45 protein-coding genes (2 of these 45 only partly in view) are annotated in these 57,671 nt (G+C 49.5%); 9 read left to right on the top strand and 36 right to left on the bottom strand.

Features of this window, described 5'->3' with window-relative positions:
* The 7 genes from MKX76_RS07035 to MKX76_RS07005 form a co-directional block, all read right to left on the bottom strand.
* A protein-coding gene (locus tag MKX76_RS07035; RefSeq protein WP_341033285.1) for a glycosyl hydrolase family 95 catalytic domain-containing protein crosses the window boundary here: on the bottom strand, positions 1-1,574 show its 5' portion. It extends 820 nt beyond the left edge of the window; 1,574 of the gene's 2,394 nt are visible here — the first part of the coding sequence; it begins with the start codon at positions 1,572-1,574; the stop codon falls past the left edge of the window.
* Between the two features lie 221 nt (positions 1,575-1,795).
* Positions 1,796-3,406: an extracellular solute-binding protein gene (locus MKX76_RS07030; RefSeq protein WP_341033283.1), complete on the bottom strand. Its 1,611-nt coding sequence runs from the start codon at positions 3,404-3,406 to the stop codon at positions 1,796-1,798.
* A gap of 108 nt (positions 3,407-3,514) precedes the next feature.
* Positions 3,515-4,393 (bottom strand): carbohydrate ABC transporter permease, encoded by an 879-nt coding sequence (locus MKX76_RS07025; protein WP_007128161.1) that lies wholly within the window; start codon positions 4,391-4,393, stop codon positions 3,515-3,517.
* A gap of 28 nt (positions 4,394-4,421) precedes the next feature.
* Positions 4,422-5,330, bottom strand: coding sequence for an ABC transporter permease (locus MKX76_RS07020; RefSeq protein WP_341035027.1), 909 nt, complete (start codon positions 5,328-5,330; stop codon positions 4,422-4,424).
* Between the two features lie 79 nt (positions 5,331-5,409).
* Entirely contained in the window at positions 5,410-6,369 is a 960-nt protein-coding gene (locus tag MKX76_RS07015) for an aldo/keto reductase family protein (RefSeq protein ID WP_341033282.1), read from the bottom strand.
* Positions 6,370-6,524: 155 nt separating this feature from the next.
* Positions 6,525-6,887, bottom strand: a complete 363-nt coding sequence (locus MKX76_RS07010; protein ID WP_007128164.1) for a cupin domain-containing protein — start codon at positions 6,885-6,887, stop codon at positions 6,525-6,527.
* A 343-nt stretch (positions 6,888-7,230) separates the two neighbouring features.
* Positions 7,231-7,710 (bottom strand): GyrI-like domain-containing protein, encoded by a 480-nt coding sequence (locus MKX76_RS07005; RefSeq protein ID WP_007128165.1) that lies wholly within the window; start codon positions 7,708-7,710, stop codon positions 7,231-7,233.
* A gap of 109 nt (positions 7,711-7,819) precedes the next feature.
* On the opposite strand from MKX76_RS07005, the gene MKX76_RS07000 reads away from it, so the two are divergent.
* Complete coding sequence (locus tag MKX76_RS07000; RefSeq protein ID WP_341033281.1) at positions 7,820-8,779, top strand: helix-turn-helix transcriptional regulator; 960 nt, start codon at positions 7,820-7,822, stop codon at positions 8,777-8,779.
* A gap of 56 nt (positions 8,780-8,835) precedes the next feature.
* Here MKX76_RS07000 and MKX76_RS06995 read toward each other — a convergent pair whose 3' ends face one another.
* The 6 genes from MKX76_RS06995 to MKX76_RS06970 form a co-directional block, all read right to left on the bottom strand.
* Positions 8,836-9,903: a sensor histidine kinase gene (locus MKX76_RS06995; protein WP_341033280.1), complete on the bottom strand. Its 1,068-nt coding sequence runs from the start codon at positions 9,901-9,903 to the stop codon at positions 8,836-8,838.
* Positions 9,900-10,601 (bottom strand): winged helix-turn-helix domain-containing protein, encoded by a 702-nt coding sequence (locus MKX76_RS06990; RefSeq protein ID WP_028405976.1) that lies wholly within the window; start codon positions 10,599-10,601, stop codon positions 9,900-9,902. Before MKX76_RS06990 ends, MKX76_RS06995 begins: the two co-directional genes overlap by 4 nt.
* A 155-nt stretch (positions 10,602-10,756) precedes the next feature.
* Positions 10,757-11,530 carry an ABC transporter permease gene (locus tag MKX76_RS06985; protein WP_028405975.1) on the bottom strand — a complete coding sequence of 258 codons (774 nt, stop codon included), beginning with the start codon at positions 11,528-11,530 and terminating at the stop codon, positions 10,757-10,759.
* Positions 11,527-12,264: an ATP-binding cassette domain-containing protein gene (locus MKX76_RS06980; protein ID WP_028405974.1), complete on the bottom strand. Its 738-nt coding sequence runs from the start codon at positions 12,262-12,264 to the stop codon at positions 11,527-11,529. Before MKX76_RS06980 ends, MKX76_RS06985 begins: the two co-directional genes overlap by 4 nt.
* 520 nt (positions 12,265-12,784) lie before the next feature.
* Positions 12,785-13,858: a phosphotransferase gene (locus MKX76_RS06975; RefSeq protein ID WP_028405973.1), complete on the bottom strand. Its 1,074-nt coding sequence runs from the start codon at positions 13,856-13,858 to the stop codon at positions 12,785-12,787.
* 319 nt (positions 13,859-14,177) lie between these two features.
* Positions 14,178-15,485, bottom strand: a complete 1,308-nt coding sequence (locus MKX76_RS06970) for an ADP-ribosylglycohydrolase family protein (protein ID WP_341033279.1) — start codon at positions 15,483-15,485, stop codon at positions 14,178-14,180.
* Positions 15,486-16,009: 524 nt separating this feature from the next.
* On the opposite strand from MKX76_RS06970, the gene MKX76_RS06965 reads away from it, so the two are divergent.
* From MKX76_RS06965 to MKX76_RS06955, 3 genes are all read left to right on the top strand, one after another.
* Entirely contained in the window at positions 16,010-16,471 is a 462-nt protein-coding gene (locus MKX76_RS06965) for a helix-turn-helix transcriptional regulator (protein WP_341033278.1), read from the top strand.
* A 174-nt stretch (positions 16,472-16,645) separates the two neighbouring features.
* On the top strand, positions 16,646-17,392 hold the full coding sequence (locus tag MKX76_RS06960) for an EcsC family protein (RefSeq protein WP_028405971.1): 747 nt from the start codon (positions 16,646-16,648) through the stop codon (positions 17,390-17,392).
* 304 nt (positions 17,393-17,696) lie between these two features.
* The gene (locus MKX76_RS06955) at positions 17,697-19,046 is read left to right on the top strand and encodes a glycoside hydrolase family 64 protein (RefSeq protein ID WP_341033277.1); all 1,350 of its coding nucleotides are present in this window, start codon (positions 17,697-17,699) and stop codon (positions 19,044-19,046) included.
* Positions 19,047-19,214: 168 nt separating this feature from the next.
* Here MKX76_RS06955 and MKX76_RS06950 read toward each other — a convergent pair whose 3' ends face one another.
* The 4 genes from MKX76_RS06950 to nirB form a co-directional block, all read right to left on the bottom strand.
* Positions 19,215-19,733 carry a GNAT family N-acetyltransferase gene (locus tag MKX76_RS06950; protein ID WP_341033276.1) on the bottom strand — a complete coding sequence of 173 codons (519 nt, stop codon included), beginning with the start codon at positions 19,731-19,733 and terminating at the stop codon, positions 19,215-19,217.
* Between the two features lie 24 nt (positions 19,734-19,757).
* Positions 19,758-20,207 (bottom strand): MarR family winged helix-turn-helix transcriptional regulator, encoded by a 450-nt coding sequence (locus MKX76_RS06945; protein ID WP_341033275.1) that lies wholly within the window; start codon positions 20,205-20,207, stop codon positions 19,758-19,760.
* Positions 20,208-20,427: 220 nt separating this feature from the next.
* A complete protein-coding gene (nasC, locus tag MKX76_RS06940) occupies positions 20,428-22,566 on the bottom strand; it encodes an assimilatory nitrate reductase catalytic subunit NasC (RefSeq protein WP_034273684.1) in 2,139 nt (712 codons plus the stop codon).
* Between the two features lie 33 nt (positions 22,567-22,599).
* Positions 22,600-24,768, bottom strand: a complete 2,169-nt coding sequence (gene nirB, locus MKX76_RS06935) for a nitrite reductase large subunit NirB (protein ID WP_340900469.1) — start codon at positions 24,766-24,768, stop codon at positions 22,600-22,602.
* A 459-nt stretch (positions 24,769-25,227) separates the two neighbouring features.
* Here nirB and MKX76_RS06930 point away from each other — a divergent pair, with 459 nt between their 5' ends.
* The gene (locus tag MKX76_RS06930) at positions 25,228-26,454 is read left to right on the top strand and encodes a nitrate/nitrite transporter (RefSeq protein WP_028405965.1); all 1,227 of its coding nucleotides are present in this window, start codon (positions 25,228-25,230) and stop codon (positions 26,452-26,454) included.
* A 124-nt stretch (positions 26,455-26,578) separates the two neighbouring features.
* On the opposite strand, the gene MKX76_RS06925 is transcribed toward MKX76_RS06930, so the two are convergent.
* Entirely contained in the window at positions 26,579-27,652 is a 1,074-nt protein-coding gene (locus MKX76_RS06925; RefSeq protein WP_341033274.1) for an MFS transporter, read from the bottom strand.
* A 296-nt stretch (positions 27,653-27,948) separates the two neighbouring features.
* Between MKX76_RS06925 and MKX76_RS06920 the strand changes: the two genes are divergently transcribed.
* Positions 27,949-28,557 (top strand): TetR/AcrR family transcriptional regulator, encoded by a 609-nt coding sequence (locus MKX76_RS06920; RefSeq protein WP_028405963.1) that lies wholly within the window; start codon positions 27,949-27,951, stop codon positions 28,555-28,557.
* A 166-nt stretch (positions 28,558-28,723) separates the two neighbouring features.
* A complete protein-coding gene (locus MKX76_RS06915) occupies positions 28,724-29,065 on the top strand; it encodes an MmcQ/YjbR family DNA-binding protein (protein WP_028405962.1) in 342 nt (113 codons plus the stop codon).
* A gap of 6 nt (positions 29,066-29,071) precedes the next feature.
* Here MKX76_RS06915 and MKX76_RS06910 read toward each other — a convergent pair whose 3' ends face one another.
* The 5 genes from MKX76_RS06910 to MKX76_RS06890 all read right to left on the bottom strand — a co-directional run bounded on the left by MKX76_RS06910 (position 29,072) and on the right by MKX76_RS06890 (position 38,328).
* Entirely contained in the window at positions 29,072-29,632 is a 561-nt protein-coding gene (locus tag MKX76_RS06910) for a dihydrofolate reductase family protein (RefSeq protein ID WP_341033271.1), read from the bottom strand.
* 144 nt (positions 29,633-29,776) lie between these two features.
* On the bottom strand, positions 29,777-30,007 hold the full coding sequence (locus tag MKX76_RS06905) for a hypothetical protein (RefSeq protein ID WP_007128185.1): 231 nt from the start codon (positions 30,005-30,007) through the stop codon (positions 29,777-29,779).
* A 202-nt stretch (positions 30,008-30,209) separates the two neighbouring features.
* A complete protein-coding gene (locus MKX76_RS06900; RefSeq protein ID WP_007128186.1) occupies positions 30,210-30,986 on the bottom strand; it encodes an SDR family oxidoreductase in 777 nt (258 codons plus the stop codon).
* Positions 30,987-31,447: 461 nt separating this feature from the next.
* Positions 31,448-37,357, bottom strand: a complete 5,910-nt coding sequence (locus tag MKX76_RS06895) for an S-layer homology domain-containing protein (protein WP_341033269.1) — start codon at positions 37,355-37,357, stop codon at positions 31,448-31,450.
* Positions 37,358-38,100: 743 nt separating this feature from the next.
* Positions 38,101-38,328, bottom strand: coding sequence for a hypothetical protein (locus MKX76_RS06890; protein WP_007128189.1), 228 nt, complete (start codon positions 38,326-38,328; stop codon positions 38,101-38,103).
* 317 nt (positions 38,329-38,645) lie between these two features.
* Here MKX76_RS06890 and MKX76_RS06885 point away from each other — a divergent pair, with 317 nt between their 5' ends.
* A complete protein-coding gene (locus MKX76_RS06885; protein ID WP_341033268.1) occupies positions 38,646-41,186 on the top strand; it encodes an S-layer homology domain-containing protein in 2,541 nt (846 codons plus the stop codon).
* A 135-nt stretch (positions 41,187-41,321) separates the two neighbouring features.
* On the opposite strand, the gene MKX76_RS06880 is transcribed toward MKX76_RS06885, so the two are convergent.
* The 6 genes from MKX76_RS06880 to MKX76_RS06855 form a co-directional block, all read right to left on the bottom strand.
* A complete protein-coding gene (locus tag MKX76_RS06880) occupies positions 41,322-41,678 on the bottom strand; it encodes a winged helix-turn-helix transcriptional regulator (protein ID WP_144878342.1) in 357 nt (118 codons plus the stop codon).
* 82 nt (positions 41,679-41,760) lie between these two features.
* Positions 41,761-42,336 carry a 6-phospho-3-hexuloisomerase gene (gene hxlB / locus MKX76_RS06875; protein WP_007128192.1) on the bottom strand — a complete coding sequence of 192 codons (576 nt, stop codon included), beginning with the start codon at positions 42,334-42,336 and terminating at the stop codon, positions 41,761-41,763.
* The gene (gene hxlA, locus MKX76_RS06870) at positions 42,329-42,961 is read right to left on the bottom strand and encodes a 3-hexulose-6-phosphate synthase (protein ID WP_007128193.1); all 633 of its coding nucleotides are present in this window, start codon (positions 42,959-42,961) and stop codon (positions 42,329-42,331) included. The genes hxlB and hxlA overlap by 8 nt, the downstream gene beginning before the upstream one ends.
* A 576-nt stretch (positions 42,962-43,537) precedes the next feature.
* A complete protein-coding gene (locus MKX76_RS06865) occupies positions 43,538-44,785 on the bottom strand; it encodes an MFS transporter (protein ID WP_007128195.1) in 1,248 nt (415 codons plus the stop codon).
* A gap of 335 nt (positions 44,786-45,120) precedes the next feature.
* The gene (locus MKX76_RS06860; RefSeq protein WP_007128196.1) at positions 45,121-45,525 is read right to left on the bottom strand and encodes a nuclear transport factor 2 family protein; all 405 of its coding nucleotides are present in this window, start codon (positions 45,523-45,525) and stop codon (positions 45,121-45,123) included.
* A 100-nt stretch (positions 45,526-45,625) separates the two neighbouring features.
* Complete coding sequence (locus MKX76_RS06855) at positions 45,626-46,096, bottom strand: DinB family protein (protein ID WP_007128197.1); 471 nt, start codon at positions 46,094-46,096, stop codon at positions 45,626-45,628.
* A 192-nt stretch (positions 46,097-46,288) separates the two neighbouring features.
* On the opposite strand from MKX76_RS06855, the gene MKX76_RS06850 reads away from it, so the two are divergent.
* Positions 46,289-47,191, top strand: coding sequence for a LysR family transcriptional regulator (locus MKX76_RS06850; RefSeq protein ID WP_007128198.1), 903 nt, complete (start codon positions 46,289-46,291; stop codon positions 47,189-47,191).
* A 464-nt stretch (positions 47,192-47,655) separates the two neighbouring features.
* Here MKX76_RS06850 and helD read toward each other — a convergent pair whose 3' ends face one another.
* The 7 genes from helD to MKX76_RS06815 form a co-directional block, all read right to left on the bottom strand.
* Positions 47,656-50,070 carry an RNA polymerase recycling motor HelD gene (gene helD, locus MKX76_RS06845; protein ID WP_007128200.1) on the bottom strand — a complete coding sequence of 805 codons (2,415 nt, stop codon included), beginning with the start codon at positions 50,068-50,070 and terminating at the stop codon, positions 47,656-47,658.
* Between the two features lie 338 nt (positions 50,071-50,408).
* Entirely contained in the window at positions 50,409-51,086 is a 678-nt protein-coding gene (locus MKX76_RS06840; protein WP_034273142.1) for a DUF1796 family putative cysteine peptidase, read from the bottom strand.
* A 305-nt stretch (positions 51,087-51,391) separates the two neighbouring features.
* Entirely contained in the window at positions 51,392-52,471 is a 1,080-nt protein-coding gene (locus MKX76_RS06835; protein ID WP_341033266.1) for a glycoside hydrolase family 88/105 protein, read from the bottom strand.
* A 190-nt stretch (positions 52,472-52,661) separates the two neighbouring features.
* Positions 52,662-54,305 carry an extracellular solute-binding protein gene (locus tag MKX76_RS06830; RefSeq protein WP_341033265.1) on the bottom strand — a complete coding sequence of 548 codons (1,644 nt, stop codon included), beginning with the start codon at positions 54,303-54,305 and terminating at the stop codon, positions 52,662-52,664.
* Positions 54,306-54,356: 51 nt separating this feature from the next.
* Entirely contained in the window at positions 54,357-55,256 is a 900-nt protein-coding gene (locus MKX76_RS06825; protein WP_028405102.1) for an ABC transporter permease subunit, read from the bottom strand.
* 14 nt (positions 55,257-55,270) lie between these two features.
* Complete coding sequence (locus MKX76_RS06820; protein ID WP_260986023.1) at positions 55,271-56,236, bottom strand: ABC transporter permease; 966 nt, start codon at positions 56,234-56,236, stop codon at positions 55,271-55,273.
* Positions 56,237-56,498: 262 nt separating this feature from the next.
* Positions 56,499-57,671 carry the 3' portion of a helix-turn-helix domain-containing protein gene (locus MKX76_RS06815; protein ID WP_144872271.1) on the bottom strand. 1,107 nt of this gene lie beyond the right edge of the window, so the window shows 1,173 of its 2,280 coding nt (coding positions 1,108-2,280); its start codon lies beyond the right edge, outside the window; it ends in the stop codon at positions 56,499-56,501.

Raw genomic sequence — 57,671 nt, 5'->3', positions numbered from 1 at the left:
ATCGCGAAATCCATCGTAGCGTTAACCGTTGTGCCCATCGAATGGCGGGGCCCTCTCCAATAGTTCCCCGGCGTATTCTCCGGCGAATTGGAAGGCGAACTTACATAGAATCCATCCTCGCCAAGGATGAAGAAATCCCTGTAAAACCATGCGGCCTCGCGCATGAACGGAATCGCGCGTTCGCGCAGGAAGGCTATATCGCCTGTATGCAGATAATAATCGTAATACAGCTGGCTGACCCAGCCCGCGCCCCCGGTCCAATGTACGATGTGGGGCTGGAGATGTTTGAGCAGCCCCGAGTCCGGCGCAGTCGGAGCGGGAATGTAAATCCCGCGGCAGCCGTATAAGAGGCGCGCATTCGTCCGGAAGTCGTCCATCAGCGAATCCATGTAGTCGAACACGGCCAGCATTAGGCCCGGCATATTGCCGGAGAGCGCCTGCCAATACATCATTTGCAAATTTTCGTTCACCATGTGAAACGCCCATACCGCATCGTAATCGCCAGCCCACAATCCGTAGAGATGGCAGGGCTGCCCCTTCTCGCGCGAGGCGGATATAAGCAGGTAGCGTCCGTACGCCCACATCTTCTCCATCAGCGCGTCCGGAACCTCGCCCCTGTATGCTTCCATCAGCAGCTCCTCATTGGAGCGCTCCCTTCCTTGCGCCCTCAAGTCGAAGGACGATGCGTGGAACAATCTGCCGTGCTCCGAAGCATGCCGTGCGAGCAGCATCTCGTAGTCGGCTGCCAGATCCCGAAGCTCGAATGTTAAGCGCTCCCACTGCTCTTCCCTCTTCCCCGACGGAAACAACCGAATGATCACGAGCAGCGACTCGGCGTCTTTAATTGAGTACTCCCGTTCATTGGCACCCAATGTCCCGGACCGATTGACGATCCTGGCGACTGCTCCGAAGTCCGAGCCGTCATTGTTGCGAGCGGCGTAGTATAAATAATGGCCGTCCCGCTTCGATTCGGGAGCCTCCGGGATGTAAACCGTTCCCGGCCGGCGTGTATCCTCGGGATTATGCGGCTGAAAGGTCATCGTGGCTTCCAGCGCAAGCGGACCCTGCTTACGGATGGCCAAGACGACGGAATCGTCCGTGCGGGAGACGAATAACGATCTTTCGTACGCGGTCTCCCCATCCGTCCAACGAACCGTAACTTCCCCTGTGGCCATGTTCAGTCTTCGCTCATAACCGCGGAAGGCGCTGTGCTGCGGCATATAAATCTTCAGGTCCCCCAGCGGAAGAGGCGACGCAATCTTCGGCTCGTATCCGCTCGTGCGCAGGCACTTGACTAGAACGCCATCAGCTTCCTCTGCTTCTCCTTCGGCGAGAAGGCGCCGAACCTCTGGAAGTATTGCGCTCACATCCGGCAACTCCGGTGTCGAGCCCTTACGCCACAGGAGCTCATGATTGAGCAGTATGGTTTCTTCGTACACTCCTCCGTATACCGAAGCACCGATGCAGCCATTGCCAGACGGCATCGCTTCCCTCCACTGGGACCGCCACCATGCTGCGGGATAGCGCATCGTCAAGATATGTTTCTGATCGGTATTGCGATGATCTGAATGCATGCCATATATCCTCCTCTCCAAGTCAAATCATATCCGGCACTCCATAGCTTGGGCCCGAATCGACGGTATCGAGATCGAGGTTCTTAAAAAATGGGGACAGCAAAAACTCAATCTCGTTCATGTCCTGGTCCTCGATGTCGGTAAGGATAAGGCCATCCCCCGGGGATGGCCTGGTATCGGCGACTGGATTTGCAAGCCTTGCATTCCATGCATTCGCTGGGTTATCGCAGGCGCGACTCCTGGATAACAACGCCGTCCTTGTTGTTAAATCGTTCGGTTGCTTCCTTAATAATCTCGTTGCCGCCTTTCTGGCGATATTCCTCGATGACCTTGGGCCAATCGGCGATATCCTCGTTGCCGTAAATCATTTTGACCATATGGTCGACGATGATCTTAGGCGCCTGATCCGGCCGCTTGGAAGCGAGGTCCGGATACCGCTGGAACGATTCCAAATCAGGGATAAAGATAATGCCGCCCACCCCTTCTCTGGCCAGTGTGTTATCCAGCGCATCCAGCACGTCTTGGCCGCCTTCGAGCTGCTCCATCCGCATCCGATTGATTGTCGCATCGCCCACGAATCCCAGCATGCCCCTGAAGCCTTGCTCGGCTTCTTCTTCCGCGGTTGTGGGCGCTTTGTAATTCACTTTGCCATTATCGATCGTGTAATTCTCCCCTTCGATGCCGAAGGTGAAGAACATTTTGGCTTCATCGGTCAGCATCCAATCCAGCATCTTGATAATGCGGATCGCTTTTTCCTCCGGCACATTCTTGTTGATGTACAAAGACGTAATAACCGAGCTGTACAATCCGTAACCGCTCAGTCCTTCAGGCCCGACCGGTGACGGAATGATTTCAACCTCGGCCTTCGGATCAACCGCTTTGATCTTCGAGCGGAAATCGAGCAGCCCCGCAGCGTTGGACGTCCACATGCCGGCTTTGCCGCCATTGATATTCTCTGCGTATGTAGTTACATTCAATGTGGCAAAGTCTTTTGGTACCAAGCCTTCATCATACATGGTTTTGTACATGGTCAGCGCCTTGGTCATATTGTCTACGTCGAAAAACTTGGGAACGATCTCGTCGCCCTGCTGCATGAACTGATAGCCTAACGCGTCGTAAGGGCCGAAGAAGAGGTCGGCGTACTTGAAGTCCATGCGAAGCTGGTACGGATTTTCGACACCCAGCTTCTTGAATGCGCGAATGACATCAAGGAATTCCTCCGGCGTCTTCGGCACGGGCAATCCGGTTTGCTTCAGCAGATCGGTCCGAATGAACGTGGCCCGTCTGGACGGATTGCTTAGCCAGTTCGGGATGCCGTAAATCTTGCCCTTATAACTGACTTCGTCCCAGGCTGCTTGCGTGACGTGCTTCATGATGTTCGGCGCGTGTTGCTTCAGCAGATCGTCGAGCGGCATGAAGACACCGGCTTGGACGGACCCTGCCATCGATTTGTCCGTCGCACCTCCTACGTTTTGCACGACGTCGGGGATATTATTGCTTGCGAACATAATCGACATTTTGGAATCGAAATCTTTAAGCGGAATCGTAGTCAACTGAACGTCGGTATTCGTACGCTTCTCCAGTTCCAGCACCCATTTATCTTTGTTGATATCCGGAGACTGCTCCACATGGGGATTGCCGCTTGTCGTGATCGACATGCTGAACTTCAGAGGCTCCTCCGCTCCCGAATGGCCGGTCTCGCCGGTTTGGGCCGGTTGTTGATTGGTCTGCCCCCCACTCGAGTTGCCTGGAGTGCTGCCGCCACCAGCGCAAGCGCTTACACTTCCGACTGCAAGAATGATGGCTAGCATCAGGCTTAGTCGTCTCTTCATCGTACCTTCATCTCCTTTTCATTGAATAAACCACAACAATAAATTACTAAATATAAAAATTAATGGTTATGGCATATTTATTATGGATGTGTGTTTTTTTATCATGGGCTACGATTTGATCGAACCGATGAGCATGCCTTTCACAAAATATTTTTGCAGAAAAGGATACACCAGCATGATCGGCAGCACCGATACGATTATGACGGACATTTGGACGCCGCTTGGCGACACGTTCGACAACTCCTCCATCAAACCTCCCGCCTCGGCCATGGAGTTATTCATCACGATTTCCTGAAGCCTGAGCTGCAGCGGATACAGCGTGCGCGAGTTGATGTAATATAACGCTTGCGAGTATGAATTCCAATGCGTGACTGCATAGAACAACCCCATCGTCGCCATGATCGGTTTGGACAGCGGGAGCACGACGCTCCATATGATCCTAAGCTCTGAAGCTCCGTCTGTTCTGGCGCAGTCGATCAACTCATTAGGCAGGCTCATATAGAAAGACCTCATGATGAATAAATTATAGGCGCTGATTGCGCCTGGGATCATAAGTGCCCACAGCGTATCGAGCAAATGCAGATTTTTGATAAGCAGAAAGTTCGGGATAAGCGGCGCCGAGAAAATGAAAGTAACGAGAATGAGCATCAGAATGGGCTTGCGTCCCTGATACTCCTGCCTGGACAGGGGGTAAGCGAGCGATGCGGTCGAGACGAGATTGATCAAGGTGCCGACGACCGTAATGAACACGCTGACGCCGAACGCGCGCAGGATCGACGGATCATTGAGAATAACTTGATAATTATCGAAGGTCAGATCGACCGGAATCAGCGAAACGCGCCCGCTATTGATAGCCGCTTCACTGCTCAGAGACTTAGCCAGTACGTGTAAAATCGGAAAAATCATCATTATCCCGAGCAGCGTCATAAAGATATAGTTCATGCCGTCAAATAAATGGAAACGACGAAGCTTCGATGATGGCTGCATGCCGCAACCCTCCTTTTGATTCGTAAAATTAATACAGTCCGCTGCCCGTCGCTTTCTTGCTCAGCGTGTTGCCGATCATGATCAGGCCAAGGCCGACCACGGATTTGAACAAACCGATGGCGGTCGTGTAGCTGTATTGCTGCTGGATCAAACCGACGCGATAGATATACGTATCCAGAATATCGCCGCTATTTTCATTTAACGGGTTCAGGAACACAAATACCCGTTCGAAACCGAAATCAAGAAAGTTGCCAATATGCAGCAAAAACATGATGACGACCGTTGGCAAAATGGCCGGTATGGTAATCTTCGAGATTTGCTTCCAGCGGTTGGCACCATCGATGCGGGCAGCCTCGTACAGTTCAGGATTGATGCCGGCGAGCGCCGCAAGGTATACGATCGTGCCCCAACCGCTGTCCTTCCAAATGCCCGATCCTACGAGAATGCTTCGGATATAGGACTCTTCCCCGAGAAAATAAATGGAGTCCAAACCTAGCGATTCGAGCATGCTGTTTACGAGCCCCGTGGACGGAGACAAAATGCCGATGGCGATGCCCCCAATGATGACCCATGATAAAAAATGAGGCATGTACACGACGGTTTGCAGCACTCGCTTAAACAAAACCACCCTCATCTCATTCAGCAGGATCGCCAGAATGATCGGCACGGGAAAAGCAAAGATAAGGTCATAACCACCGATTAAAATCGTGTTCTTCAAAATCCGCAAAAATTCGCTGTATTCAAACATGCGTCGGAAATGCTCCAGCCCGACCCACGGACTGCCAGAAAATCCATTGAATATGTTGTAATCCTGGAACGCCATGGCCGAGCCTAGCAACGGAATGTATTTGAATACGATGAAATACAACAATCCTGGCAGCGAGATGATATAAAGAACCTTGTATTTGCGGAACTGGCTCAACCTCGATCGGGCCATGGAAGTGCGTTTGGGCGGCTTCGATGCGGCAATGGGCGTATTTCCCGGCATATTCTTCACTCCTTCTGTAAATCATGTGCTACTTCTCTTCGAATTTAAGCGCAGCATCAATGGCATCGAGCGTAGCCGCGTCAAGCCGGATACCGGAGGCGTGGACGTTATGGTCCACCTGCTCTGGTCTCGAGGCTCCGACGATGCAGCTTGCCACGGATGGCTGACGCAGAATCCAGGCTAGCGCCATTTGTGCAAGCGAGATGCCGGCCTGATCCGCGATCGGTTTCAGTCGCTGCACCCGCTTCAGGTGATCCTCGTCGATCCAGCGGGAGATGGCTCCGTTCTGCTTCGGGTCCGCCGCCCTCGAGCTTGGCGGGATCATGCCGCCAGGCTCGTATTTGCCAGTAAGCGCGCCTTGGGCAAGCGGAGAGAATACGATTTGGCCGAGCCCCTCCCTCTCGCAAACCGGGATCAGCTCCAGTTCCGGTTCGCGAAGGAGCATATGGTATTGCGGTTGACTGGAGATGATGCGGTTCAGGTTCAATTCGGCGCCCGTCCGAACCGCATCCACGATCTGCGCCGGTTTCCACATGCTCACACCTGTGTACAACACTTTGCCCGCTTTCACCAGATCATCGAGAGCCCGGAGCGTTTCGTCGAGCGGCGTATCGGGATCGTACCGGTGACACTGATACAAGTCGATATAGTCGACGCCAAGCCGCTTCAAGCTCAAGTCGCACTGCTCGCGAATATGCTTGCGGGACAAGCCGCGGTCATTGGGGCCGTCTCCTACCGGCACGCAAACCTTTGTGGCCAGAACATATGAGCTTCGTTCGTATTTGGCCAATGCATGCCCAACGATCCTTTCTGCTTCACCATGATGATAGACGTTCGCCGTATCAAATAGATTTATGCCATGCCCATAAGCGCGGTCGATGATCCTCTCCGGAAGCCTGGGATCTGAAGCCGCTCCGACGGTAAGCCAGCTGCCGAGTGCGATTTCGCTCACCTTCAATCCACTGTTGCCCAGTCTTCTGTACTGCATAGATGTCAACTCCATTCCATCTTCAAAATTCAGGCTGTGCCCGCACTGTTTGGTACAGGTTCTGATATCCTGCAAATCGATCATAAAACGACAGACTATGTAAGCTCCATGTCGCGTCTCCATACTGCCCTGTGTTTTTCTACGACGTTGTTTCATCATTCCGCCTGACTTTTATGGCGAACGTGCCCCGCGTGACACCACAATGTTACGAGCGGATCGTCTTCGCTGGAACGAAGGTGATGGTCTTCGCCAGCTTCAATAATCAGGATATCCCCTGTGGTTACAACGTGCTCCACTCCATCCACCTCCATGATGCCGTACCCTTGGATTATGATGAACGCCTCTCGATCCGGATGCGTATGTATATCCAAGCCTCCGGGTCCGTCGTTCGTATGGCTTCTTTCGCCGGGCTTCGTGAAAGCGAGACCACCGGCGCATAAATAATCGCCGGGCAGAAGGTCTCCGAGTATATGGCCAGACCTCGTATCCTTCAATTCATGAAGCCGAAATCGTAGCATTTCGGGTTCCTCCTTAATAGAATTTGATCAGCTTGGCTTTCTTGAACATCATACCTTCCGATCGCTTCTTGCAACATGTCGTTTCTTAAGCCGCAGCTGTGTTTTCTTCGAAGGGCGCTTACAATCGGAAAATCATAAATCTATATATAGAGAGAGAGGATTTTTGGATAAATAAAAACCGCCCTCATAAGAAGGCGGTAATTGCTATTATGGAAATCGCGCTCCGTTGCTTCTACACTCTGACCGGCTGTTCTCCTGTTTGATCATGCAGTTCTTGCACCGATCCCAAAAAGGCTGAAATGTTTTCGGTATGTAGAATGGCACAGATTAGATACGGGTCTACTTATTTCCTAACGACAGGAATCCACATTTCACCAAATACGAGGCCGTTTCGCTGCCCCATTTCCACCGTTGCGTTGGGCCCGCCGACATAGGCAACCTCCTGTGTTTCCGGCAGCGCTTGTCCAAAGGCGATACCTGTAAGCATCTGACTCAACTCATCAGCGCTCTGCGCTTCTCCTTTTACAACGAGGTATTCCCCTTTAGGAAATTGGATCGCTCTGGTCGCTTCCGGTATCGATGCCTCGGTCATCACGCCAGCGTAATACATCATCTTGTTATTCACGGCTTCGTTTACGGCAAAGATGTAGTCATTTGCGGCCACGGCCTTTAATGTGTCAAGCTTTCCATCTTGTTTTACGGCCTCCCAAAAGTCGGCCTTCTCCTTGTTGATGCCGGCATAGTCGGTGTAATCGCTTTGAAGCTCCGTTCCGATCCCTAATACAATAAAGCTGTCTTTTTCCTCAATACTGTAATTGGTCATATTCCAAACCTTCCTCTTCTTAAATTTATCAAATGATTTGTTTTTTCACTTGATGGGTTTATAATAACTTTAAACCATGTCAAAAAGTGATACTGTTTAGGAGGGCCCGATGAAAAAAGTTGAACGGATCAACACCATCATGCGGTATATCAACAACCGCGCCCACTTTACCATTTCTGAAATCATGAGGGAATTTAACATCTCTCGTTCGACCGCGATTCGCGATATCAGAGAAATTGAAGCGATGGGAATGCCGCTTGTCGCTGAGGTCGGGAGGGATGGAGGATATTTTGTCATGAACAACTCCGTCCTCCCTACGGTCCGCTTTACCGATAATGAGATTAGAGCCCTGTTTATCGCCTTTATGGCCACAAGAAATCAACAACTGCCATATTTAAAGAGCCGTCACTCTTTAGCCGAAAAATTGCTGGGTCTCATCTCGGAAAACCAGCAAGATGACCTGGTGCTTCTAAATCAAATTTTGCTGTTCGAAGGAACTAACCCCAATAATCCGGACCTGCTTGACCTGACTGATCTCCCCCATCCGATGTTGGAACATCTCATTCAAATTCTTCTTGGGGACAGGTATTTAATGCTCTTCGTCAAAGAAGAGAAGGTAACCAAGTCATATCCGATTTATCTCTTGCATCTATATCGGGAAAAAAGCCAATGGCAAATTGATGGCTTGGACCTAGAGGCTGAAAAAAGGCGGATCATCCCTGTCGACAATCTCACTGATGTACAACCATACGCTGTGAAAAAAAGAATGAACAAGAAAAAGATATCCGAGCTCAGTAAGCTGGAGGAGGCAGCCAACCTTGTCCTTGATCTCGGTCCAAAGGCGATTGCCCAGTTCAAAAAATACCACCCTTTGAGGTTTTCGCTTGCTTATACGAATCCGTATCAAACCACAGCGACCTTAAAGACTTTTATCAATGTGCATCATTCAGAAGAAGTAACCGAAATAACCAATTGGCTGCTTTTCCTCGGGGATGATATCAAGGTAAAGGAAATGCCAAGAGAAATTGCAGAAGGCTTAAAAGGGAGATTAAGCGCATACGTACCATAAGAAGCACTCTATCAATTGAGAGATGAAGGGAACATCCGGCGTCCGGTCAGGAACGTTTATTCATCCTTGAAAACCGGCAAGGTAAAATAAAATTCGGCTCCGCTACCATCTGTACTCCTGGCCCAAATCCGGCCGCCATGATCTTCCACGATTTGTTTGCAAATGGCCAGTCCCAGACCTGCGCCTCCGAACGCTCTGGAACGGGACTTCTCTCCACGGTAAAACCGTTCAAACAAATACGGCACATCCGCTTCAGCGATGCCTTTCCCATTGTCTTTGACCGCAATAAGCAGACAATCTCCTTCATCTTTCATAGAAACGGTAATTTCCGTTAAATCTCCGGCATATCTTTTGGCGTTTTCGATCAAATTTTCAAACACTTGGGCAATACGATCGGCGTCCGCCCTTACAAGTCTGGAAGGGAATGGCCGTTCGACGGATAATCCAACCGGAGCATCCTGAAACTCGATCTCGTAAGGGGCTATGATTGCTTCAAGCAAGACTTGGCTGTCGATGACCCGGGCGTCCATGATTAGGTGCCCCGCCTCCAATTGAGCGAATTGAAACAGGTCTTCAATCATGCGATCCAGCTGCTCTGTTTTGTTTTTGATCACGGCCAGGTATTTGCTCACCTTTTGTTCATCGCGTGCTATGCCATCCTGCAAACCTTCGACATAGCCGCGAATCGAGGTTATCGGCGTTCGCAAATCATGAGAGATGTTGGCAATCAGTTCATTGCGCGAACGTTCGTAAGCGGTTTGCTGATCCAGGGATTCCTTCAACCTTGCACGCATTAATTCGAATACGTCGCTGAAGCGTCCTACCTCGTCATGGTAGCGGTTGCGGATTTGAAAATCCAAGTTGCCGTTTATAATTTGCTCCGCAGCATTGTTCAGTTCCTGTAGGGGCAGAAGGACACGTCTTGTAATCACATAAGCCAATATATAGGCGCATAGAAGATACGCCACCACTAGCGTGCCGATCACGAAAATGAATATCCCCATAGTTCCGCCGCTTGGGCCCTGCTCTTTCACGCGAACCCCGGATATCGTCATCAAGATTACAGGAACAAATATAATCCCGGTTAGTGAAGCGATCAGTTTAAAGCGGATTCCGGTCTTCATCGCAAACCACCATCAAGCTTATAGCCTACGCCCCATACCGTTTTGATCAAGGTCGGGTTGGCGGGATCCCGCTCAATTTTCTCCCGGATTTTCTTAATATGGACGGTTACCGTATTCAAGTCTCCGCGTTCTTCGAAACCCCAGACATTTTGAAAGATTTGTTCGCGAGTTAACACCTGATTCGGATGAAGGGCCAAAAAGCGGAGTACTTCAAACTCCTTCGCCGAGCATTGAACAGGTTGATTTCGAACGCTCACTTCGTAGGCTTTGAGATCGAGTTCCAGATCTTTATGTCGGATGATATCCGATGGCGGCATTGGTGACGGCAGCTGATTCACTCTGCGGAGCTGCGCCCTGACCCTTGCAATCACCTCGCCAGGACTGAAAGGCTTGACTACATAATCGTCCGCGCCGATTCCTAATCCGAGAATTTTATCGACATCGCTCTTCTTGGCGCTAAGCATGATAATGGGTATGGACGATTCGGAGCGAATCGTTCGGCATACTTCAATCCCGTTTAAATGGGGCAGCATGATATCCAAAATCATCAATTGCGGCCGGGTTTCCCTGAACAATCGAACGGCCTCTAGCCCGTCGCTAGCGACGATGACTTCGAAGTGCTCTTCTACAAGGTAATCCTTTAACAAATCCGCAATTTCTTTCTCATCTTCCACGATCATAATCCGGTCGAGCTGCACGGGTTCACCTCATTCATATCCATATATATCCTTCTCCTGTATCATAACACTCGCTTCGTAGTAGATACCAATATAAGTGAAAGTGAACATGGCCTTCCTTGAAAAAATCGCCTAGTAGCACTTATCGGAAAACCTTGAGCATGAAGGGCCCCCTCCTATTGGATTAGATCTTTTTTCTTGATGATCAACGCACTGGCGGCATAGAACAATACGATGTATGCTGCGATAATCGCGGTGTTCTGAAACACGGCTTCCCAAGTAGCCTTATGGACGATTTCATGAAAATAGTACATGTGGTTCACAACGGAATAGGGTTTGATCATCTCGAACGCATTCAAGGATTGTGCGGCAGTCAAAATTCCGATGGAGAGCCCAATCGTAGTACTAATGTTCGTGGCCATGACGGCCAATAAAACGACAATCATTCCGCAAGCCATGTACGGCAGCAGCATTGAGAACGTCAGCCGAATCGTTAACCATACCCCTTCCTCTCCTATGTACTCCTCTCCAGCATAGAATGTATACTCGCCCCAACCGAAGGCAAGCGTTCCAATTGCGTACTCTGCTGCGAGGGATAAAACAACCAGGACTAAGATGAATACGAATAATGAGGCGATTTTGGCATTGAGCCATTCGATCCGTCCGACGGGTCGCAGCAGCGTCAGCTTGAACGTGCCTGCTTTTATATCGCCAGTAATCAAGTCTGCCACGTAAACGGGAATAAAGATGGTCATGAATTGGGCCAAGCTGTTTATTAGCGCTAAAGGAAGGGATTGCCCGTTCGGCGTAACAATGACCGACTTCCATTCCCCGCCAGACTGATAAAAATAGACGGTCATGCAAGCATGGATGATCAGAATGGCTATAAATATATACATTTTCTTTAATCTGAATGTTTTGTAAAGCTCGTTTTGGATCAATCGAATCACGACCTACCATCTCCTTCCGTTATGTCCAAAAAGTATTGCTCGAGCGTTCTGGGTCCTCCAGATGAGAGCAGCTGCTGGACATCGCCTTCCGCCACCAGCTTACCGTGTCGGATAATGCCGATCTTGCTGCACATTTGTTCGACTTCATGCAGCAGATGGCTAGAAATGAGGAAAGTAATGCCTTGCTCCGCAGCAAGCTGCGCGATCATTTCTCTAATTCCCTTCATTCCTTGCGGGTCAAGTCCGTTCGTAGGTTCGTCAAGAATGATCAGCTTCGGCTCGTTTAGAAGCGAGCTCGCAATACCAAGACGCTGCCTCATCCCGAGCGAATAGGAACCCACCTTGTCTTTTGCCCGATCGGACAGTCCAACGATCTCAAGGACTTCTAGCACGCGTCTTCTTGTCACGCCCGTCAGGAGGTTCGCAGTCAGCATGAGATTGTCATAGGCGGAAAGATAGGTATAGAAGGCTGGCTGCTCTACAATAGCGCCGACAAGTGCTATTGCATCTTTAAAATGTGACTTCAATTGATATCCTCCAATCCTCACTTCGCCTGCATCAGGATGGATAAGTCCCGTTAGCATTCGGATCGTTGTTGTTTTACCGGATCCGTTGGTGCCAAGGAAACCGTAAATATCGCCTTCCTCAATCCGAAGATTAAGACCATTGACAGCGGTCCTGGAACCGAAGGTTTTCGTCAATCCCTTTGCATCAAGTAGGATCTTGTTTTCCATAAGCGTTCTCCCCCCATGTCTTAGCGACTTTGTTTTCCTAATCGTAAGAGCTGAACATGAAAAGTTAATTTTTGAGAAATAAAAGATTGGTATGAAAAATATTAACATTCGATTAAGCGTAGTAATGTGATCCGGCGCTTATTGAAGGGGCGCATCACGTTCCTTCTTAGGAGACTCTCTCAAGCTAGAAAAGAACACACTAATGACTCCGATGCTTAAGAAGGAATCAGCTGCTATTTGGCCGCCTGATCGGCAATTAATACAAAAGCGGCTATTATGTAGTAAAGGACCATTTTGTCAACTCCTCTCTATATTTTCTAAATCCTTCTCATTAGAATAAATGCATGATCTTAAGAGCTGGCCAGAAAGAAATTAACAGTTCATATCGAAATGATTAACATTCGATAAACTCGCAAAAAAACACCCCCCAAATTATGATTGGGGGGTGTGCTCCAAACATTCACTAAAATCATATATCTTCCGTCTTCATATTTTATTTTGAGTTCGCTACAATATCGACTTATATCTTACGTTCCTCATATTCAAAGGGTTCTTCACACGAATAGATCTCATGGAACAATCCTTCATACGGGATATCGTCTTCCATGCATTTTATAAGATACGAAAGCCGCTCATCACAGTCCGGTTCCTCGCCGGTGTTTTTCATCACTTCGAATGCATCCACAATATTTTCCATGACACACGCCTGTATAAATAATCGGAGCTGATCCAGCATCGAATCTTCCAGCTTGGTCTCGGATCTGTATCCCTCAAGGACCGTTTCAAAGTAATCATCCATAAAGGCTTTACGTTTACCGGCGTCTGGTTCGAACTGGATCCAGCCTACTCCGTTTCCCCAGACACTTGCCAAGTCATACATGTACCAGCCGAAGAATGAATTATCGAAATCGTATACCGTGATTTGCCCTGTATCAAAATCGATCGAATAATTCCCATCGTTGTAATCAAAATGGATCATACCGTAAGTCTCATGGCCTCTGTCCAATCCTTCTAAAGCATGAAGGAGCTCAACCAGCTTCTTCTTCAGCAGAAATAGGGAGTCAGGAATCAGTTTATCGATATATTCGGCATTGAATTTCTCGGAAAAATGATGCCTGCGGTGGACAGGTGTGTACTCTTTTGATAATTGGTGCAGCTTCCCTAAGACTTTACCGCAGTTGTAATAGTATTCGGATATAGGAGCTCCTTCCCGGTAACGATAATGATTTTCCGCAAGCATTTTTCCTCTAGCCTTTTCAAACAGGCAGATAAAAAAGGGATGCTGATTATGGGTAATCTCCTCAAGCAGATTCCCATTCCGGGAGCTGATTACATTGGAGACGCTGCCTCCGTGCTCAAATAAATAGCGGATATATTCAACCTCGGCCAGAAAATCATCCCGGCTTCTGTCAGGTAAGAAAGCGATTCGCAGTATTTTTGCGTCGGCTCCTTCTTTCTCAAAGGCATAAACGACATTCCGCCCTCCCTCATGGGGTGGAATCAGCTGGATTTCATAGCCCTCCAACCCGTACAATTCCAATACGGATGGAAGTAAGTGTGCATCCATGATTTGCAAAACCTCGTTATAATTCATAGCATCTCTCCTTTTTAACTGATAATGTATTTAGTATTTAACTGCAGTGTGTGTATTCATATTTCCTTGTTACATGAAGTTTGAATATCAAATTCGGATTATTACTCATCATGCATAGCACTATTCATCTGCTCAGCTACTTACAGGGTAAACGCTAAATACGGAAGATCACAAGGGGGAAAATGGTTTTAGTTATTCTTCGAAGGCGATCAGCAAGTAAGCTCATAATCAAATAATCGTCTTCTAAAACAAGCAGAAACCGCGATTATCGCGGTTTCTTATGTGAGTTATGCTCTTACCCTCGTAAATGGATCCTCGCTTAAGCATCGTTAAATGTTTGCTCCGCTACTGCGGCAAATCTCTCTACCAGATCGCTGATCTTGAATGTCTCCTTCCCGATCATATACGTCTTTACTGTATCATGGAATGGCGCGTACCAATGGGCAGGCACCCCCTCCTTGCCGACGATCGCACCGACAATGCTGCCCGCGGTCGCGGCCGTGCAATCATTGTCCAGCCCCATCGCCACTGTCTCCGATATGACCTTGGAAACGTCCGTCCCTCCGATCATTAATCCGAATACGGTCAAGCAAGCGTTGTTGTTCGTATGAACGCTGTGCATGCCTTTAAAACGATTGTCCACAGCTTCCCTGGCTTCTGCATAATTCCGGATATCCTTTCCGATGGAGAGCGCCCATTCAATATCCTTATATAGGTTGCACCCTCTAGGAATTTCAGTTAACCCGATGCGCAGAGCATCTACCGGATGATCAACCTCGAAGGCGGCAGCTTGCGCGGCGCTGAAAAACATTTCGCCATAGATGCCGTTCCTTCGATGGCTCAAGTAGGCGTCGCGGTACGCATACTCCGCGGCTTTCGAGGGGATTCCGGGAGCGATATAGGCCCACGGGTCGGATCGAATGTCTGCGCCGATCCATTGACAGTACGGATTGTTCACATCCGCCGCTTCCATCGCCGTCCTGCCTGCCTTCAAGTTAAGAAGGGCGACTTCCTCAGCTGTGCAGGCATACGGCAAATATTTCAACCAGCTCTTCCCCACATCCTCCGTGCTAAAATGTGTCCCATGCTCCTCGGCAATGAGCAGTCCCAGGATCGTGTACGTAACGTCATCGTCAACCGGAACGCAATTCAGACCTTCAAGGGTATATTCATAGAAAGTGCTCTTCCCATATCGCAGATGGTTTGGAGTCTTCGCTTTGGACCAATAGTTCTGCGGCGGGAAATGATCGCCAATATACTCGGCCCAGCTCTTCATTTCATCGACTCCCCATAGTTCCACCGGAGCTCCGAGCGTACATCCGGCGAATCGAGCCAGCATAGCACCTTCCAGCTTATTTTTATAAACAGTCTTATCGAACGATTTCCACATTCTTCGGGGTCCGTCAGGCCGTAACGCTTGAATCCCCTTCAGATCATTCGGCTCTTGCGAAGCAAGCGCCTCGTCGACAGGCAGATCTTGCATTTTTTGAAGAGAAGCCTTCATCGCCCGTTCCACTTCCAACAAGACGTCGGAAACGTCAGTTGCACCGTATTCATGAGCCAAACGCCCGTATTCAATGATTCTCGTGGCCAGCTCGTTCAATTTCGGTTCCGTCGGATACGCCATATCAAATCTCCTTCCGCTTTTGCTTTCCTAGTGTATTCGTTTTCAAATCCAGATTATAATAAAACAGATGACAATTCTGCTGAAAAGGAACCAAAAACTATGCAGAAACGACCAACCTCATATGAAGTAATTTCTCAGCCGTATCTACTTCCACCAAGGTTTCCTGTAGATTGGATCGAGAATTTTATCCAGAGAGATGCTGATATCACCTATTTGCACTATCATAATTGCTTGGAGATCGGATATTGCTGCGAAGGCTCGGGCGTGTTTATCGTAGAAGAAAAAATACTGCCCTATTCAAAAGGCGATGTGTGTGTATTATTTTTCCGGGCCAGCTCCATCTTGCCCAAAGCGTAAAAGGTCAGGTAAGCCGCTGGCATTTTTGCTTCTTAGATCCAAAAACGCTTCTCGGCACTGTATGTCCTCAAGCATGGAATGAGTCAGCTCCACCTGGATACTCACGGTTTACGAATATCGTCAATCCCAGCGACGCTCCCGAGATTTCGTTAATGGCGGAATTCCTTATGAAAGAATTGGGCCAGCAGATGACGGGGTATGAATCCGCCGTTAGAAGCTCTGTTTGGAGCCTGATAACCCTCATTGACAGAATCATCAACCCTTTGTCTGACCAAGCGTTTGAAGCTGAAGCGATTGATCGGGCTTCCATGAACAAAATTTCTAAATCACTGGAGTACATCTCACAGCATTATATGGAGCCGATAGGAATCGATGCGTTGGCGGCAGCCTGCAATCTCAGCGTCACCCATTTCCGCCGTACGTTCCGCTCCTGTATGGGAATGGCTCCGCTCGATTACCTGATTCATGTTCGAATGCAGATGGCTTCCGCATTGCTGTGCCATACTGACAACAGCATTCTGAATATTTCGGAACAGGTAGGCTGCGCTACCCTATCCAGCTTTAACCGGCATTTCAAGCAAAGGATGGGGGTCTCTCCATCCAAGTGGCGAGCGATGAAACGTCAATGACCTTCGCACGATCAGAAACAATCGAACCTCTATACAGAACCCTGCCCACAATCAGCAATTTATCTACGATGCGATGCTGGACTTTAGTCGAGGTCCGCTACCTCCTGCGGACGGTTTCGAATCATGGATATATTCGTTATAATTTTGCCAAGTATGTTGGAGGAGCGATGGAGCATGAGCTACGAACATAAAGTACAGAGGGAAATTGCCGACTGGGAACACAAAATGTTCAGACCGCCGGGATGGCTGGAAAAAACATCGAAAACAATCGGCAATCGAATTAATCATTGGATTCCCCCGAAGGTGCACAATATCATAACGACCACCATTCGATCGATCGTGCGCACGGCATTGTTCGGCGCGGAATATACGCCGAGTCGGCAGGTGGAGCGTACTTTGGACCTCGAGGCTGCGGATCAAGAAGCGCAGGAATTATTTGCCCTGTACCAAAAAATTGCGGTTGCCGAAGGGGCTGGAACGGGAGCTGGCGGCATTATGCTTAGCATGGTGGACTTTCCCGCTTTAATTGCGATCAAGATGAAATTTCTGTTCGAGCTGGCTCATGTTTACGGCTATGACACCAAGCATTTCTCTGAGCGGGTATTCATTCTCAAGGTGTTCCAAATGACGTTCTCGGGACCGGAGAACCGTGCGCGGCTGCTCGAATCCGTCAAGCATTGGCATATCGAAAAGGAACAATGGATGTCCGACACCGAGTACGCCCGCAATATGGACTGGGAGACATTTCAGATCGAGTATCGAGACGCCATGGACTTCCGGAAAATGCTGCAGATGGTGCCTGGGATCGGCGCTGTCGCAGGCGCCTGGGCAAATTACACCATTCTTGAGGAGCTGCGTGAATCCGCCATGAATGCTTACCGCCTTCGTAGATTGCACGATGATTTCGTGATTGTGGGTTAAATCCCCTTTCATTTGCCATAACCACAGTTATAAACATGATGCCATGACAATAGAGGCAGCTAATCTGTATGATTAGCTGCCTTAAAAATTGCCAACTATTGCAACGCTCAAACTCCATCCGAAATTGTGAACCCCATCCCGAAATTCCAAGACTCCTATATTTTGGTAAACGGAATTATAATCATTTTTGTAACCGCATTCACAGCAATCAACAGCCGAATACCTCGGTAAAACAAAGGAGTGATGCCGTTTCAAGCCCAATTGCAAAGTTGACTTTATCCCCAAATTAAAGGAGGAACTTTTAATGATTCGAAAGGGATTGTCTTATTTGCTGATTCTGTCGTTGCTGCTGACGTGCAGTACCTTCTTCGGTACGAAGGCGGAAGCCGCAGACTACACGCAGGGCGTCGAACGATCCGGAAGCACAGCTACCATATGGTTCAAATCGTCCGTCAACACGAGTTTGGTGGATGTTCATTACAAAGTGAATGACGGCGTGCAGCAAAATTTGAGAATGGCGTACAACGCTGGCAAATCCCGATACGAACAAGCGATCACAGGCATAGCCGCTGGCAACGTCATTGCGTATTGGTTTACTTATAATAACGGAACCCCAGCCTACGACACCAATATCTTTACGTACACCGCTGGTTCCACGCCAGATCCCCCTTCATCCGGTTCCATATATGACATTCTCCCATCCTCGATTCCCATGCCGCCAAACGGTGCCGTCTCCGTAAAGATCATGAACGGGACCCATGGCGCTTACACCGACCAGCAAATATACTGGGGCGTCCTCGGCATCAATCCCGTGAACGGTCGTTGGAGCTACCTGGACCTGAGTGGCAATCTGATCCCCATCTCGAGCGCCTTGAATGATGCGCCAGGCCACTTAACCAAGAACGGCATCCATTACGCCAACATTTACCACAAGGTCAGCGATGCTTCCTGGATCACCTTGCCTCAGATTACGTCAGGCCGAATGTTTCTTAGCGTCGGTTCCCCAATGTACTTGAAAACCTTCGATCACGGATTTGCCGGTCCCGATCTGAACAATCCAACGGATCCAAACCGCGATATCATTTTCGATTTCGTTGAATTCACGGTTGACCAGGCAGGCTATCACGGCAATACGACACGCGTGGATGGGTTCGGTTTTCCGATCCAGCATCGGCTAGTCAACAAATCAGGTTCTTTTGACCAAACCGTAGGTGAGCTTGAATCTGAGACTCGAAGCGGAATTTTCGCCAAATTCCAGGCCGAGGTTCCTGCCGAATTCAAATCGCTGGCAACCGTTCAAGCTCCATATCGCATTGTAGCGCCAATTCACGGCTCTTTCGCCCAGGGAGGCGCGAATGCCAACTATTTCGCCGGGTACGCACCGTACAGTACGCAGGATATTTTCCGGTGCGACGGCGCTTTGACAGATGCTGCAACGTGCGCAGCCATCAATCGCCATGTATATACGACGAGCGACTGGAATAACGTGTCAAATTACTATCAAGCCGCTCCGGCTAATTATTACGCAAAATTCTGGCACGACCACAGCATTAACCGCTTGGCCTATGGATTTGCATATGATGATGTCAACGGCCAAGCTGCTTATCTCGAAGTGGGCGATCCGAAGGGCCTGATTATTCGTGTAGGATGGTAAATGATCAATCAAATCTGTTAGATCTAAAGCAAAAACGATGACATAGGTCATCGTTTTTGTTGTTATACCATTAAAACGTTGCCTAAGCCGTACAGACAAGCCGCACCCATCTTGGCGCCCTTTTGCTAGTTATAGCTCAGCTTCAGTGCTATAATCTCGGTTGAAGCGTTACATGCAGGTTTTGATCATAATGAAGTCCCTCTGTTCTTCGTCCCCCATATAAAAGGAATGGGAACCTGTTTGAACAAACCCCATTTTCTTATAAAAAGCAATAGCATTTTCATTTCGTTCCCAAACGCCTAACCAAACCTTCCGTTTATGGCGTTCCGCCGCGATTTCCATGGCTTTATTGAGCAGAAGCTTGCCAAGCCCATGTTTTTGATAGCGGCTCTTAATATAAATCCTCTCGATTTCAAGCGAGTCATTGCCCATCAATTCCGTTTGCGCATCTTCGGTGTTTACCTTTAGATACCCGGCGATTTCCCCATTATAAGAAGTAAAATAGAACTCCGAATAGCTATTGCTTATCTCTTGTTCTAATTGGTTTAAGTTAAATGCTTTGTCTAAATATGCCTTCATATTTTCAGGTGAATTCTGATCCTTAAATGTTTCATTAAATGTTTCAACACTAACATCTTGAAGTATTTCCAGGTCTTCTAAGGTGCATTTTCTTATATGGATCGTCAATCGATCTCTCCTCCCTTTGATAAATCAATACAATCTCTTGTTGCCCTTTTTAACAAACTCCCAGTCTTTCTCTACATTTTTTCTGACCCTCTGCAAGAGATTGAACAGAGTTTCTGCTTCGTTTTCGGATAACCCTTCTAATGCAACCCCATTGGAATAATCATGTTCTCTCTTTATAAAAGGATACACACGTTTCCCTTTCTCCGTTGGAAAGAGCCGTTTGATTTTTCTATTATGATGATCTTCCTTCTTTTCAATAAAGCCGTGAAGCTCAAGCTTCTTGATGGCACGGGCTGCAGTTGTGCGGTCTACTTTTATCATCTCAGCCAGCTTCTCTTGAATGATTCCTGGGTTTTCGCATACCCTCACAAGGTACAAATATTGTCCTTTGGTCAGGTCATATTCTTTAAATTCCATATTGCTAATCGAATCCAATGCTCTTGCAATCATTCCAATCTCTCGAAGAATTTCCATCCAATTGACTCCCTCGTTCTCAATATGTTGCAATTGCAACAAAAGTATTTATTTAGTTTAATCGAATAATGCTGCATTTGCAACAATTAACGACAAAATAATGACCACTTCGATGAGATGCTCTGATTCATCGAAATGGTCATTAGATTGATAGAAGCTGATTTGTGACATCGTAATAGAGGCGAATTATAATCAATGTAGGCGCTTTGTTCTTAACCGCTTATCCTTCCAGGCTGTTTGCCTGCTTTAAAGACCGAATACGAACGGCAGTGGTCTTGAAGCCGGGCATTTTGCAGAACGGGTCCAGCTCCGGCCGGGTAGCATGATTGACGTTCTGTACCCCGCCCCAATGCATAGGGACAAACAGGGTATCTTGCCGAATAGAGTCTCCAACTCTGCAGCGGACCGTAAATGAGCCATGCTCCGACACAACTTCGACCCACTCGCCGTCACGGACCCGATAACGCTGTGCGGTAGTCGGGTGAATCTCTGCGAAATTCTCCAGCTCGCGCGCAAGCAAAGAGGGGCTTCTCCGGGTCTGCACCCCGGTCAGATAATGGGACAATACGCGTCCATTGGTCAGGATTAGCGGGTATTCCTCGGACACTCCTCCCCAGCGCTCTCCTTCTGTTATGGTGAAAACAGCCTTCCCGTCCGGGTGGGCAAACGATTGCTGGAACAGTAAGCCGACCCCAGCCTCTTCGGTAGAGGGGCAAGGCCAGTACACCCCTTCCTCCCTGCGCAATCGGTCATACGTGATGCCGTAATAATCAGCAACCCCGCCTTTGCTCGCCAGTCTCAGCTCATTAAATATCTCTTCAGGCCCGTTGAAGCGAAAGTACAGTCCTTTTCCCAGTTGGTCTGCTATGGAGCAGAGGATCATCCAGTCATGGCGCGCCTCACCGGGAGGCTCACGGCCGGCTTCCCGCAGAAGGACCCGCCCCTCCAGATTGGTCAGTGTCCCTTCATTCTCCAAATAGGAGGTCACCGGCAGCACGATGTCAGCCAATTGGGCCGTTTCGGACATGAACATATCGGCAACCACCAGCAGATCAAGGCTCTTCAAGCCTTCCACCACATGCCCGGCGTTCGGATTCGAAACCACGGGATTGGAGCCCATCACGAAGAGAGATTTGATCTCGCCCTGATGAACAAGCTCCATCATCTCATAGGCCGAGATGCCTTTTCCAGGTAAGCTTGAAGCTTCAACACCCCATACGGAGGCAACGTACTTACGGTCCTCCTCATTCTCGATCGATCTGTAGCCCGGCAGCTGATCAGCCTTTTGCCCATGCTCTCTTCCGCCCTGTCCATTCCCCTGCCCGGTGACGGCTCCATATCCGCAGCCTTCCCTGCCGATTTTGCCTGTGGCTAAGACCAGGTTCAGAAAATGCCGAACCGCAAGATGGCCATCCATCTGCTGCTCTACCCCTCGGGCGGTCAAAATCATTCCTGTGCCTGCCATGCCATAGGATCTGGCTGCCTCCCGGATTTGCTCTAACTCCAGTCCGCATAGATCGGCAGCCCGATTCAAATTGAACCCGTTCATATAGGCTCTCAGCTCATCATAACCATTTGTCCTGGCTCGGATAAATGCCTCATCCACGAAGCCCTCATCCATGATGATCTTCAGCATGGCATCAGCCAGCAACGCATCCGTACCCGGTCTGATCGGCAGGTGGATATCCGCAATGGCGGCTGTTGCCGTTTTCCGCGGGTCGATGACCACGATCTTCGCTCCGTTCTCTTTCGCCTGGTTAAAATAAGGCAGCAGCGTTGGCTGGCACTCCGCGATATTGGTACCGGCGAGGACAATGCAGCGCGCCAGAGGAATGTCGGCCAGCCTGAACGTCAGCCCCCTGTCAATCCCAAAGGTTTTACTCCCAGCAGAGGCCGCTGCCGACATGCAGAAACGACCGTTATAATCGATATATTTCGTGCCGAGCGCCACTCTGGCAAATTTGCCGAGCAAATAGGCCGTTTCGTTGGTCAGCGATCCACCGCCGTATACGGCATTCGCATCAGGACCGTACTGGTCTGTAATCGTCTTTAGCCGATGGCTTATCACGTGAATCGCCTCGTCCCAGGAACAAGAAACGAGCTCGCCGTTGACACGGATCAGTGGTTCCAGCAACCGCTGCGAGTGGACAGCATGCTGATGCGCATTCATGCCTTTGACGCAGACCCTGCCCTCGGAGGCAGCGTTTGGCACGCCTTCAATCTGGTAGGCAGTCCGTCGCTGACCCGGAACACCTTCCTCCACTTCAGTAACCGTCATCTTACACTGTACACTGCAAAAAGGACATTGAGTCTCTACCTTGGCAGAAGCTCTCTCTATATCCAAATCCGTATAAACCATCTTAGACCACCTCTCCCTCGATTTCTCCTCCGTCTAACCGGCATAAGCTTTCAACGAACGTCGCGACAGCTTTTCTGCAAGCTCACGCTGCATATCATCGTCAAGCACAATCTCCCGGATCGCAAGGACATCCGTACGTTCCACCCACGCCCACAGCGGTTCATTGTAGAAGCTGTTCTGCCGATACCACTGCAGGCAAGCGGATACGAGACGAACGATGTCTTCCTCTTGCTCTGCAACACCGATCAGCTGTCCTTCGCGGACAGGATGCTCCGCATGTCCGCCGAGATACACCTCCCAACCTGCGGGGGAAGCTGAGATCCCGACCCCCTGGACCAGAATTCCAATGGGCGACCCTGTCCCATATGACACGCCGGCACTTACCGGATAAGGAAGCGTTACATCTTGCCAGCTGATGCGGAGCCTTTCCCCAATGCGCTGGATGCCAGCCGCGACCGGTTCGGAAGCTTCCCCATCGTCAATACGTATCCGCACGCCCTGATAATACGATTGATCTGCATAAAAAACATGGCTTTGTGCCTTCCTAGCCGCTATCCTCTCTTCATCGTTAACAACGCCCGCCATTTCCAGATAGAATCGTATGACCGGGAGGCATATAGTACATCCGCCCGCCTTCTTCCAGCCCAGTTGCGACATGATGTCCGGGATGGTACGGCAGCCTTGATTCACCGCGTCAGTAATGGTTTGCTTTATTGAAGAATGACCATGAACCGTACAATCACATATAGGAGCTTCCGCCGGCGTTCCGACTGCCTTCTGTTTCTGCGGCTTATCCGTCGTTTTACTGCTTTGCATATATTGGACAATTCCAACCACCATTGGCCGGCATCCGCCGCAAGAAGCGGATGCTTTGGTATGCACCTTTACTTCTTCGGCACTTGTTAAATCGTGGTCGGTTATGGCATGAATGATCGCCGCTTTGCTGACACGGTTGCAAGCGCACACCGTTTCATGGTCCGGCAGCGCTTCAGCCGCCGCTTCCGCCGGGCTGGCAGCACGCTCACGCGGGAGTAGCTCTGCTACGGCCGCGCCCCGTTCCACAAATCCCAGCAATGCAGCTCCTTCCGCCGTATCCCCGAACAGAATTGCCCCGGCAATCTTGCCGTTGTGCACGGTTACTTTTTTGTATGTGCCGCAAACGGCATCATAGTTCTGAACAGCGGTTTCTACGCCTTCACCCGAGATTACGCCGGCGGAAAAAACATCTACACCCGATATTTTAAGCTGGGAGGACGGGATCGACCCGTTATAGGGCTCAGTCTCATGTCCGCAGATGACGCGGGCAAGCACCCTCCCCTGCTCATATAAGGGGGCCACCAGGCCGTAACTTACTCCCCGGTGTTCCGCGCATTCCCCCAGGGCAAAAATGTTCGGATCGCTTGTTCTCATGAAGTCATCTACGACAATCGCCCTCCGCGTTAGAATGCCGCTTCTTTGGGCCAGCTCTATGTTCGGCCTGATCCCCACGGCGAGGACGACCACATCCGCATCAAGCCGCGTTCCGTCCATAAACCGAAGCCCCTGCGCCCTTGTTCGGCCGGTAATTCGCGTGGTGTTTTTCGCCAAATAAAATTGCATCCCTTGGCTCTCGAGTTCTCGCTGAAGCATATCCGCAGCGACGCGATCCAGCTGTCGATTCATGATATAAGGTGCGTTATGAACCACTTGGGTCTCCATACCAAGATGAAGCAGCCCGCGAGCTGCTTCCAAGCCTAACAACCCTCCGCCAATGACAGCCGCTTTTCTATAGGATTTGGACATTTCGGACATTCTCTCGCAATCGTCGATCGTTCGAAAGGATATAACCCCTTCCTTATCCGTCCCTGGGATAGGCGGTATGAATGGAGATGAGCCGGTTGCCAGGATTAATGCATCATACGTTGCGCGTAGGCCGGAGGCTGTCTCGACGAAACGTCGTTTGGCATCGATATGACGAACGGGCTGACCGGCCAACAAGCGGATCCCATGCCGCTCATACCAGGACCAGTCGTTCAGAATAATATCCTGCAGCGCATGTTCACCTTGCAGGACTTTGGATAAGAGGATCCGATTATAGTTTGGAAAGGCCTCGGCTCCGAAGATCGTAATATCAAAGTGCTCCGGAGCAATCTTTAGGATTTCTTCAACACACTTTATCCCCGCCATGCCATTCCCGACGACTATAAGTTTCTTTCGCTGCATGTTATTCCTCCATTCAAACCATGTCATCTTCATGTGAGAATAATACAAAAATGCCCTCCCCCTGCACGCAGGGAAAGGGCGTCATTGCCTCAAAACCGGCACAGCATTGTGCCGATCTTCGATTATTATGTTAAATACAGATTAGTTCATGTCGATTATAATGTCAATATATATTACATTTAGAGAGTAGTAAATTTATAAATTTAAATTTTTTTAAATTTTTGTGTTATGTATATTGACACCATTTCCCCCTCCTGTCTATAATGTGAACATCAAATCAGCTGAATATTAAGACGAAAGACACAATGACGTGTTTTTTGTCATGGGCAATGTGGCCGCGAATCGTTCTGGAAAAGAGCGACTTGCGGCCTTTTTTGCCTGCGGCTGGGGATTTGGCGATTTGGCTTCATGAAGCAAAGAGAACAGAGAAAGAACACATTTGGATGAGGAGTGAAAGTCATGGAGAGGAAAGGTTTTTGGCAAAGCGGGCATAAGCCCTCCCTGTTCGGTGCTTTTCTGTATTTTGATATCAGTTTTATGATTTGGGGCATGCTCGGGCCGCTTGCGGTTGTCATTGCTGCAGATTATCCGATGGATCCGGTTCAGAAGGCAAATTTGGTGGCGCTGCCCGTTCTGGGCGGCTCGATCCTCAGACTTGTATTAGGCTTCCTGGCTGATCGTATCGGTCCCAAACTTACCGCTCAGATTGGAATGATGGTCACCCTGATCCCTCTGTTGCTCGGCTGGTTATGGGTAGATTCACTCGATCAATTGTACGTCGTTGCTGTTCTGCTCGGGGTCGCGGGAGCATCGTTCGCCGCTGCGCTTCCTCTTGCTGGTCAGTGGTATCCCAAGGAACATCAAGGTCTGGCAATGGGGATCGCGGGTGCCGGGAACAGCGGTACCGTTCTCGCGACCTTGTTCGCCAATCGTCTTGCCCAGCATTTCGGAAGCTGGGAAGTTGTGTTCGGTCTAGCAATCATACCTATTGTACTGGTCTTCATTTACTTCTCGCTGTTTGCCCGCAACAGCCCGAATCGCCCTGCCCCCAAACGGCTGTACGAATACGGCCATGTCCTTAAACAACGTGATGCTTGGGTATTCTGTGCCCTGTACTGCGTAACCTTTGGCGGCTTTGTCGGGCTCGCTAACTATCTGACGATCTTCTTCAACACCCAGTATGGTCTCTCCGCGGTTCAGGCCGCAGACATTACAACGATCTGCGTCATCGCAGGGAGCTTCTTCCGCCCAGTTGGAGGCTTTCTCGCCGATCGAATCGGCGGCTCTCGAATGCTGATGATTCTCTATGCCGGTGCCGCGATCATGCTGATCGGTGTTTCCTTCCTGCCTCCTCTTTGGGTCGTTGTCATCCTGCTGTTTATCGGCATGATGTGTCTGGGAGCGGGTAACGGTTCCGTATTTCAGCTCGTCCCTCAACGGTTTGCCGGCGAGATCGGCCTGGTTACCGGGATCGTCGGCGCTGCCGGTGGACTTGGAGGCTATGCGCTGCCGCTGATTCTGGGGCGATTGTACCAAGCGACAGGCTCATACGCCACAGGCTTCATCATTTTAAGCTTTATCGCGGCGGCTTCGTTGACTCTTACGATCGTAATGCAGCTGAAATGGCGCCGCAGCTGGCTCCGCAGTGTGCCATCCGGCCCGCAAACCGGATCGGCTAAGGTTTAATCTCGGAATTAGCCATACGTACAGCACATTGAGCAGAACAACTACGTGGAATCGTGTTGTTTTGCTCATTTTTTTATATGGCGGAACGTAGTCATGTTTGGTCTTCCTAAAGATTACCTTCAATTTATTGCTGATTATTATGAGAACAATCGGACGTATTCAAAGTACAAGCCCAAAATATCAAGGCGATCATGCTTACTAGAGCCCCCAGCATGCACACGCCGGACCACCCTGCCCAAGAATAAATCCAGGTTGACGCGATTGCACCCGTTGCACTTCCAAAGGAATAAAAGACCATGTACCCGGCAGTTAACCTGCTCCTTGCTTCCGGACGAACACTTAAAATCATGCTTTGATTGGTAACGTGAATCGCTTGCACTGCGAAATCCAACATAAGGATCCCTATGATGAAAAGCCACATGGAATGCAGTAGTAACCCGATTGGGAGCCATGCGAACAATAACAGCAACAACGCGATTCCTGTTGTCCGTTGTCCTAATCCCCGATCTGCCAGTCGCCCAGCGCTGCTTGCGGCCAATGCCCCCGCAGCGCCTGCGAGTCCAAACAATCCAATTACGCTGTGGCTGAACGAAAGTGGAGAGGAGCTCATCGGCAAAACCATTGAGGACCATAAAATACTAAAGTCTGAAAAAATGAAGAAAGCAAGGAGGCCGCGAATTCTCAATAGGGGGATTTGTACGAATAGATCTTTTATGGAGCGGAGTACTTCCCTGTACGAGTTCTTACTTGGCGGACGTCTTGTATCGGGTGTAACGGTTAGGAACACAAAAGCCAATGAGATCATGATCACTGCCGAGACGATATAAACGGAACGCCATCCGTTCATATCCGCTAAGGTGCCCGAGAAGGTACGGGCCAGTAGTATCCCTATTACAATTCCACTAGTAACAACTCCAATCGTGCGGCCACGTCTGTATTGCGGTGCTCGATCAGCGGCAAGAGCAACAAGCACTTGTGCAACTACAGCCTGGAATCCAACCGTCCCCAAGCCGAGGAATAGAAACCAAGGTTTTGAAGCTAATGCGACGATACTTAATGCGATCGATAATAACACGATCATCCCCGTTACAAGCCGACGCGGATTAAACATATCCCCTAACGGCACCAAGAACAATAACCCAAACGCATAACAAATCTGGGTCACGGTTACTACCGTACCGATGATAGATTTATTCATACCAAACTCAGTAGCCATGCAAAGGTTGGGAGAAATAAACCGTTGCTACTGCCGATCCGCAGATGACCGCATAAAGAAAAACCGCCGCGCTCGATAGTTGAGCTTGTGATTCCGTGTAATTCGGACGAAGCTTAGGGGAACTTGACATTAAATCAGCCTCCTTAAATGTACCGTTCGGTATGTTATTTTGAGACCAATTAACTCACAGAAATGGATGAATGTCAACACTTGGTTGATTTAATCAATATTCTTCGATAAAATATTATGTACTAAAAGGTATTTAATCAGGAGGGGTTATGGCTAGAATTCGTGAATTTGATGAACAACAGGCTTTAACGGAGGCAATGCATGTGTTTTGGGAAAAAGGATACGAGGCGACTTCACTTAGTGACTTAACTTCACGAATGAAGATTCAGAAACCTAGTTTATATGCTGCATTTGGAGACAAATTATCTTTGTTTGAATCAGCCCTTCGAAAGTATAACGAAATACACGCTAAATCCATTCGCTTGAAGCTTAACGAAAGTACGAGTGTCAAGACTGCCTTCAGGCGCTTGTTTCTGGAAGGGGCGTTCCCTGACGGAACCCTTGAGCAGAATGGCTGCTTCTGCATTAATACGATGGTGGAGCTCGCTCCGCACGATGCGAAGTTTGAAATTTTGACGCGAGAGCATCAACAATATTTAGCGGCGATGTTTGAAGATGCCCTTAAACGAGGGATACGCTCCGGAGAGATCGACGAATCGATCAACGATCGGGCGATAGCCCAGTCCCTTGTGGTAGCTTTCATCGGAATAACGGTATTAAAGAAATCCAATCCTAATCGGGAATGGATCGATAGCTGCATCGACTCAGCGTTATCATTACTCACAGCACCCCCACGTAGTGATAGTCTGATTAAATGAAAGGAACCAAGTGTCGATCCGTGTTCCTTTCAGCTTCAGCTTGTCCCCCGACAACCATATTTGTTATGTTAATAGTAGTTCTGCACTTGATGTTGATTAGGAGTGCATACAAAAATGCCGTACAAGCCACGGCATTTTTGTAGGTTATAGGTTGGGGGAGTTATGAATGCGAAGTAGACAGGAAGCCATTGATTACTGTTTGAGTTTGAGCCATGCGTATGAGGATCAACCATTTCGTGATAAAAATTGGACAGTGATTCGGCATCAAGATAACAATAAAGTTTTTGCTTGGATTTTTGAAAAAGACCATCTTATTTGGATCAATGTAAAATGCGAACCCGGCATGCTCGAGTTCTTACGCCAGGCATACACTGCAGTAGTTCCGGCCTTTCACCTTAATAAAAACCATTGGAATTCTATTATTCTTGACGGCACCGTACCAGAAGAAGAAATTCACAACATGATCAAACAGAGCTATCTTTTAACTAAAACATCTTCCCGAGATTAACCCGGTTCACTTTTCGCTTCCATCCAAATGATAGATGAGCTGCACGACTCCTGAGGAGAACGTTCTTGTATTCACCAGCTTTAAATTCAACCTTTGCTTGATATCCACGAACAACGGCTTTCCTTCTCCCAAAACGACAGGGTGAACCGATAGTCTGAATACATCAACCAGCCCTAACTGGATAAAGGTTGTAATGAGGCTTGCTCCTCCATATAACCAGATGTCTTTACCCGGCTTATTCTTTATTGCATGTACTTCTTCAAGAATATGATCGTTGATGTAGATTGCTTTATGATCGTTTCCTGATTGCGTCCGGGAAAACACAAATTTTTCTTTAATGTGAACGATTGACCAAAGCTCATGATCAGCGTCCGATTGATCCGGATCCGGCGTGAATTGGCCCCACAAATCATAACTTTTTCTTCCATACAATATCGTATCGATTTGATTCAAGAAATCCAAAAACCCCATCTCCGGGTCCATAATGCACCAATCTACTTCCCCATTCTTTCCTTCAATATAACCATCCAAAGTTACGGCTAAATCTAAAATGATTTTACGTTTCATGCTTTGTTTCTCCTTTCGGGATTTACCACTTATTCTAGCCCTTAATGATGTCATCTAATGTCATATAACGTATCCATCGAAAATAAAAAAAGCCGCCGATAAGCGACTTTGCATGAAAAAAGTTTCCTCCGGCGCAAGGCGTGGCTATCCCCAAGTCTGCCACACTTGAGTTTCGAGTAAATGTTTGGCTCTGGCGATCACAGATTCGGGAATCTGACTCACCTCTCCCATTTCATAAAGCACAGACATATGCCACCATGCCCCATCCCATTTCTGGCGGGTGTGTTCACCGTGGGCTGTCACCCATTGCGAAGTGGATTCAAGGAATCGTATAGATTCTTCAATTGCCAAACGAACCGTTTGATTGGTTGCCATCCTGCTATCTCCTTTTGGTATACCGCCGTAAACCTTAACCTTGCGTGGATCTCTTCACTGGGTGGGTGGAGCGGCAATCCGTATATCGAACCCGGGTAACTATCAATTCCTAATTGATATCTCTTATAACGCGGCAAAGCTGCCGAGTCGACCATGGATCCGGCAGCTTTGATTTTTTAATCAGTCAACCACTGAGGAGAACTCACCAGAAGCCTCCATCGGAATGAATAATCTGTCCCGTAATCCATTCAGATTCTTCGCTTGCTAGAAAAACGATTAATTTGGCAGCATCTTTAGGTTCACCGATCCGCCCCATAGGGAATCTCGGTAGCAAGTATTCTTTCAATTCATCGTTCATCCATCCAGTGTCTGTTGGTCCAGGGTCTACTGCATTAACGGTGATATGAAGCGGCGCTAATTCGAGAGCAACGGATTTCGTAAAAGTGGAAATCGCCCCCTTGGTCGAAACATAAGCCAAATTTCCAGGTTGAGGTGATTTGTCCTGACCCGATACCAGGTTAATAATTCGGCCACCGTGTGTGCCTTCAATTCGACGAGCGAACTCAACCGTCAAAAGACACGTTCCTCGAATGTTCACGTTATAATGAGCATCGAGGATATCCGCATTGAGTGATCGAAAATCAACATCAACGGAATGGGTTGCGTTATTTACAAGAATGGACGGCAATCCCAGCTTCTCCTGAACTTCATTAAGCAGTATTTCCGGTGCTTCAATCTGCGATAAATCCAACTCCATGGATTCGCACCTTACGCCCAAGCTGCGGATTTCCTCCATTAGATGTTCTGCCCAGTCCAAATCCTCATTAACAAAATAGTCCATGCCTTGATCATAGGCTGACCAATGAGTGAAAAAGATGTCAGCGCCTTCTCTTGCTAATTCCAGGCATATTGCAGTACCTATGCCCATCTCCCGACTGGCGCCCGTAACAATGGCAATCTTATTCATTAATCGTTTCATACCCCGCATCTCCTCACGGAAACGCCGATTGACGTGCTAATGGAGACGTAGGCTCACCCATTAAAAAAGCGAATACCTAAAAAGGAATTCGCCCGGTGTATTTATAGCACATGAACCCAGCGATCCAATAATGGTTAAACAAAAAATGGGAAATTGACCCTTTAATGAAAAAGGGTTCAACATATCCTTTCCATTCCTTCACCATTACAGGATATCTGCCATTTTTAGTCCATGCTCCTTTCGTACATCTCCATGCTCATACGGTACCATAATTATGAATGATAGTAAATTCGTTATTAATAAAAACGGGACGGATTTTCAGATGTCAGATTGATCTTCCGGTCGGTGAGAAGGGGCCTTGAAATTTTACTTCAACAAAAAAAAGAGCGGGAGGCTCCTCCCGCTCGAACACATAAATCCATCATATGCATATGATACCAGCTCGACCCTTACTCCGTTTCTTACGAAGCCTCCCGGCTTCTGAGCAGGTAGTTGTACATCAGCTGCGCTGCCATGGCCCGATTGGTAACAGACTTCGGTGACAGCTTGCCTCCAATGGTGCCTTGAAGCATTCCGGCATCCAGCATGTAGTCCATCGCTTCCTTGGCATAACTGGATACGTCCTTCGCATCGGTATAGCTTTCGATCTTCTTTCCTCCGCCCGGCAGCTCGCTGCCAACCGATTCCATCATCGCATGGAGCATGACGACCATATCCTGACGCGTGATCGAGTCCCCTGGTCTGAACCGGTTATCTCCCGTTCCATGGACAAATCCCAGCTTCTTCGCTGTAGATAGATACGGCGTATAGTAGCGGCTGCCCGCATCGGCAAAATTACCGTCTTCATCCGTATTCTCCGGATTTATGCCGAAGGCGTTCATCGCCATGACCAGGAAATCGGCCCGGCTGATCTCCTTCTGCGGCAGATACCGTCCTCCTCCCGCCCCCTTAATAATGTCACGGGCAGAAAGGTAATGGACGGCGTCTGCATACCAGCTTCCCGGTTCCACATCCCGATAGGATACCGGCTTATATGCAATCGCATATGTGCCAAGCTTGCCTGTCTCGAACGTCAGAGCACGAAGCTCTTCATCGTAAAATGCGTTCAGGACAGAGGTTATCGCTCCCATCGCATCGACTTCCCACGCGACCAGCTGATCCGTTCGTTCGTCGGTCTTGGCTGCATAGTGGAGCGAGACGGATACTGGGGTAGTACTTCCCGGCCATTCCACCGTCTTGCCATCGATTTGCAGCAGCAACTCAACGACCGGTCTATTAGCGATCCCGGCAAGCTGGTCCGTGGACAACAGGCTTCGATCACCCGCCCGTACCACGATACCCGTGAACTGCCCTGCATCCGGCAGACGGTTCAGCATATCGGAAGCCAGCTTCACGGTTGCCTGCGGCGTAACGATCTCGATCCGTTCCCGCGCGTGATTGCGGTTCAAGTAAGCTGACGGAACCTGGATGACGATTTCGCCGTTGAACGAGCGGGCGCTTTCGTCCAGCTGGATCGTCACGGTCTTGATTCCACGCGCGTTCGCAGAGACGCTCTCGAAGGCACTGCTGAGCTCCGATTCGCTGACGGCTGCTTGAGCCCTCTGGCCGTTTATGGCGATTTGCGCCGTAATCGTTCCCGGTCTGGAAGGCCCAGTGGCCGGTGGTTTTCCACCTGGCTTGCTTTGGCCTGGTTGATTACTGCCGTCGTTATTGCCGTTGTTTCCGTTGTTTCCGTTGTTTCCGTTATTACCGTTATTACCGCCCCCATTGTTGCCGTCGCCGTCATTTCCGCCTCCAGGCGGAGACGTTTTCTTCGAGGTCGTAAAACGATAGATTGGGCTCAGCTGCTTGGCGCCGAATTCATCGGTAATATCCATATACCAGTAATACGTCTTGCCGGCTTCAAGCCCCTTCCATGCGGCTGAGGCAATTTCTCCGGATTTCACGTCTTTTTTCTCGCCAATCAGCTTATTTTTGTACACGTTGACTGCAAAATAATCGGTTGCCACCCGTTTTTGAATGTCCCTGAACGCAAACGGCTCGGTAAAATCCTCGATGGCGTCGTCAAAGAAATTGTAATCGTCCAAGTAAGGCGAGTACGTATCCACGTCCAGCGTACCTGAGACCGGATCGAATTGAAGCAGGCGCAGATAGCCGTTTCCGCCATTCGGCCCACCCTGATAATCTGCCAGCATTTCGATCACCTGTCTCGTCGATCCGTCCGGATGCGTCACAGTCTTCACGACCCTATTCGCGGCATGATAATGCCCGCTTAGTACGAGCTGCACGTTTTTGTTCGGTGCAATGACCTGGTCAAACACGCGCTGTGCCATATTTGACAAGGTGCCGTTGCTCTCCAGATAGGCGTGCATGCCCACGATCGCTATGCGGTCCGCATGCTTCTTCAGCGCCTCGTTGGCCCAAGCAATGGTTTCCGGTGTGTCTTCAAGTCCGAAGCCGATGTACAGGAAAATAAAGTCATGGCCTCCAAACGATACGAGGTCGTAATGGTTGCGGTTGTTATCCATTTCGCCGCCATACCACGGATTGTTCTTGTATCGGTCGGCCCCGACATACTTTCCGTAGTAGGAGTAATCCACGCCGTCAATGATGACATCGTGATTACCCGCGAGGACGCCATACGGTACGCCCGCTTCGTCCAGCTTCTTCAGATTGCGGTCGGCTACCGCCCACTGCTTCTCGTCGTCAGCCACGTTCACGATGTCACCTGTATGAATGACATAACTGAACAAGCCCTTTTTATATTCTTCCGCGATCCAATCGCCCAGTTTATCGAAAATATCCGGGTACGATTCCGCGTAATACTGCGTGTCCGTAAACCATAAAATGTTGAACGGCGCGTTCGCGCTCTTCACTTCATCCTGCACCATGGCCTGGATTTTGCCATTTCGCACATAACGCTTAGGATCCACTTCCGCCGTCAGGGCGATGTCGGATTCGGCATCGTCGCCGGTGGCCGACTTCAGCGCTGTCCACTTGCCAGTCTCATAATCCCATGCATACAGCGTCACGATGCGTCCCGGAAGCGTGCGTCCCTCCCAGTGCAGCTCTACCTTATCCTGTTCGGTCCATGCTTCGTCCAGCTGGACTTCGAATCGATGATAAGGGAATCCGGAATCGGTATCCGTGGTGAGGTAATCTCCGTCAGGGTAAGCCATTTTGTCGGCCTCTTCCTTGCCGATCCCCTTCTCGCCGTCTGGCTCCAGAACAAGCGGCGGCTCCCGGTCTGCAACGTTGATATGACCCTCGATTCCGTCAGCGCGGGCAAAATCGTATTTATCCCCCTCCAAAAAGCGCACATCCATCGAGTCTCCGCTTGGATCGCTGAGCCGAGCTCTCAGGCTCGGATTCAAACCAACGTTCTCCGCGAAATCGGCTGGGGAAACTTCGCCCGGAAGAAGAGGCTTCTCCTCTTCAATCATGAAGGTGCGTGTGATCTCCGCCGAATTGCCGGCCCCGTCGAGTACGGTCACTTTCAGAATATGCTCGCCCGGCGCAAGCAACGTGGAAGACGTCTCGTAAGGAAGCGTGATCGTCTCACCATCAAGCTCCGCCGTAACTTCGGCAACTCCGCTTAACTGGTCCGAAGCGACCACATCCAGCTTGAACGCCCCTTTGAGCTGCATTGCTTCGGTCAACAACTGTCCTTCCCCATACGATATTCCTTCAATCTCCGGAGCGGTATTATCCACAGTCACGTCGATGGACTGGAAGACTTGTCCGTTCATCGACATGCTTAGAGGATAAATCCCGTCCTTTATCGTAGCGGTGTCAAGCTCGGCATATCTTGCCGTAAATTTGTCCTGCGGAATCGGGAAGCGGAAGTCGCTGATCATCGGCTTGTTCGGATTGCTGCCGTAATCCGCATCACCGAATCCGTAGTAGGTATCCTCCCGGTAATCCACGGTTGTTTGCCCCAGATTGCCCAGGTAGTTCAGCACCTTATCCGGTTTAACGACCGAACCGTCCGGAAGCACGAGATGAAGATTCATCACTTCGAAATCGTCATGGTTGTTCTTGCCGAATACCTTGTCGTGATCTTTGACTTGATAAGGAGCGTTCTCATTTCCTGTATGCACGGAAACGGTCGAACTGGTTACGAAAAGATCCGGTGTCATATCGAACATCGACCATGCGCCGTCGATATATTTGGGCAAGATTCGTGCGAAAAAGACCGTCTCTCCGCTTGCGTTCAGCGCGCTTGCCGACGCTTGGTAGATCTGATCGATGCCACGGGTCTGCATGCCGAGCTGTACCTTGCCTGGCAGCGCATTGCGAAGAGGCATCGGATTTCCGTCGAAGTGAACCTCGATATCGTCCTCGGCACGGGAGCCGTATGCGTAGAATGATGCATTCCCGCTAAGCATGCTTCCGTTTGCAATGGATAACCCCGTCTTCGGCAGCTCCGTCCCCGTGCTTTCATCATTAACGGTCAGAAGGCCGCCTCTGGAGTTATATGGAACCCGTGTACGATTGCCGCTGCTGTCGACCGCGTCGATGATATAACGATAGACGCCGGTTTCATTCAGTGTGATCGAGCCTTGGTAGACGTAACGTCCGTTTTCCTGGGACGCAAGCTGCAGCGCATGCTTGTCCGTAAAAGTCGTCGGCTCCTCGGAGGCTGCTCCGATCAATACCTCTGCTGAAGCAAGAGGCTCGTCGCTGGTCACGGTCACAGCATATGCCTGCCCCTTGCCCAAATTATAGGCGGTCTGTTCATGCTGAAGCGTAGGTGCAATCATGTCCACGCCTGTTATAGGCGGCACCTGACCCGGATCAATGCTGCCAGGATTGGCATACATCCGGTTATCCAGTCTTTTCATAGTCGTTCCTGCATCCGGGTAGGCATATCGAACGACTGCGTTACGAACGTCGTTCACCAGCCTGTCCGGGCTGTCGGGCGTGCTCGGGTCGTACCAGGCCTGCACGATGTACGAATTTGCCTGACCCGGTGCTGAAATGGCCAGCCCGCGATGCAGCGAATTCGGAAGATTGAAATCGGAAGCTTTTGAATTATCGTAGAAAATAATGTCGCTATCGTTCAGCGTGCTGTTAAAGTGCAGATTGAAGTCGGCCGTCGTTGTATATCCCTTGCCGTTGGCGATGGCTTCCTTCGCGAACCAGATGACGGCTGAGCTGTAAGGCTCGATTGCGGTATGATCCGGAATCGTCCAGCTCTTCGGTGCCGTCTGATTCGGGTACAGATACCAGAGCGTGTAATCCTTGAGGTCCAATTCCTGATCCGAATGATTGTAGATTTCAACATATTCGTACTGGTTGCCGCTTCCCCATCGGTAATCCCCGGCCGGGTTCGGCAGAATCTCGGTAATGAGGATGCGCGGAACGTCTCCGCCTGCGACGGCACCGGTTAACGCCGTTTCATAATCCCCGGATCTCGAACGTTGAAGCCCATCCGCTGCCTCTATGTAATAATACAGCTTATCGCCGATCAACTGATCGGCCGGAACGACCGCATCGAATTGATCCCCTCCGCGATCCATCATATCGATCATGCTGTATGGGTTATTGACAGCCGTTTTGTAATAAAGCTTAACGTCTAACGCATCGCCGTCTTCGTCATAGACGCTTGCACTTACGGTCAGAGGCTGCGTCGGGTCGGCCGAGGCGACCGGCGTGTGACTGATGTCCGGCATGCGATTGTCAGGCGGCAACAACTGATCCGGATCGATGATACCGGCGGAAGGCGCTGCTTCCCGTGCGTAAGGAATCATTCCTGAACCGCCGGAAGGCGGCTGAAGGTGCACGCTCTTGCCGTCGCCGACATCCTCGGCGGTATAGTAGAAGCTGCTGATTACGGCGGCGTCATCGCCTTTACGGGTTATGTATAAACCGCGGTCCGTGTTGTTGAGGCCATCCTGTCCCCGAAGCTTGAATACCGGTACATGGTCGGGAACCGAATGATACTGCCGGAAATCGGATTCCGTCAGGGCGGCGGCAGCCCCGGTTATGGACGAGCTGGTTCGTTCCACCCATAGCACGGCTGGGCTGTCCGCCGGGATGACCACTCCATCCGGATTGCCGTAAACCGTGTCCGTTACCGTCAGCGTCTTCACGCCCGTATTGTAGTCGTAACGAATGTTGAACTCATCGTTGAACGAGAGCGGTGCCCCCGAATGATTGTAAAGCTCAACATATTCGAACAGATCGGCCCCGCCTGCGCCCTCGATCGTTTGCTGATTCGACCGGTCATCGGGATAAATTTCCGAGATGAACACGGGCATCGCTCCCGAAGGGGCTGCATAAGCGGGGGTGTTTGCAAGCGCAAACTCAAAAAAGCTGCTGCCGATCAGTATGCCGGATAATAATCCGGCGATCCATTTTCGCTTCATGTGCTCCTCCTTCATGCTTTTTATCTCTAAAAGCCTAAAGCATGAAGGTTAAGTGAATATCAAACGAAATCGAGTATTTCGTAAACGTAAGACAAGTCGTTCGTCTGTGTGTTGGAACGTCTGAATGTTCTTATGCCGGCAGGGCACACTACAGAAGGAGGTGCATATGATGAGGAAGTTATTGATACTGCTCTTGGTATTTCCTTTGGTTTTTGGATGTTCCACGGCCGAAGTTTTCGGCGAACCCAATGTAAATCATAGCCAAGAGGAACAGGATGATACGATACATTCCTATAGACGCGGCGGATTTCGCTCGCCCAGACGAAGCTATAATCCGGGAATCGGTACCCCTGGGCGTACGACGCGGAGACCGGACCAAAACGTTCGCAATCCGGGCCAACCGAGAACAACGCCAACGCCGCGAACGGGGTTCGGCGGTTTTTTCGGCGGTTTATTCGGGGGATTGGCACTAGGGACAATATTGGGATCATTGGTCAATCCGTTTGCCGGTTTTTCGCTTGGGTTTCCTTTGCTGTCACTACTTAGCATTGGGCTATGGATCATCATTATTTATGCGATCATTAGATTGTTTCGTAGGCGGAAGCAATATTAATCGGAACCCACTGTATGATTTAACAGTGGGTTTTACATTTCAATGGGACCACTCGTTTCGGTGGGAGCTTTCGCGCTCGTATGCGCACCCGCATTGAAGTATGGTTAATCCGGTTCTGCGGAACACGCGCTTAACGCCGAGCAGAATCTTCATCTGTTCCGGCGACCGAATCGAAAACACCGTCCTCCGGAACGTTCGTGAGCTTTAGCTGCCGCTTGATCTGATTATTCATACTCTCATACCAGGACTCAAAGGAGTCATCCAGCTGCTCCTCTCGATTACGATCCTCATTCACATCCGAATCGACTTCGATGTCATTACCCAATACCCCGTAGTCATCTTTGGGATGACTCATCATTCTCCTTCAGCTCCTTCTTCTACGGATTGAAATATTCTCTCCTGTACAACCCAATGTTATGCTACGGCTTTTACCAAGAATGATTAAGGTATGTGTCTATGACCTGCTGTTCGGTCCATAACGAACGCTGCAATTTCAAAAATCGATAGTTGTGAAAAGTATCACTCTACCAGAACATTACGTCTAAATAAATAGAGTCCGCTCATCAAACATCAGCCTGCAGATTAGATGGAATAATCAGAAATCACTCTTTGTTAACTAGGTCCTTCACCCCGGTTCAATCACAGACCATTTTCCTAAAAATTTGATTGCAAGATGTGAACCTCGGCATATATGATAAGATCACGAATCTCATACCGATTCCATTATTCGGCATTGATTTTATCATTTCAAGAGGGGGATTTTATCTGAAACGTAAACTCATCGTCAAAGTAATGACCACGGCTGCGCTGCTGAGCGCATGCACGTATCCCGTCCACGGGGCTTCCATTTCGCTGAACGATATTAATCAATCCTATGCCAAGGATGCGATTCTGGGATTAGTGGAACAAGGTATTATCAATGGAAAGGGCAACGGCAAGTTCGATCCGACCGGCAAAATCGAGCGCCAGGACTTTGCCATCATCCTGGCGAAGGCATTAAAGCTTGATATTCACTCCAACCCTGAGAAACCGACATTCAAAGACGTTCCGGAGGATCACTACGCTTACGCATTCGTTGAGGCTGCCGTCAAAGCCGGCTTGATTAAAGGCGTAGGCAACGAGATGCTTGGCGTGGGACAGAACCTATCCCGGCAAGATATGGCGGTGTTTTTGGTAAGAGCCTTAAGCGTCGTTGGTATTGGAAAGGATGAAATTGGAGACATTGATAGTAGATTGAAATTCTCCGATGCGGCAAGCATTGCCGACTATGCCAAGTATCACGTTGCAGCGGCCGTGGAGCTTGGGCTCATGAAAGGCATTAACGACAAGATGTTTAATCCAACAGGTCAGGCGGACAGGCAATCGGTCGCATTAGCAGCCAACCGATTCCTGAAAGTGAAAGAAGAGCTCGAGACTCCATCTGAAACGCCAGTTCCAACGCCTAAGCCTGGTGAGGAAACGCCTACTCCTGCCGAGAAGCCGACACAGAATCCAACGCCACCCACCGGGGGCAGCGGCGGTGGATCAACCGCGCCAAGCGACCCGAATCCGGGCGGCAACCCAAGCACGCCGGACACTACGGCTCCAATGGTAAGACTATTGTCTGCCGAATCCGTCGTCGTAGGGGATAACGTAGCGGTTACTAGCAGCGAAACCGGTATCGTTTACTTCGTTCCATATTCATTGAACGCCTCCACGAAAGCCCAGCTTGAATCCTTTGTCGCCGACAAGCTTGCCAACAAAACCATCGTGGCCGCTGCTCAAACCGAAACACAGATTGCAACCTTAAATCTGTCACCGGGCGATTACAAAGTGTATGCGGTCGATGCTGCCGGCAATGTGTCTGCGCCTTCCAATAAGATTATCCTTTCCGCACCACTGATGAAGCAGCCAACTCTGCATTTTTTCGATGGTCGCTCACTCGCGATCGCTTACGAAGAGACACTTAACCCCCTCTTCGTACCAAATGTCAATGAAATATCCGTATATTCCAAGGATGGAGAGCTGCGATTGCCGCAGGAAATTAAACGGATTGAGATTACGGGGCAATATATTCTCGTTACTTTTGCCGAGCCGCAGCCTATGGCCAGACCGTTGGAAGTCGTGTATGCTCCGTTATCAGCCTCCACCGCCGTCCGCAGCGCCGATGGAAAGCTCTCACCAGCCTTCGGGCCGACCGCGGTTCAGTATTTGCCGGACAACGTAAGGAGTCTTCTTGAGCAGCTGATTTCATCAGCCGAGACGCTCCGTGAAAACTCAACCCCGGGGAATACGGTTGGTACTTACCCGCCGTTCGCGTTCGATCAATTGAATCAGGCGATCCTAAATGCTTACTCCGCTGCGGACAACCCAAATTCAACCGTGGAAAGTTTGGCCAGCGCATATAACCACCTGTACCAACAAATCGAAGCGTTTAAGAGAAGTCGTCTAAAGCCCCTCAAAATCTCCCTGACTGAGGAAAATGCATCGTTCGTGTTAAACAGCAACAGGTTGAGCGTGAACGGCATGTCAGCACGAATTACGGATTCCTCACTAGAGGAAGACCGATACGATATAAGGAATATTGGAAACCTAATTAAGGTAACGAGAGACGATGCTTTCACAGAACTGGAAATCCATTTTAATCCTGTCGCTTACGGGTTCGAGATTCAGTCAGAAGGCGAAACGATTGGACATATCGAGATCGAGACTTCGGATCCATCGCTCATCCAGTTGACTGGCGGTGACCAGGGTATCCAGGTAGCGCCAGTTCCGAATGTGAATCAAGACCGCCCGGTCTCCCTCATCTTTAAGGTATTCGAGAAGGATGCCGAAGCGGGTAAGATCGAATTGCCTATCCGATTTGATTCCGAGCCCCCGACAGTTACGGGGGTAACCTACGACAGCGCTCAAGGACTCTTCTTATTCCAATCCGCTGAACCGGTATATTCCTATCCTCAGACCATTCCACTGAGGGCTCAGGTCGATTACTCCAGTAACGGCGATTTCGGCCAAAATTCCATCGATATCTTCCCGTTAGTGGACAGAGAAGACTTCGAGGCAGGAATCACGCAGGATAAACGCGCCGTCATGATTCAGCTTACCCCCAAAGGGCTTTCCAAGCTGGCCGGTGAGCTTCCTGGCGGAAAGTTCAGAATCACGATATACGGCATGAGTGATTTCGCAATGAATTGGCAGCAGGAGCTTCATATTATTGACGCACCGAAAACGCAATGAGGAATAAGTCGACAACGTCAATAGAACCACCCGATTAACGGGTGGTTCTATTTGCGCAAGCCTGCTTGCTTTTTGTATTGAATAATAAAATGCCGCATGCAGCCTCTTGCTCCATAGCACGCATAAAGCGCTCCCTCATTTGGTCCAGACGACCTGTTCGCCGTAATCTCTTCCCCAATCGTACATCAATTTCAGGATAGGCATTAAGCTCTCCCCGTAAGGCGTAAGCGAATATTCGACTCGGGGCGGAACCTCGGGGTAAACAACACGTTGGACCAGCCGGTCCTCCTCCAATTCACGGAGCTGATTGGTCAGCATTTTCTCCGTGATGTGGGGTATCATACGGTTCAGCTCACCGAAGCGTTTAACGCCCTCCAAGCCAAGATGCCAAAGGATGATCAGCTTCCATTTGCCTCCGATGACCGCCAGGGTTAACTCCTTATGGCAGTTAATTTCTTTGAGATTTATTCGCTTCTTGACTTCATTTGCCATAATTATCACCCCTTCTTTCCTACTAGTATACAACGGTCACGGAGATCCCATCAAAGTGGAGTACATAGCGCAGGGACGTGTCCTACTCCAGATTGGCATGCAGGCTGAACATCTGGTCGGATTGGAGCTCGCTTACCTCCATCAATCTTAAGATGATGGAATCCAGCACAATCAACATGGTCTGCTCAAATAGAGAGGCCATCGGCTGGACGGTCACGAGCGCATCTTGGTGCTGTTCCTTGGTGCTTCCCGGCAGCTGAACGATCGTATCGGAAAGCTGCCCGATGCGAGATTCGGGTTGGATCGTTAGGGCGGCTACGTCAGAGCCGATATGCTTGGCCTTCTGGGCCATCGCAACTAGACTCTGCGTTTCTCCTGAACCTGAACCGATAACAAGCAAGTCGCCTGACCCGATCGCTGGTGTTACTGTGTCGCCCACAACGTGAACGTTATATCCCATCTGCATTAGCCGCATGGCAAAGGTTCGCATCACCAGGCCGGATCTGCCCCCACCCGCTACAAAGATGGCATCGGCATGCAGGATTCGTTCAATTAGTGCTTCAACCTGAACGGCTTCGACCTTCTGTACAGCTTCGGATAGCTCTTTGACGATTAGAACGGCCTGCCTAAAGATTGGCTTGCCCATCTGGTTAGGCATGTTTTACCAGTTGATTCATTTTAGCGGCCACGCTCTTCTTATCGGATTGACCCGTGATTCCACCGCCAACGATGACAAGATCCGGCTTCGCTTGAATGGCTTCAGGAAGAGTCTCCAGCTTGATTCCTCCCGCAACGGCGGTTTTGGCATGTTTAACGACACGCTTGATCGCAGCCAATTCCTCGAAGGAATTCTTGCCTTCCGCCTGGTGGTCATAACCCGAATGGACGCAAATATAATCCACGCCTAAGGCATCAAGCTCCTGTGCCCTGCCCTCAATGTCTTTTACATTAATCATATCGACCATGACTTGCTTGCCTTGCTTCCGGGCTTCGGCCACAGCGCCTTTGATCGTGGAATCGTCGGATACCCCCAGCACCGTTATAATATCCGCACCGGCTTCGGATGCTTTCATCACTTCATACCCGCCGGCATCCATAATTTTAAGGTCGGCAAGCACTCGCAAATGCGGGAAAGCCTCCTTGATCGCTTTCACGGCATGCAGCCCTTCGTTAATGACGACCGGCGTGCCGATTTCCACGATATCAATATGCTCGGCTACCTCGGCCACCACTTGTTTCGCTTCCGGAATGTTCACTAAATCCAATGCCAATTGAAGCTCCATATCGTTAATCTCTCCTTATGAACGTATTGGTTATTGCCTTCACGAGCATTGTAGAGTAAACACGATACAATCCGGAAGTACGTACTTATAAGTGAGATACTAACTTGCAAGTAAGTAATAAAGCGGGACAAGGGTTTCAGGGCTTCATTTATTCTGCCTTGCCTTAACCACTCTCGGTATCTTTTTCTCATAAACGGATAAGACATGGGAAACCAATTGTTCGCTTGGCAGCGTGTTATCTCTCAAAAGCGCATAAATAAGGTTCAAGAATGTCTTTGCATCGTTCTCGGATAAATTTCGGATTGATTCCATAATATGATCATGTGAATAATGCTCTTCCTTCGACTCCATCTTTCTCCTCCCTAACCCAATATGACTTTAGTGCGCCTGCAAAATATGTAAAATACGTTGTCTCCATGACTCTATTACGAGATGGTTACACCCAAATTTTCGACTTCACTATCACAGACTCCTGCCGTTAGCTTAATGAAAAGGCAGCCAGATCATCAGACCTGCTGCCTCCACGTATTCATTCAACGATAGTTTTCTTAGCGCAATCTTATTAATGCAGCAAGATTACGTCTCTTGCGCAGTAAGCACGTGCTCAGGCGCTTTTTGCTTCATGATCGGCACCATGACCAGTGCACCAAGAAGGAATAATAATCCTGCTCCGCCATAGATCGTGCTCAGCGGAAAGGCGTCCTTTAACGCGCCGGCGAAAGACATGGATATGACCATCATGCCGACGAACATTGGATTTAGAACGCCGTTGACGCGGCCGACAATGGAAGCATGTGACCATTTGAGGATCATGGTGCTAATCCCGATATGAATGCAAGGGAACACAAGGCCATTCACAAATTGTACGGCCAGCGTGACCGGTACGCTCGTCGAATACCCGACAATGGCTGTGCAGACCGCTCCTGAAAGCATGCCCACAGCAAGAAGAAGCTGAGGCGGAACCTTCTTGGCAAAAACAGCGACGACCCCGCCGCCGATCAGCATGGCTCCGCCATTCACCATCAGCAGGTATTGCAGAAACTCCTCGCTGCGTCCCAGACGCTCCGTTACGATAAACAGATTGAGCGCTTGGGCTACACCAACAGCGAGTCCAGCGAGAATAAATGCGAGTCCGAGCATGCGCAGGACTTGGCTTTGCCAAACATAACGGAAGCCTTCGGCGAAATCTTTACGAAATTGCCCTTTTACAGCGGCCGTTTGCGGCTTCATATTATCCTCAGGCAGGCGGACAAGAACGAGTGCGGACAGCAGAAATACGACGCCCATTACAGCGATCGATGTTTCCAGGCCAAACGTGCTGTATACGAAGGTGCCAAGCATAGGGCCAAGCACCATAAAGATGGCCATCAGCGATTGGAATAGAGCCATCCCTTGCTGCAGCTGTTCCTCAGGCACATGATACTTAAACAACCGCATGCTTGAAGGCTGCGAGAACTGCGAAAGAATCGCCGAGATGAATGCGACCAGGTAGACGGATTGCCATGAACCGAAATGTATGGTCAGAAGCACTACGAATACGGATACCGCGGATAATAAATCGCACCAGATCATCGTTCGTTTGGGCCGCCAACGGTCGGCAAATGTACCGCCAATGAACGAAAACACAAAAATAGGCGCGAATTCCGCCACGCTAATTAAAGAAATGGCGTATGGATCATTATTCGTTCGATCCGCAATATACAAAAGAATGGCAAAATTACGTACCCAGATCCCGATCTGCAGGAGCACGCTTGATAATAAAATCGTCTGCAGGAACCGATTGTGAAGCAGGCTTGGTGCATGGGTGCTTCTTTCTTGCTTCAACCTTTTCAACCTCCAATTTGTCTATAAAGATGTGCATCTTGCGTCGTGCTACGGCTCTCCTTTCCATTCTTTAATTATAAGAACCTCAACATGGTTGACCTCCTACTAAAGACTGATATTTCGGAGTGCGTGAAAAAATTTTTCCCTGTAGATGGTCAGGGCGATGCTTCAAATCAGCCCTGGAGGAGTTACCGGGAATCGCTGCAATAATGAGTATTTGTTACCCGCTGGCTGATAAAATTGCAGCCATAAACAAAAAATGAACCAGACCCTCGGTCGGTTCATTTTTCATATTATTGTAAAAGAGTTTGCTTTTACTGCTCATGGCATTATCTTTATGGGTTTTCATAGTTTTTTAACGGCATTCCTACATACTCCCGGAAGCAGCGGGTCCGCTCTCCCTCGAATTCGAAGACGATAGCAAGCTCATTGCTAAAATGCCGCCCATTTAACGAACCTTCCGAGCGAAACACCACCATCCCGTTGTCATCATCCTCCAGCACGATGAGGGGAGTCAGCTGCATCTGAAATACGGAGCGCTCGAACCGGACTAATTCCTCGAACCGCCCTTTGCCCTCCTGCTTGTGATTCCATCCCTCTAACGGAAGTGGAACGAAGAAATGAAAATCCTCCGTAACCTGTTTAAGAAAATCGGCTGTATCCCCTGTTTCCAAAGCATGCCTAAAAGCATCAAACACTTCACTAGTGCGGGATTGGACAGAATCAAGAGATTTCTCCATGAACATATCCTCCTCATCAAGATTTATTAGCTGCTTACCTTTTATTCATCGCCTTTGTTTGATATAAAGAATAAGCAATAGGATACCTGCACTGCATGGCTTAACTCAACGCTAGAACCTTTAACTGGCTCGAGATCACGCCAAGGTGAAACGACTCGTGAATCAGAATGAAGTTTAACAACTCACCAGAGGTGTTGAATTGGAACGGTCCCATGGCAAACGGAGTTGAAAGTTTCTCGCCCAGCATTTCAGGTGTCAGCTCAGATAAGCGGGAAAGCTGAGCTGTTAACATCTCGACCATCGCTTCCTTTGACGGAGGATCGAACGTCCAATCCGAGGGCTTTGTTCCAGAGTTAAACAGCGTTTCATAAGAGTCCGGTATGACCGGCGGACTGTTAAAGATCAGGGCAGAATACTTATCCATCCAATACATCATATGGCCGACATTCCAACGAACCGTATTGTTGAAACCTGCGGGTTGAATATCGAAGAGTTCCTCCGGAATCGCCTGCACCTGCTGCACCAGCACTTGACGTGCAGTTGTGGCTGTGTTGATAATCATTTCAGACATGTTATTTTCCTCCTTTGTCATGAGAACCGCTTGATATGTCCCCATTGTATGACTCATGGAACTTACCATCAATGCAGTGGGCGTTACCGTAACGTTAAGTATCAGTTAACGATAACTCGTTGACACAAGAAGAAGTCGGAGCAACAATAGGCATTAAGCATGATACACATGCTATAGAAAGCAGGTGTGAAGGTGGAGTTAAAACAGCTTCAGTATTTCATGGCCATTTGTGAAGAGCTTCATTTCTCGAGAGCAGCCGAAAAAATGGGAGTCAGCGCACCCAATATCAGCCAGCAGATCAGGCGACTAGAAGAAGAATTAGGCGTTCTATTGTTCGACCGTGTGGGTAAAACAATTGTCCTTACAGATGCCGGTGCGATTCTTCGTGAGCATGGTGCCGCCGTGTTCAGACATTTGCAGCAAGCGGGCGATGCCATCGCAGATCTGAAGCAAATGCAAGGAGGCTCTCTATCCATCGGGGTATTGCCCGGTGACGCGGATCTGATGTTCAATGCCATGCTGCTCAACTTCCATCAGACCTATCCCACCATTTCGCTGTCCCTATTGGAAACCACAAAGGTAACGGAACAAGTGCTGGACCGAAGCATCGATGTGGGCGTAACCATTGGACCTGTTATCGATGAGCGGCTCACAACGATTCCTTTGTTCCATGAGGAGTTTTCATTGGCAGTAAGTATGCACGATCCCATTGCAACGGAAAGCTTTATCCCTTTGAGTAAGCTGCAAACCTTAAAAATGGTCATGTTCCCGCCAGATCATCAGTGCCGGAAGCTGATCGACCACTTTTGTATGGACAGCGGCTTTGCACTGCAGCCGCATATGGTGACGACAACATTATCTTCACTCCTTCAGATGGTACAGAGCGGAGTTGGCGCTTGTGTTCTGCCGAGACTTCTATTGGATAATCTTGACAATCCGGATATCAAGGTGGTGCACCTAAGGAACCCTACGCCTTCTCAGGACATTTGTCTGATCTACCGCAGCGACAGGTACGTCGGATACGCCATGCGCACGTTCATCAAGACTTTGAGAGCCTACATTGAGACAGCGATCCATCATGCGAAGTCTTCATAGTCAGGGTAATCCGTGAAAGAATCATCGGGATATGCAAGAACTTATGTCAGCACAACAAAAAAGTCGCGGGAATCCGCGACTTTGCGTTGGTGTGAGTTCTTGTCCACCCATCACTCGGACATACTTTGTTAACCCGTTCATTTTAAAAGAAATTCAATAAACATGTTAGCAGCATCACAACTAGAGGGCCGATCACGAAGAACCCTAGTAATAATGCAATGATCTTAAATGGCGCTGACATGCCATGGTTCATTTTTTAGCTCTCCTTCGTTAAACGCCTTATCATTTTCAGCCATAGGTTTATTTTACAATATGTGGGGCGTTAATGCTATAATTATACATTTGTAAACTAAGGTTACGTGTGATATAGGAAAGGCGCGCCCATCGAGGCAGCGCCTGATCATCCTTCCAATAACGCAAGCAACTGAAACGGTCTATCGATATGCGAGCTTTCGAACCAGCTATCAAGTCACCATTTCATACAAACTAGAGTCCATGCTCTCCACGAATGGCGACCAGTCCCCTGTCGTATAAAGCAAGAGCTGATGCATGGCCCGGGTACATGCCGTATACAAAAGCTTGCGATCGTTGTCCCGGCCGTAAGCATGCGGTGACGCCTCATATATCAGAACCGCATCGAACTCAACCCCCTTGGCGAGATACACGGGAATAACCATCGCACCTTTCTCAAAGGTTTCCGTTTCCTTCGTAATGAGCTGCAATGCTTCGCCTCCATGCTTCCGCAATGATTCGAAGGCTGAGCGGCTTTCGGCAGCCGTCTTCGTAATGACAGCAATAGATTCGAAGCCTTCGGCTTTAAGCGCTGCAATATCCTTTAATACACGTATGTCACGCATCTCTCCGTCTTCCACCTTCACAAGAAGCGGCTTCGGTCCGCTCCTTTCAAACGGGACGATTTCCGACGCGTCGGAGAGCAGCACCTTCGTAAATTCCACAATCTCCCGAGTTGAACGATAACTGCGCACTAGGCGGATCAAGCATGTTTCGGTTTCTCCATAGAGCCGGAACAGCGGTGACTCGGCATCCTGCAGATTCGTTGATTGCGTAAAAATCGCCTGCCCGAAATCACCAAGTACCGTCATGCGGGCACGCGGAAACAGTTTTTTGAGATACTCATATTGAAACGGTGAATAATCCTGCCCCTCATCAATGAAGACATGCCGAATCTCCGTGTTCGTGCGAACGCCTTCGATCAATTCTTTTAAATACAAATACGGAGTGGCATCCTCATAGAAAATTTCAAACTTCTCCAGCTTATCCTTGGTTTGCTTACAGATTTCAGACCATAGCACCGGGATATCGACCTCATTCGTCTTGTCCCGATAAGCAGCTTCATCGATAAATAGCTGGGTATACAGGCCGTGAACATCGATGAACGAAAATCTTTTGACATTTTTCCGGATCGGTTTGAAGCTTGCCTTTACGATCTTTTGGCGGAGTAAGTCCTCCTCCCGCTCGGCGAAGTCAAAGTCGCCTTCGTCTTCTCGGCGTTTGTTGCTTATTTTCTCGCGAACAACGGCGTAGTGCTCAGCAATGTCAAGCACTTCCCTTTCCTTATGCAGCTCACTGAATACTTCCGCATAGTGCTCGTTGTCGAGATAATGGAGCTCCTCCTCAACCCAGGAGGCCCCGAGCTCCTTGCGTTCCAGCAGTGAAAGCTCCTTCAGAATCCACTTCTGCAGGAGATCGACACGATTGGCCAAGCTCAAGGAAGTGTCGTATCCGTAAAATTGCGATCTCATTTGCTCGGCGGTGATCAGAACGCGATCCCGAAACCGAATGCCGTTGAACAGCATGCCCTCCCGCCCCAGCCACTGTGCATAATTCTGCAGGGCTTTCATGAAAGCCTCGGACGCCTTATACTTCATCCCCTGAAGGCGGGCCTCATCGTTTGGCGTTGATTGTGCGGTCAGCACATATTCGATCTGGCTGAAGGGATCCTCCACTTGGAAGGATGAACCGAGCCAATATTCGAGATATTCCTGGAAAGTCGTCTGCTGCATATTCTCCTCGCCAAGCTCGGGAAGGACGGAGGATACATAGCTGTTAAACATCTGGTTTGGTGAGAATAGAACGATCTGATCCGCCTTAAGCGAATCGCGGTTTTTGTACAGCAAGTACGCCACACGCTGTAAAGCCGCGGAGGTCTTCCCGCTTCCAGCTGCACCCTGCACAATAAGCAGCCGGCTGTGATCGTTCCGGATGATGGCATTTTGCTCCTTCTGGATGGTGGATACGATACTTTTCATTTGCGAGTCCGCGCCTTTGGCTAGCATCTGCTGAAGAAGCTCGTCGCCGATCGTCACGCTCGCGTCAAACATACGACGAAGCTGTCCATCCTGGATCTGGTATTGCCGTTTCAGCTCCATCGTACCCGTGATCCGCCCGACCGGAGTGTCGTAAGAGGCAGCGCCAGGGGAATGATCGTAGTAGAGACTTGCGATGGGGCTGCGCCAATCATATACCAGGAAGGTCAATCCATCTTCATCGACGAAGGAGGATACGCCGATATAAATCTGCTCGCTCCCGTTCAAGCCGTCCTCCAGAAAATCGACGCGTCCGAAATATGGAGAAGGCAGCATTCGATTGAAGCTCCTCCACTGCTGCAGCAGAAGCCGATGACGGCGCTCCCTTTCGGATAGTACCGCGGCCTGTTGTTTAATCGTATAAAAGGTTTCTTCAAATTCCTCGTCCGTACTCGTATTGACCGTAACCTCTTCCCAGAATCTCCTGCGAATCTCGGCTGCCTGATCGCTCAGACCGCTAACTTCCGGTTCCAACGCGTCGATCCTAGCCTTCAGCTTTTCCCTAACTTGATCCAGCCGTTCTTGTTCTAACCGCCATCCCTTAGCTTCCATCTCGCTTGAACACACTCCTTTTCATTCTGGTCTGAAAAAAGTGCATTGACAAATCAGAGGTCACTGATGTACAATTAAATTAGGAAAAGTAATTATAATATCAGATTAAACTTGATTTTCAATTGCGCTACTGATTATAACATAGCGCTTTTTCGCGTTCAATTATTTTTTTGTCTTTTGCCCCCCTTGGTGTTTAAGCCTAGCTTTTTTTATTTTTCGTAAAATCGAACGTACTCGCTATAAACCGGGAATGAGCATACAGCGACTAGATTAATAAAAATAGGAGTGCGGCTAAGCGATTGCCGGCGCTCCTATTTTCACGTTCCAGGGCAGGCCTCTTAAGTCCAGTACCCTGTTAATGACAAACCGTTCAAGGCGTAATCCCACACTGCTATATCATTGGGCCGTTCGAGGGGAACCTGCAGCGTGCTGATGCCGCCTAGTTCCCAATCGATCTCCTGAATCGACTCCAAACCGGATACAGGCTGCATGAATAAAATGCTGCAGCTGGCCGGCGTCAACGAAGACAGGACGGCATGAAGCGCGACGGCCTCTTGTACCCCGATCTCTCCCCACCGGACGAACAAAACGGAGCGGCTGTGTTGGAGCACATACCAAAACCGTTGAATGCGTCGGGCAAGCTTCTCCTGATATGCATTATAGGCCGCCACCCAATCCTGGTTCGGAACGATCGGGAAATCATGGACCGATATGATATTATAGCGCGAATCGAGAATAAAATGGGCGCTAAGGTGCGTCCCTCCTTCCGGCACAGTGATCCCTTCCTCCAGATAGGCTGAAGTCCCCTCTATCTTCCGGAGCTGTCCAAGCTCCATAAAGCCTTCAAACCGACTCTTAATCAAATGCGTCACATCCGTTACTGCGCTTGAGACCATCCAATCCAGCGGGAAGGAAAAACGCCGCAGCTGTTTGCGCTGCAAATAGATGGATGGCCCGCACCAACTGCCCAAGCTGATTATGACATCATATGCGCCTTTCAAGTCTCCCAGCTTCACATTCGTCACCACTTTCTTGTTGAGAACATCTGCTCTATTCTATGCATTGTGACAAGCAGCCGTATAGATGTTCGGGCAACGAGAAGCGATTACTGCCCTTGTTTTTCGATAGGGCAATCGTTTTCTGGTCCCATCGGTACCCTTTAGCGAATCCCCGCGCTTGTTGGATCGCTTCATATTCGGACTTGGCAAAGGACAAAAGGCTCGCTCTCCTTTGATTTATGCATGGTAACCTCCCTCCGAGTCATGTTCGTTTATATCAAAATTCACCTTCAGATGCTTTTCTTCCCCTGCTCCTTCGATGTCTAATCGACCTGGTCGCTTCGTCTGCTCAGCTCGCGGTTTCTCTGGGCCTCGACTACTTCAATGACTGCCGCCAGGAACGCCAGCGCCAATCCTTGTCCCCAGCCCTGTGCCCATTTCCGGTCAATGCCGAGATATCCTGCGATATCGTTCATGACCGCCGTACCACCGGACACGTTCAGGACCCGCCCGTTATCCGCAATATTGGCGAGCACGCCGTCCAATGCTCTTCTCACATATTTCGCGTGCAGCGGATTGCCCTGCATTACCATGGCTGCTGCAATTCCTGCTGTAGCCGATACTTCGCCGTAAGCATCCGGGTAATCGAGTACGGTGCCCCACAGCCCGTCCTCATGCTGCAGCCGTTTAACGGCTGCCAATTGGTCGCGCAAGGAGCTCCATATATGCATCATCGGAGGATAAAGATACCCTTCCGGCAGCCCCCTTGCCGCACGGGACATCGTATAGGCTGCCCAGGCGTTAGCGCGCGCCCAATGGATGGCGGACATATGGTCCTTTTTGACGTGGTTGTATCCATGGTACCACAGCCCGGAATCCTCATCTTGCAGGTAATGAATATGCCGTTCGAATTGATGCAGCGCGTCGTCTATAAGCGTCTTCTTCTCAAGCATCACGCCGACCCGAAGCTCCAAATATGCTGCCATGAACAGGGTATCCGCCCAGCACTGCTCCGGAAAGTCATTGTTGGCCGACACCGTATGCTGAAGGACCCGGTCACCGAAGCGCAAAGCTTGATGCTCCAAATAATCAATTTTACTTAAAATGAGATCCAGATATTTTTGATCCTTTGTCTGATCATACAGGGTCAACAGCATATGCCCCATCGCGCAAGTGTTCACGGTCCATTCTTCCGGAATGCCCGCTTCGAGGTACTCCTCCACCCAATCGATCATCCGATCCAGGTAAGCGTGCTCGCCCGTGACCTCGAACAGCCGGCTAATCCCGTAGAATGCGACGCCGCCCGGCCAGTCCCACGTCAAATCCATACCGAACGTATAGTCCGCAATGCGCTTCGCGGTTTCCTTCAAATCTTCTAAAGCAATATCTAGTTTCAGATTCATATTACCCTCCATATCATTCAGAGCCCCCGCTTGCGGCAGGAGCTCTGTGTATTGGTTGTACGATTGATTGTACCGTTCGAGGCAGCCGTACGAAATGTTCATACGGTCGCCGCTGCTAGCAGATTCACTAATTTAATTATAATCGGATCATTTCTTTCCTCCAACTTCGTATATCGCTAGATTTTCACGATTACCGGAATTGACCTGCATCAATCGCTTTTTGCTTCTCGTCCAAAATCTCCTGGTAGCCTGCGTCGAGGAATTTCTGCTTGGCCGCTTCGTATCTCGCATCGAACTGGTCGGCCGGCGCAAGGATAATATCAAGATACAGCTCCTGGAAGAGGTTGTTCAAATCCGCCTTATACTCGGTAACCTTTTCTAGAACTACGGTGAACAGCGGATCCGGCGTCTGGTATGGTTTGGTCTCGTTACGGTATTTAATCATGTCCTCGACAATCTGCTCGTAACCTGCAGGCGTCCAGTTATTTTTGTTCGCCTTAAGGGTAAGTTCTGGCGTCGCGAAGGATGGTGCTTCCGTAACAAGTGCCCAATAGTCCTTGTTATTGTTCTGAGATAGTACGGATTCTCCCTTGAAATCCGGATTTTTCACCGGAAGGCCATCGGAATCGAGCGTATAATTCTCGCCTTCCACCCCGTTCTGGAGGAACATCAGGTTCTCCGGTTGGCTCATCCACTCGAGATACATCCATACCGCCGTGCGCTCCTCAGCCGTCGATTCATGATTAATTCCCATGATCAGGCCGAACGGCCAGTCGGCGCGTCCTTGCGGCACATTCCCCTCCGGTACGCCCGAGCCTGGAGGAAGCACGGCCAATTCAGCATCCGGATTATTTTTCAGCGTAGCTTCAAACACATCGGTGTTGTTGGTAAGGTATAGACCATAGGTGCCTGTATTCCCCGCTACAAATTCGGCCTTGAGCTTGTTATCATCGTCGCGAAGATAGAACTCTTTGTCAATAAGTCCGTTATGGTATTGATAGCTAAGGTTACGCAGCCAGGCTTCGGAAGCCGGCGTCGTAAAGTCCGCAACAGACAAATCGGAGTAAAGCGCGTGCGTCTTCGGATCGATCGGCCAATCACGGAATGCGTAGCTATAGTTGAATACATTCCGCGTCAATCCGGCCCCCGCAACGCCGATCCCTGCTTCCTTCCATTTGACAAGCATTTCATTGTACTTCTCAAGCGAGGTCAAGTCCTCGACTTTCATGCCCACCTTCTCCACCCAGTCTTTACGAATGATGCTGACAAAGTTATTGAAATCAGGACGCGCAGCGAATACGAACGTATTTTTCCCATCAACTATCCCGTATTGCAGAATCGTCTCGCTCAAATTGCTCCAATATGTTGGAGCATAGTGTTCAATCTCTTTCCAGTCCAGCTCCTGCATAACACCTTCCCCGTAATATGCAAGCGCTTGCGGCATGTCGTAGTGGAAAATAATATCCGGCGCTTTGCCTGCAGCGAGCAGCTGCTGATAAGTCGTCACTTCGTTCGTACGGGCGATCGGCGTAAACTTGACCTCGATATTGTATTTGTCGCCGAATTCCTTCTGAATCCAGCGGGTGTAATAGTTGTCCGTGACGTTCCAGCCCTCGAACGCACGCTCATATACCGGGATTTCGAGCGTAACTCTCTCCGGAAAGCCTTGCGAGTAATCGGGATAGCTGCCTTCGGCGTTTTCGCTTGGAGTGGCACCTTCATTCGTTGGAGCTGGCTCCTTCTTACTATTGGTGCTGCTCCCCGTGCAGCCAGCTAGAAGCGCGGTAATCAAGATGAAAGCCATGAACAATGACATGATTTTCGGTTTGCTCATCGTATATCCCCTTTTCACCTTCAAATTATCGAAGCAACGGAATCGCAGACGTTATTCCTTGATAGCACCAAGCATGACTCCCTTTACAAAATACTTTTGAATGAACGGATAGACACAAATGATCGGCAAAGTCGCGAAAACGACACACGCTGCCTTGAGCACTTCAGGATTGCTGAGCGAGACCTGCGTCATCTCTAGCTGAAAGCTCTCGCTGGCCTGAACCACCAGGTAATATAGTTTCAGCTGCAGCGGCCGCAGATCGACATTATGCTTAATATAGAACAGCGCGTCCTGATAAGCGTTCCAGCGTCCGACCGCGTAGAATAGGGACAATGTCGCCAGAATCGGCTTGGAGAGCGGCAGCACGATGCTGAACAGAATCCGGAAATGCCCCGCCCCATCCATCCGGGCCGATTCTTCCAAGCTCGCCGGAATATTGCTGGAAATCGAAGTTCTTAAGATCAGCAGGTTGAACGCGCTAAAGGAAAGCGGCAATATGAGAGACCAGATCGAATCAAGCATCCCCAAGCTGTTGATCAGCATATATTCAGGAATGATGCCGCCTCCAAAGAACATCGTAAACATGAAGATGAAGGTGAAGAACGAACGGCCCTTCAGCTGTTTTCGGGATAGCGGGTAGGCTGCGCAAATGGTGACGATCATGCCGATCACGGTGAACAGCACCGTAATGATCACGGATATGTAAAGCGACCTCAGGATGCTCTGATCGGCAAACACTTTGCCGTAAGCATCCAGCGTGAAGCCCGCCGGCCAGAGAAACACCTTGTTAGCAATAACGTAAGCGTCCTCGCTTAAAGATTTGGCGACGACATGAACGAATGGCAGCAAGCAAGCCAGTGAGGCTGCAATGAGAAAGAGACGGATCAGAATATCCCATAGGTCCAGTTTCCTGATGCGGAGCACGGCATGGCTGCTGGCGGTTGTTTTCATCGCTTCCCTCCTTTCTATATCACGCCGTCTTCGCCCAATTTCTTGGCAACCCGATCCGCCAACAAAATGAGGACGAGCCCTACGACTGCCTGAAACAATCCGAGGGCGGTTGCTCGGCTGAAGTTGCCACCCTCGATCCCCCAGCGGTATACGAGAACGGGTATGGTCGTGGTGAACTCCGTGGTTGCTTTATTCGATAAGGCAAAGACCCGCTCGAAGGAACCAGCCATCACATGGCCCAGGTTCAAAATAAGCAAGGTCACGATCGTCACCCGGATCGAGGGCAGCGTGATGTTCCACATTTTCCGCCATCGGCCCGCACCATCCACGACCGCCGCTTCATATAGCTCGGGATTAATGCCGCTTATCGCAGCCAGGTAGATGATGGTTCCCCAGCCCATGCTCTGCCATACGCCAATGAAGATATAGCTGATTAGCCAATTGACGTTATCTTGAAGGAACGGAATTCGTGTCCCCCCCAAATTGGCGATCAGATTATTGATCATGCCGGTTCCTTCGCCCAGCAATTGATAGGCGATTGCCCCGATAATGACCCAGGACAGAAAGTGCGGTAAATAGAGCAGCGTCTGATTCACGCGCTTGAATAAAGCGTTCTTTACCTCGTTGAGCAATAATGCCAGGATGATTGGCATGGTAAAACTAAATATCAGATCCGACACGTTCAGCAACAGCGTATTGCGAATGGCGCGACCGAAATCGGATTTGGCGAAAATGTCCTTGAACACTTCCAGCCCGACCCATTCACTGCCCCAAAATCCGTGGGCAATCTTATAATCCTTAAACGCAAGGATAAGACCGCTCATCGGCGCGTACTTAAAGACCAAGACAAACGCTAACGGGATGAGAAGCAGAAAATAGAGCTGCCAATCCCGACGAAGATAATAAAGGATTCCCTGTTTCTTTTCTAGGAAGGGAATTGAAGCGGTTTCAAATCCTGATGCAGTGTCTGGGACTTTCAAAATTTCACCTCCTCCATGGCTTGATCTCCTCCGTGCATTCCCCTTAATGGATGACCTCGAGGTTGGACATATCATATCGTCCCGATCATCCAAAGGTAAACGCCGAATATTGATACACTGCAGCCACTTTTGATTCAAATTCCATCTGATCCGTAATTCCTGAGAAACTAAGAATCATTTATGGCTGCTTGAATCAAATAGGGTGTGTTGTCCGTTCCGGCAGCTACATCAGTTAGCCTGTGGACCAAGCTTATGGACCGTTTCAGCCAGGCCACGAGGTTTTGGATCTGTGCAGCTTGTAGCTGCTCGGCGGCATCCCTTCGAATTTTCGGAACAGGCGATTGAAGCTTCGTACATTCATGTAACCTACCTCGGACGCAATTTGGGCAATCGACAGGTTACTGTCAAGAAGCAGCTCTTTGGCCTTCTCGATCCGCAGCAGGTTGAGATAGTCGGACAGGCTTTTGCCCGTTTGTTCGTAGACGATCTTTCGCATGTAAGAGTAGCTGATACCGATTTCCTTAGCCATCTCTTCAAACACCACTTCCTCACGATAGTGCTCATTCAAATAATGGATGATTCGCTCGGCATATTTGTGGGTCCCGCCCGGTGAGCGCGTAAGGTAGTGAACAATTTCGCTGTAAAATCCAATCAGATATTCTTCAAGCTCATCGAGTGTATCGAATGAAGCCAATGCAGCATAAATATTCCCCCTCCTGGAGAAAATCCGCGCGGTGCTGACGTTATTCTCTCTAAGGTGCTTAATGGTCACGCCAACCAATTGATGATAGATGAATAAGATATTATCGTAGGACACGTAATCGGCAGAACGGATTTCGACGCGTATGATTCTCAGCTCTTCAATGATGCTGTCCAGATTGCCTTGGTCAAGGAAGTTTAGAATTCGTCTTTCGCTGTTAGACGGATAGATATATTTTTTGTCCCGACCTTCTTCCTCCTTCCAATATGTGATGCCACCGCTGCCGGCGATCATCCGCTGCTTGATCGCTTCCAGCGCCTCCGCCAGCCGATCCGAGACCAGCCGGATTGAATCTGCCGGACGGCTCACACCAATTGTGACTGAATGCTCCAGCAATTCAGCTGCATCGTCCTTCATCTTTTCTAAAGCGGCATGAATGCCGATTCTATGGTTGTCATCTTCGTCCTGTCCATAGTTGATCAGGATGGCGAAGTGCCCGTCGCCGTGATAGACGCAGCGCGCTTGAACGCCTTTGTCGAACAAGTGAGCACATTTCGAGATGAGCAAGTAGCGATGGTAGCTGCGCGTTTCCGGATTGTTCCGGCTTATATAATTCCGGTAACCGTCGATGGAAACGACGGCTACAAGAAAGTGCAAGTCCGGGAAAATTTCTTCCGCCTGAGACGTTACTTCCCCCCGCAGCAAACGATGGATGGCGTGGCTTTGGGCATCCTG

This window comes from Paenibacillus sp. FSL R5-0810, assembly GCF_038002285.1.
Taxonomy (GTDB): domain Bacteria; phylum Bacillota; class Bacilli; order Paenibacillales; family Paenibacillaceae; genus Paenibacillus_AQ; species Paenibacillus_AQ lactis.
The sequence above is the reverse complement of the archived record's forward strand: the minus strand, read 5'-3'. Positions and strand labels throughout refer to the sequence as shown.

Coding starts and splice junctions, on each gene's coding strand:
- MKX76_RS07030 (WP_341033283.1), bottom strand. CDS start 3,406: ATGAAGAGACGACTAAGCCTGATGCTAGCCATCATTCTTGCAGTCGGA.
- MKX76_RS07025 (WP_007128161.1), bottom strand. CDS start 4,393: ATGCAGCCATCATCGAAGCTTCGTCGTTTCCATTTATTTGACGGCATG.
- MKX76_RS07020 (WP_341035027.1), bottom strand. CDS start 5,330: ATGGCCCGATCGAGGTTGAGCCAGTTCCGCAAATACAAGGTTCTTTAT.
- MKX76_RS07015 (WP_341033282.1), bottom strand. CDS start 6,369: ATGCAGTACAGAAGACTGGGCAACAGTGGATTGAAGGTGAGCGAAATC.
- MKX76_RS07010 (WP_007128164.1), bottom strand. CDS start 6,887: ATGCTACGATTTCGGCTTCATGAATTGAAGGATACGAGGTCTGGCCAT.
- MKX76_RS07005 (WP_007128165.1), bottom strand. CDS start 7,710: ATGACCAATTACAGTATTGAGGAAAAAGACAGCTTTATTGTATTAGGG.
- MKX76_RS07000 (WP_341033281.1), top strand. CDS start 7,820: ATGAAAAAAGTTGAACGGATCAACACCATCATGCGGTATATCAACAAC.
- MKX76_RS06995 (WP_341033280.1), bottom strand. CDS start 9,903: ATGAAGACCGGAATCCGCTTTAAACTGATCGCTTCACTAACCGGGATT.
- MKX76_RS06980 (WP_028405974.1), bottom strand. CDS start 12,264: ATGGAAAACAAGATCCTACTTGATGCAAAGGGATTGACGAAAACCTTC.
- MKX76_RS06975 (WP_028405973.1), bottom strand. CDS start 13,858: ATGAATTATAACGAGGTTTTGCAAATCATGGATGCACACTTACTTCCA.
- MKX76_RS06970 (WP_341033279.1), bottom strand. CDS start 15,485: ATGGCGTATCCGACGGAACCGAAATTGAACGAGCTGGCCACGAGAATC.
- MKX76_RS06965 (WP_341033278.1), top strand. CDS start 16,010: ATGAAAGAATTGGGCCAGCAGATGACGGGGTATGAATCCGCCGTTAGA.
- MKX76_RS06960 (WP_028405971.1), top strand. CDS start 16,646: ATGAGCTACGAACATAAAGTACAGAGGGAAATTGCCGACTGGGAACAC.
- MKX76_RS06955 (WP_341033277.1), top strand. CDS start 17,697: ATGATTCGAAAGGGATTGTCTTATTTGCTGATTCTGTCGTTGCTGCTG.
- MKX76_RS06945 (WP_341033275.1), bottom strand. CDS start 20,207: ATGGAAATTCTTCGAGAGATTGGAATGATTGCAAGAGCATTGGATTCG.
- nasC (WP_034273684.1), bottom strand. CDS start 22,566: ATGGTTTATACGGATTTGGATATAGAGAGAGCTTCTGCCAAGGTAGAG.
- nirB (WP_340900469.1), bottom strand. CDS start 24,768: ATGCAGCGAAAGAAACTTATAGTCGTCGGGAATGGCATGGCGGGGATA.
- MKX76_RS06930 (WP_028405965.1), top strand. CDS start 25,228: ATGGAGAGGAAAGGTTTTTGGCAAAGCGGGCATAAGCCCTCCCTGTTC.
- MKX76_RS06925 (WP_341033274.1), bottom strand. CDS start 27,652: ATGAATAAATCTATCATCGGTACGGTAGTAACCGTGACCCAGATTTGT.
- MKX76_RS06920 (WP_028405963.1), top strand. CDS start 27,949: ATGGCTAGAATTCGTGAATTTGATGAACAACAGGCTTTAACGGAGGCA.
- MKX76_RS06915 (WP_028405962.1), top strand. CDS start 28,724: ATGCGAAGTAGACAGGAAGCCATTGATTACTGTTTGAGTTTGAGCCAT.
- MKX76_RS06910 (WP_341033271.1), bottom strand. CDS start 29,632: ATGAAACGTAAAATCATTTTAGATTTAGCCGTAACTTTGGATGGTTAT.
- MKX76_RS06905 (WP_007128185.1), bottom strand. CDS start 30,007: ATGGCAACCAATCAAACGGTTCGTTTGGCAATTGAAGAATCTATACGA.
- MKX76_RS06900 (WP_007128186.1), bottom strand. CDS start 30,986: ATGAAACGATTAATGAATAAGATTGCCATTGTTACGGGCGCCAGTCGG.
- MKX76_RS06895 (WP_341033269.1), bottom strand. CDS start 37,357: ATGAAGCGAAAATGGATCGCCGGATTATTATCCGGCATACTGATCGGC.
- MKX76_RS06890 (WP_007128189.1), bottom strand. CDS start 38,328: ATGATGAGTCATCCCAAAGATGACTACGGGGTATTGGGTAATGACATC.
- MKX76_RS06880 (WP_144878342.1), bottom strand. CDS start 41,678: ATGGCAAATGAAGTCAAGAAGCGAATAAATCTCAAAGAAATTAACTGC.
- hxlB (WP_007128192.1), bottom strand. CDS start 42,336: ATGCCTAACCAGATGGGCAAGCCAATCTTTAGGCAGGCCGTTCTAATC.
- hxlA (WP_007128193.1), bottom strand. CDS start 42,961: ATGGAGCTTCAATTGGCATTGGATTTAGTGAACATTCCGGAAGCGAAA.
- MKX76_RS06860 (WP_007128196.1), bottom strand. CDS start 45,525: ATGGAGAAATCTCTTGATTCTGTCCAATCCCGCACTAGTGAAGTGTTT.
- MKX76_RS06855 (WP_007128197.1), bottom strand. CDS start 46,096: ATGTCTGAAATGATTATCAACACAGCCACAACTGCACGTCAAGTGCTG.
- helD (WP_007128200.1), bottom strand. CDS start 50,070: ATGGAAGCTAAGGGATGGCGGTTAGAACAAGAACGGCTGGATCAAGTT.
- MKX76_RS06835 (WP_341033266.1), bottom strand. CDS start 52,471: ATGAATCTGAAACTAGATATTGCTTTAGAAGATTTGAAGGAAACCGCG.
- MKX76_RS06830 (WP_341033265.1), bottom strand. CDS start 54,305: ATGAGCAAACCGAAAATCATGTCATTGTTCATGGCTTTCATCTTGATT.
- MKX76_RS06825 (WP_028405102.1), bottom strand. CDS start 55,256: ATGAAAACAACCGCCAGCAGCCATGCCGTGCTCCGCATCAGGAAACTG.